The 57,671-nt window shown below is 72.6% G+C and carries 51 protein-coding genes (1 of these 51 running past the window's edge); 12 read left to right on the forward strand and 39 right to left on the reverse strand.

Annotated features, from left to right (window positions below):
* Both OERS_RS11850 and OERS_RS11855 read left to right on the forward strand, forming a co-directional pair.
* A partial coding sequence (locus tag OERS_RS11850) for a YbhB/YbcL family Raf kinase inhibitor-like protein (RefSeq protein ID WP_322788292.1) occupies positions 1–551 on the forward strand: 551 nt, incomplete at its 5' end.
* Positions 548–1,141: a YbaK/EbsC family protein gene (locus tag OERS_RS11855; RefSeq protein WP_056764941.1), complete on the forward strand. Its 594-nt coding sequence runs from the start codon at positions 548–550 to the stop codon at positions 1,139–1,141. The genes OERS_RS11850 and OERS_RS11855, both read left to right, overlap by 4 nt.
* 68 nt (positions 1,142–1,209) lie before the next feature.
* Here the strand turns inward: OERS_RS11855 and OERS_RS11860 are convergent, their stop codons facing one another.
* The 6 genes from OERS_RS11860 to OERS_RS11885 all read right to left on the reverse strand — a co-directional run bounded on the left by OERS_RS11860 (position 1,210) and on the right by OERS_RS11885 (position 8,647).
* Positions 1,210–2,160 (reverse strand): siderophore-interacting protein, encoded by a 951-nt coding sequence (locus tag OERS_RS11860; protein WP_068625942.1) that lies wholly within the window; start codon positions 2,158–2,160, stop codon positions 1,210–1,212.
* A 117-nt stretch (positions 2,161–2,277) separates the two neighbouring features.
* Positions 2,278–4,434: an iron ABC transporter permease gene (locus tag OERS_RS11865; RefSeq protein WP_083201402.1), complete on the reverse strand. Its 2,157-nt coding sequence runs from the start codon at positions 4,432–4,434 to the stop codon at positions 2,278–2,280.
* Complete coding sequence (locus OERS_RS11870) at positions 4,431–5,420, reverse strand: ABC transporter substrate-binding protein (RefSeq protein WP_056647031.1); 990 nt, start codon at positions 5,418–5,420, stop codon at positions 4,431–4,433. The genes OERS_RS11865 and OERS_RS11870 overlap by 4 nt, the downstream gene beginning before the upstream one ends.
* A 104-nt stretch (positions 5,421–5,524) precedes the next feature.
* Positions 5,525–6,391, reverse strand: a complete 867-nt coding sequence (locus tag OERS_RS11875) for an ABC transporter ATP-binding protein (RefSeq protein WP_083201403.1) — start codon at positions 6,389–6,391, stop codon at positions 5,525–5,527.
* A gap of 87 nt (positions 6,392–6,478) precedes the next feature.
* Positions 6,479–7,348 (reverse strand): universal stress protein, encoded by an 870-nt coding sequence (locus tag OERS_RS11880; protein ID WP_068625921.1) that lies wholly within the window; start codon positions 7,346–7,348, stop codon positions 6,479–6,481.
* 72 nt (positions 7,349–7,420) lie between these two features.
* Complete coding sequence (locus OERS_RS11885; RefSeq protein WP_068625945.1) at positions 7,421–8,647, reverse strand: APC family permease; 1,227 nt, start codon at positions 8,645–8,647, stop codon at positions 7,421–7,423.
* Between the two features lie 324 nt (positions 8,648–8,971).
* On the opposite strand from OERS_RS11885, the gene aspS reads away from it, so the two are divergent.
* Positions 8,972–10,285, forward strand: coding sequence for an aspartate--tRNA(Asn) ligase (aspS, locus tag OERS_RS11890; RefSeq protein WP_068625922.1), 1,314 nt, complete (start codon positions 8,972–8,974; stop codon positions 10,283–10,285).
* 96 nt (positions 10,286–10,381) lie between these two features.
* Here the strand turns inward: aspS and OERS_RS11895 are convergent, their stop codons facing one another.
* The 8 genes from OERS_RS11895 to OERS_RS11930 form a co-directional block, all read right to left on the reverse strand.
* Entirely contained in the window at positions 10,382–12,220 is a 1,839-nt protein-coding gene (locus OERS_RS11895) for an ABC transporter ATP-binding protein (protein WP_068625923.1), read from the reverse strand.
* The gene (locus OERS_RS11900; RefSeq protein WP_139107808.1) at positions 12,217–14,253 is read right to left on the reverse strand and encodes an ABC transporter ATP-binding protein; all 2,037 of its coding nucleotides are present in this window, start codon (positions 14,251–14,253) and stop codon (positions 12,217–12,219) included. Before OERS_RS11900 ends, OERS_RS11895 begins: the two co-directional genes overlap by 4 nt.
* A 139-nt stretch (positions 14,254–14,392) precedes the next feature.
* The gene (locus tag OERS_RS11905) at positions 14,393–15,862 is read right to left on the reverse strand and encodes a sodium/solute symporter (protein WP_068625924.1); all 1,470 of its coding nucleotides are present in this window, start codon (positions 15,860–15,862) and stop codon (positions 14,393–14,395) included.
* Entirely contained in the window at positions 15,859–16,284 is a 426-nt protein-coding gene (locus OERS_RS11910; protein ID WP_139107809.1) for a heavy metal transporter, read from the reverse strand. Before OERS_RS11910 ends, OERS_RS11905 begins: the two co-directional genes overlap by 4 nt.
* Positions 16,281–17,030, reverse strand: a complete 750-nt coding sequence (locus OERS_RS11915; protein WP_068625948.1) for a LytR/AlgR family response regulator transcription factor — start codon at positions 17,028–17,030, stop codon at positions 16,281–16,283. The genes OERS_RS11910 and OERS_RS11915 overlap by 4 nt, the downstream gene beginning before the upstream one ends.
* A gap of 86 nt (positions 17,031–17,116) precedes the next feature.
* On the reverse strand, positions 17,117–18,325 hold the full coding sequence (locus OERS_RS11920) for a sensor histidine kinase (protein ID WP_056647051.1): 1,209 nt from the start codon (positions 18,323–18,325) through the stop codon (positions 17,117–17,119).
* A 228-nt stretch (positions 18,326–18,553) separates the two neighbouring features.
* Complete coding sequence (locus OERS_RS11925) at positions 18,554–18,751, reverse strand: YbdD/YjiX family protein (protein WP_369800645.1); 198 nt, start codon at positions 18,749–18,751, stop codon at positions 18,554–18,556.
* A gap of 10 nt (positions 18,752–18,761) precedes the next feature.
* Entirely contained in the window at positions 18,762–21,047 is a 2,286-nt protein-coding gene (locus OERS_RS11930) for a carbon starvation CstA family protein (protein WP_068625925.1), read from the reverse strand.
* A gap of 226 nt (positions 21,048–21,273) precedes the next feature.
* Here OERS_RS11930 and OERS_RS11935 point away from each other — a divergent pair, with 226 nt between their 5' ends.
* Positions 21,274–22,878, forward strand: a complete 1,605-nt coding sequence (locus tag OERS_RS11935; protein ID WP_056647060.1) for an ABC-F family ATP-binding cassette domain-containing protein — start codon at positions 21,274–21,276, stop codon at positions 22,876–22,878.
* 1 nt (position 22,879) lies between these two features.
* On the opposite strand, the gene OERS_RS11940 is transcribed toward OERS_RS11935, so the two are convergent.
* Positions 22,880–23,779, reverse strand: coding sequence for a glycosyltransferase family 2 protein (locus OERS_RS11940; RefSeq protein WP_068625926.1), 900 nt, complete (start codon positions 23,777–23,779; stop codon positions 22,880–22,882).
* Between the two features lie 150 nt (positions 23,780–23,929).
* On the opposite strand from OERS_RS11940, the gene OERS_RS11945 reads away from it, so the two are divergent.
* On the forward strand, positions 23,930–24,526 hold the full coding sequence (locus OERS_RS11945) for a DUF4240 domain-containing protein (protein ID WP_068625927.1): 597 nt from the start codon (positions 23,930–23,932) through the stop codon (positions 24,524–24,526).
* A gap of 120 nt (positions 24,527–24,646) precedes the next feature.
* Here OERS_RS11945 and OERS_RS11950 read toward each other — a convergent pair whose 3' ends face one another.
* The gene (locus OERS_RS11950; RefSeq protein WP_068625928.1) at positions 24,647–25,243 is read right to left on the reverse strand and encodes a hypothetical protein; all 597 of its coding nucleotides are present in this window, start codon (positions 25,241–25,243) and stop codon (positions 24,647–24,649) included.
* 339 nt (positions 25,244–25,582) lie between these two features.
* On the opposite strand from OERS_RS11950, the gene OERS_RS11955 reads away from it, so the two are divergent.
* Positions 25,583–26,512 carry a ketopantoate reductase family protein gene (locus OERS_RS11955; RefSeq protein ID WP_211268473.1) on the forward strand — a complete coding sequence of 310 codons (930 nt, stop codon included), beginning with the start codon at positions 25,583–25,585 and terminating at the stop codon, positions 26,510–26,512.
* A 22-nt stretch (positions 26,513–26,534) separates the two neighbouring features.
* Here the strand turns inward: OERS_RS11955 and OERS_RS11960 are convergent, their stop codons facing one another.
* The 8 genes from OERS_RS11960 to OERS_RS11995 form a co-directional block, all read right to left on the reverse strand.
* Positions 26,535–26,960 (reverse strand): hypothetical protein, encoded by a 426-nt coding sequence (locus OERS_RS11960; RefSeq protein ID WP_068625929.1) that lies wholly within the window; start codon positions 26,958–26,960, stop codon positions 26,535–26,537.
* Positions 26,961–26,966: 6 nt separating this feature from the next.
* Positions 26,967–27,221: a hypothetical protein gene (locus OERS_RS11965; protein ID WP_056647077.1), complete on the reverse strand. Its 255-nt coding sequence runs from the start codon at positions 27,219–27,221 to the stop codon at positions 26,967–26,969.
* 41 nt (positions 27,222–27,262) lie between these two features.
* On the reverse strand, positions 27,263–28,309 hold the full coding sequence (gene moaA / locus OERS_RS11970; protein WP_083201410.1) for a GTP 3',8-cyclase MoaA: 1,047 nt from the start codon (positions 28,307–28,309) through the stop codon (positions 27,263–27,265).
* Positions 28,310–28,428: 119 nt separating this feature from the next.
* Positions 28,429–28,899: a molybdenum cofactor biosynthesis protein MoaE gene (locus OERS_RS11975; RefSeq protein WP_248948529.1), complete on the reverse strand. Its 471-nt coding sequence runs from the start codon at positions 28,897–28,899 to the stop codon at positions 28,429–28,431.
* Entirely contained in the window at positions 28,896–29,603 is a 708-nt protein-coding gene (gene narI, locus OERS_RS11980) for a respiratory nitrate reductase subunit gamma (RefSeq protein WP_068625930.1), read from the reverse strand. The genes OERS_RS11975 and narI overlap by 4 nt, the downstream gene beginning before the upstream one ends.
* A 3-nt stretch (positions 29,604–29,606) precedes the next feature.
* Positions 29,607–30,365 carry a nitrate reductase molybdenum cofactor assembly chaperone gene (gene narJ / locus OERS_RS11985; RefSeq protein WP_139107810.1) on the reverse strand — a complete coding sequence of 253 codons (759 nt, stop codon included), beginning with the start codon at positions 30,363–30,365 and terminating at the stop codon, positions 29,607–29,609.
* A complete protein-coding gene (narH, locus tag OERS_RS11990) occupies positions 30,362–31,888 on the reverse strand; it encodes a nitrate reductase subunit beta (RefSeq protein ID WP_068625931.1) in 1,527 nt (508 codons plus the stop codon). Before narH ends, narJ begins: the two co-directional genes overlap by 4 nt.
* A gap of 1 nt (position 31,889) precedes the next feature.
* Positions 31,890–35,666 (reverse strand): nitrate reductase subunit alpha, encoded by a 3,777-nt coding sequence (locus OERS_RS11995; RefSeq protein ID WP_083201405.1) that lies wholly within the window; start codon positions 35,664–35,666, stop codon positions 31,890–31,892.
* Between the two features lie 185 nt (positions 35,667–35,851).
* On the opposite strand from OERS_RS11995, the gene OERS_RS12000 reads away from it, so the two are divergent.
* Positions 35,852–36,640 (forward strand): helix-turn-helix transcriptional regulator, encoded by a 789-nt coding sequence (locus OERS_RS12000; RefSeq protein WP_056647089.1) that lies wholly within the window; start codon positions 35,852–35,854, stop codon positions 36,638–36,640.
* Between the two features lie 128 nt (positions 36,641–36,768).
* On the opposite strand, the gene OERS_RS12005 is transcribed toward OERS_RS12000, so the two are convergent.
* The 4 genes from OERS_RS12005 to OERS_RS12025 form a co-directional block, all read right to left on the reverse strand.
* Entirely contained in the window at positions 36,769–38,073 is a 1,305-nt protein-coding gene (locus OERS_RS12005; RefSeq protein ID WP_056647091.1) for an MFS transporter, read from the reverse strand.
* 596 nt (positions 38,074–38,669) lie between these two features.
* Positions 38,670–39,545, reverse strand: coding sequence for a TrmH family RNA methyltransferase (locus OERS_RS12010; RefSeq protein ID WP_068625932.1), 876 nt, complete (start codon positions 39,543–39,545; stop codon positions 38,670–38,672).
* Between the two features lie 369 nt (positions 39,546–39,914).
* Positions 39,915–41,192 carry a glycosyltransferase family 2 protein gene (locus OERS_RS12020; protein ID WP_068625934.1) on the reverse strand — a complete coding sequence of 426 codons (1,278 nt, stop codon included), beginning with the start codon at positions 41,190–41,192 and terminating at the stop codon, positions 39,915–39,917.
* On the reverse strand, positions 41,189–42,196 hold the full coding sequence (locus OERS_RS12025) for a phosphodiester glycosidase family protein (protein WP_083201406.1): 1,008 nt from the start codon (positions 42,194–42,196) through the stop codon (positions 41,189–41,191). Before OERS_RS12025 ends, OERS_RS12020 begins: the two co-directional genes overlap by 4 nt.
* Positions 42,197–42,399: 203 nt before the next feature.
* On the opposite strand from OERS_RS12025, the gene OERS_RS12030 reads away from it, so the two are divergent.
* Positions 42,400–42,843 carry a hypothetical protein gene (locus OERS_RS12030; RefSeq protein ID WP_139107811.1) on the forward strand — a complete coding sequence of 148 codons (444 nt, stop codon included), beginning with the start codon at positions 42,400–42,402 and terminating at the stop codon, positions 42,841–42,843.
* 218 nt (positions 42,844–43,061) lie between these two features.
* Here OERS_RS12030 and OERS_RS12035 read toward each other — a convergent pair whose 3' ends face one another.
* The 6 genes from OERS_RS12035 to OERS_RS12060 form a co-directional block, all read right to left on the reverse strand.
* On the reverse strand, positions 43,062–44,981 hold the full coding sequence (locus tag OERS_RS12035) for an ABC transporter ATP-binding protein (RefSeq protein WP_082849170.1): 1,920 nt from the start codon (positions 44,979–44,981) through the stop codon (positions 43,062–43,064).
* Positions 44,982–45,196: 215 nt separating this feature from the next.
* The gene (locus OERS_RS12040) at positions 45,197–46,936 is read right to left on the reverse strand and encodes an ABC transporter ATP-binding protein (RefSeq protein WP_068625937.1); all 1,740 of its coding nucleotides are present in this window, start codon (positions 46,934–46,936) and stop codon (positions 45,197–45,199) included.
* 146 nt (positions 46,937–47,082) lie between these two features.
* Positions 47,083–47,856: a TetR/AcrR family transcriptional regulator gene (locus OERS_RS12045; RefSeq protein ID WP_139107812.1), complete on the reverse strand. Its 774-nt coding sequence runs from the start codon at positions 47,854–47,856 to the stop codon at positions 47,083–47,085.
* A gap of 128 nt (positions 47,857–47,984) precedes the next feature.
* Complete coding sequence (locus tag OERS_RS12050; protein ID WP_056764982.1) at positions 47,985–49,220, reverse strand: SPFH domain-containing protein; 1,236 nt, start codon at positions 49,218–49,220, stop codon at positions 47,985–47,987.
* Between the two features lie 70 nt (positions 49,221–49,290).
* A complete protein-coding gene (locus tag OERS_RS12055; RefSeq protein ID WP_056647117.1) occupies positions 49,291–49,740 on the reverse strand; it encodes an NfeD family protein in 450 nt (149 codons plus the stop codon).
* 157 nt (positions 49,741–49,897) lie between these two features.
* Entirely contained in the window at positions 49,898–50,683 is a 786-nt protein-coding gene (locus tag OERS_RS12060; RefSeq protein ID WP_056647120.1) for an ABC transporter ATP-binding protein, read from the reverse strand.
* 27 nt (positions 50,684–50,710) lie between these two features.
* Here OERS_RS12060 and OERS_RS12065 point away from each other — a divergent pair, with 27 nt between their 5' ends.
* Positions 50,711–51,550, forward strand: coding sequence for a hypothetical protein (locus tag OERS_RS12065; protein WP_056647124.1), 840 nt, complete (start codon positions 50,711–50,713; stop codon positions 51,548–51,550).
* On the opposite strand, the gene glgA is transcribed toward OERS_RS12065, so the two are convergent.
* Positions 51,514–52,734 (reverse strand): glycogen synthase, encoded by a 1,221-nt coding sequence (gene glgA / locus OERS_RS12070; RefSeq protein WP_068625939.1) that lies wholly within the window; start codon positions 52,732–52,734, stop codon positions 51,514–51,516. The genes OERS_RS12065 and glgA overlap by 37 nt on opposite strands.
* Before the next feature lie 136 nt (positions 52,735–52,870).
* On the opposite strand from glgA, the gene OERS_RS12075 reads away from it, so the two are divergent.
* From OERS_RS12075 to OERS_RS12085, 3 genes are read left to right on the forward strand one after another with little or no spacing between them, the layout of a single operon-like run.
* Positions 52,871–54,109: a glucose-1-phosphate adenylyltransferase gene (locus OERS_RS12075; protein ID WP_056647129.1), complete on the forward strand. Its 1,239-nt coding sequence runs from the start codon at positions 52,871–52,873 to the stop codon at positions 54,107–54,109.
* A complete protein-coding gene (serB, locus tag OERS_RS12080; protein ID WP_282956066.1) occupies positions 54,102–54,779 on the forward strand; it encodes a phosphoserine phosphatase SerB in 678 nt (225 codons plus the stop codon). Before OERS_RS12075 ends, serB begins: the two co-directional genes overlap by 8 nt.
* A gap of 2 nt (positions 54,780–54,781) precedes the next feature.
* A complete protein-coding gene (locus OERS_RS12085; protein ID WP_056647132.1) occupies positions 54,782–55,300 on the forward strand; it encodes an HAD domain-containing protein in 519 nt (172 codons plus the stop codon).
* 44 nt (positions 55,301–55,344) lie between these two features.
* Here the strand turns inward: OERS_RS12085 and OERS_RS12090 are convergent, their stop codons facing one another.
* The 4 genes from OERS_RS12090 to fabG all read right to left on the reverse strand — a co-directional run.
* Complete coding sequence (locus OERS_RS12090; protein ID WP_056647135.1) at positions 55,345–55,650, reverse strand: hypothetical protein; 306 nt, start codon at positions 55,648–55,650, stop codon at positions 55,345–55,347.
* A 140-nt stretch (positions 55,651–55,790) separates the two neighbouring features.
* Entirely contained in the window at positions 55,791–56,360 is a 570-nt protein-coding gene (locus tag OERS_RS12095) for a SixA phosphatase family protein (protein ID WP_322788294.1), read from the reverse strand.
* Positions 56,361–56,374: 14 nt separating this feature from the next.
* Positions 56,375–57,142 (reverse strand): enoyl-ACP reductase FabI, encoded by a 768-nt coding sequence (fabI, locus tag OERS_RS12100; protein ID WP_056647143.1) that lies wholly within the window; start codon positions 57,140–57,142, stop codon positions 56,375–56,377.
* Positions 57,143–57,272: 130 nt separating this feature from the next.
* Positions 57,273–57,671, reverse strand: the 3' portion of a protein-coding gene (gene fabG / locus OERS_RS12105) for a beta-ketoacyl-ACP reductase (protein ID WP_056647146.1). Its footprint extends 330 nt past the window's final position; only the last 399 of its 729 coding nucleotides appear in the window; its start codon lies off the right edge, out of view; the stop codon is at positions 57,273–57,275.

The following is a 57,671-nucleotide window of genomic DNA, read 5'->3' on the forward strand; positions in this document are numbered from 1 at the left end:
CTCCGTCACCACCCGCAAATCTGAGGACTGCCCGGGCGATCCTCGGGCCACGCAGTGAGTGCCACAGATGCCATGTCACGAGCGACGACGTCGTCGACGGCGAACCCCTGGCGCGCACGCACGCGGCCGACGGCGACAACCGGTCGCCCGAGCTCTCCTGGAACCACTTCCCCGCGGCCACGCGCTCGTTCCTCGTGAGCTGCTTCGACATGGACGCGCCGACCCCGGCGGGCTACTGGCACTGGACCGTCGTCAACGTGCCCGTGTCCACCGTGACCCTCGCGCAGGGCGCCGGGTCACCCGGGGGCGGCTACCTCCCGCCGGGAGCCGTGCAGACCCGGCACGACGGCGGAGGGCCGGGCTACCTGGGCGCCGCACCCCCGCGCGGCGACAGACCGCACCGGTACGTGTTCGCGGTGCACGCGCTCGACGTCGAGACGCTCGACGTCACCCCCTCGACGACCGCGACCGCGGTCGCCATGAACGCCGTGTTCCACACGATCGGGCGCGCGACCATCACGCCGACCTACCAGGTCCTGGTCGACGCATGAGCCGCCCCACGAGCGGCCCGCTCGCCCTCCCGACGCTCGGCGACCTCGACTGGGTCCCGGCGACGAGCCGGCCCGAGCTCCTCGCCCCCTCGGTCGCCGCGGCGCTCGCCCGGTGGGCCGAGCAGGACCCGCGTGTCGCCGAGCAGGTCGCGGTCGTCGAGATCGACCCGGACCTCGCCGACACCGCGACGCTCAACGCCGCCCACGACCTTCCCCCGGCGGCCTCCGCGAACTGCGTCCTGGTCGCCGGGCGACGCGGGGGCGACGAGAGGATCGCCGCGGCCGTCGTGCGAGCCACGACCCGGGCCGACGTGAACACGCGCGTGCGGTCGCTGCTCGACGTGCGCAAGGCGTCGTTCCTGCCCATGGACCGCGCGGTCGCCGAGTCCGGCATGGAGCACGGCGGGATCACCCCGATCGGGCTCCCCGACGGGTGGCGCGTGCTGCTCGACGCGGCCGTCGCCACGGACGGCGAACCCGCGCTGATCGGCAGCGGGCTGCGCCGCTCCAAGCTGCTGCTGCCGGGCGCGCTGCTCGCACTGCTGCCCGGGATCGAGCTGGTCGAGGGGCTGGGCGTGCCGGTGGGGTGAGCGAGGACGCGGGTTCCCGCGGCGAGGGGGTGCGGGCGCTCGGCCCGGCGGCGCGGCGCCCTCGAGCCTCAGCCCTCGGCGCGGCCCTCTCGCCAGTACCCCATGAACGCGACCGACCGGCGGTCCACGCCGCGCTCGGACACGAGGTAGCGCCGCAGCGTCTTGATGACCGACGCCTCGCCCGCGAGCCACGCGTAGAGCTCGGCGCACGCGACGAGGGGCGCGCCGTCGTCGTCCACGGGGACCTCCCAGAGGATGCCGGTGTCGATGTCGACGTCCTCGAGCTCGGCCACGCCGCCGGCCCCGTCGGCGCGCCGCTCGAGCCCCCGCGCGGCGCACGTGAGCGAGTGGGTCGCCCCGCACACGTTGCGCTCGAGCAGACGGTCTGCCGCCTCACGGACCGCGGGGACGAGCAGGTCGCCGTGGGCGCGCCCCTCGCGGGCGAGCCAGGTGACGTTCACGCCGGCAGGCGCCGTGACGGGCAGGACGTCGCCCGCGTGCGGGACCTCGAGGAAGACCTCGCCGACCTCGTCCGCAGGCAGGGCCCCCAGGATCGAGGCGATCGCGGGGACAGCGGTCTCGTCGCCCGCGAGGAGCAGCGCGTGGCTGCGGACGGGGCGCGAGAACTCGACCCCGCCGTGCGCGCCCGTCCACAGCCCGTTGGGGCCCAGCAGGACGACCTCGGTGCCGGGGCGCGCCGCGAGCGCCCACCGGGACGCGGGTCCGGCGACGCCGTGCAGGACCAGGTCGACGTCCACCTCGGCGAGCTCGGGGCGCACCGCGCGCACGGTGTAGGTGCGCAGCGGGTTGCGACGCTCCTCGGGCTGGGCACGCCAGGCGGCATACCACTCGCCCGTGCGGTCGAGGTGCTCGTAGCCGCCGTCGGCCGCGGGCAGGACGAGCTTGATGCGCTGGTCCAGGCCGTTGTCGGCGAACTCGTGCAGGTCGTGGCCCGTGAAGGTCACGCGCAGGAAGCTGGGAGCCAGACGCTCGACCCGTCGCACCTGCACGTCGAACATGCGGAACGGGGAGATCTCCTGCTCGGTCACGACACTGGTCTGGCTCACGTAGGCGAGCCTAACCAAACATCGGGCCCGGGTGAACCCCCGGACCCGCACCTGTGGCCGGGATCACTCTCACGCCTCACGGCCTCGGCTGCGCCACAGGAGCCACACGAAGTACGGCGCACCGATGAGCGCGGTCGTCAGGCCCGCGGGGATCTGGGCCGGCGCGATGACCGTGCGTCCCACGGTGTCGGCGACGCTCACGAGGACGGCCCCGAGCAGCATCGAGACCGGGATGACGCGACCGTTGCGGGAACCGACGAGGGCACGCGCGGCATGCGGGGCGACGAGCCCCACGAAGCCCACGACGCCGACCGCGCAGACCGCCGCCGCGGTCAGGACTGCGCTCGCGCCCAGGAGCAGCAGGCGCGTGCGGTCGAGCCGCAGGCCCAGGACCCGCGGGGTGTCCTCGTCGAGCGCCAGGACGTCCATCTCGCGCCGGTGGAGGACCGCGACGGGCACGACCACGAGCAGCGCGAGCACGACGGGGACCACGTGCTCGAGCGTGCGCCCGTACGTGGACCCGGACAGCCAGGTGAGCGCGAGGTTGAGGTTCCACGGCGCCACCACGACGATCACGAGCGTCGTCAGGGCCGTGGCCCCCGCGCTCATGCCGATGCCGATGAGCACGAGGCGGTCCGAGCTCAGCCCGCCCCGGTAGGCCAGGCGGTAGACGATCGCGAACGTCCCGAGCGCGCCGACCACGGCCGCCGCGGACATGCCCATGATGCCGACGCCGGGCACGAGCAGGACGACCGCGACGGCCCCCAGGCCGGCACCCGCGGTCACGCCGAGCAGCCCCGGTTCGGCCAGCGGGTTGCGGCACACGGCCTGCACCACGGTTCCCGCCAGCCCCAGGGCGGCACCCGCGAGGATCGCCGCGAGCGCACGCGGGAAGCGCTGGTCGAGCACGAAGGAGACCTGCTTGCCCGCCCGGTCGGCGGCCCAGTTGAGGACGTCGCCCGTGAGCAGGAGCCGGTCGCCCAGCAGGAGCGCGGCGATCGTGGCCGCGACCAGGAGCGCGACCAGGACGGCCGTCACGACCAGGGTCCGACGCGCGGTGCGCGGCCGGACGTGCGCGGCCCGGGTCCCCGCGGCGGGGCCCGAGTCCTTGAGGCGGCGCGCGAGCCACACGAGCGTCGCGGCGCCGAACACGGTCGTGATGACGCCCGTCGGGACCGCGACTCCGTAGGTGCCGGGAAGCACCAGCCGCAGCAGGACGTCGGCACCCAGGATGACGATCACGCCCGCGATCCCCGAGAGGGGGATGAGCACGCGGTGCCGGTTGAGCCCCGGCACCTTGCGCGCCACGAGGCGCACGATCACCGGGGCGCACAGGCCCACGAACCCGACCGGGCCCGCGACCGTGACCGCCGTCGCGGACAGCAGGACCGCGAGCAGGATCGTCACGACGCGCGTGGCGCGCACGTCGATCCCGAGGACGGTCGCGGTGTCGTCCCCCAGCGCCAGGAGGTCCAGGCGGTGGGCCACGAGGATCAGGCCGCCGAGGCCCACGACCACGAGCGGGGCAGCGAGCGCGACCTGCGACGTGCCGGACTGGACGATCGAACCGCTCCCCCACGCGAAGAGGCCCATGGTCTCCTGCTGGAACAGCACGAGCAGCACGGTCGTCAGGGAGTGCAGGGCCAGGGTGATCGCGGAGCCCGCGAGGATCAGCCGGGTCGGCCCGGCGGCACCACCGCGGGCCAGGACGAGCACGAGGCCCGAGGCCGCGAGGCCACCGACCAGCGCGAGGGTCCCCGAGAGGTAGAACGGGAGCGTCACGCCGATCACGGCCGCGCCCACGACCGCGACGTAGGCGCCCGCGTTGACCGCGAGCGTGTCGGGCGAGGCGAGCGGGTTGCGCGCCACGGACTGCAGCGCGGCTCCGGCCGCACCGAGCGAGACGCCCACGAGCAGGCCCGCGAGCAGGCGGGGCAGTCGCGAGGCGACCAGGACGGCCGCGACGGTCCGGTCCGTGTCGCCGGCCTCGCCGCCCACGACGAGCCTCAGCAGGTCGCCGAGCCCGACGTCGGCCGTCCCCTGCGTGAGGTGGATCGCGGCCAGCACCAGGACGACGAGGATCGCGACGACGAACGCCGAGGCGACCGTCAGGCGGAACCGGACGCGCGAGCGCCCCGGGGGAACCGGCGGGGCCAGGAGTCCCGAGGCGTCGTCCGGGACCTCGTTCCGGGCCGTCGAGAGCTCCCCCGGGGCGCTCGTGCTCACTGGGTCAGTGCCGCGACGAGCGCGTCGACGTAGGCGCCCGCCGAGGCCGGGCCGCCGAACATCCAGATGCCGTCGGGGATGCGGTGCACGTCACCGGCCGCGACGAAGGGGAGCTGCTGCCAGATCGCGTTGTCCTTGAGGCCGTCCGCGAACGGGTCTGCCTCGGAGTCGCTCGCGGCGTAGACGAACTGGACGTCGCTCAGCGCGGTCAGGCCCTCGACGTCGGTCTGCGCGAGGCCGTAGTCGGGGTCGCCCTCGCCGGTCCACGCGTTCGCGAGGCCCAGCTCGGCGCCGATCGCGCCGAGGAACGAGCCGGGCGTGTACATGCGCACCGAGACGGTGCCGTTGTTGACCCAGCCGTCGGCCATGACGTACGAGGCGCCCGCGACGCCGGCCTCGTCGAGAGCCTTCTTGCCCTCGGCGACCTTGGTGTCGAAGCCCGCGAGCAGCTCGGCGCCCTCGTCCTCGGTGCCCGTCGCGGTCGCGAGCGTCTCGACGGTCTGGCGCATGTACCCGATCGGGTCGGTGCCGTCCGAGCCGCGCAGCGTCACGACGGGCGCGATGTCCGCGAGCTGGTCGATCACGTTGTCGGGCGTGTCGGTGGTGACGGCGATGAGCTGGGGCTCGAGCGCCGAGATCGCGTCGAGGCTCGGCTCGCCGCGCATCCCGACGTCCGGGGTCGACGCGTCGAGGGGCACCGAGGTGTCCCAGGTGTTGTAGCCCTCGACGTCGGCCTGACCCACCACGTCCACGCCGAGCGCGAGCAGGTTCTCGGTGAGGCCCCACTCGAGCGAGACGACCTCGGTCGCCGGGGCGTCGAGCGTCTGCTCGCCGCGCTCGTCGGTGAACGTGACAGGGCCCGCGTCGGAGGCTGCGGTCGCGTCGGCCGAGCCGGCGTCGGCCTCTTCCGTGGTGCCGCACGCGGTGAGGGTGAGCGCTGTCACGAGCAGGACGGCGGGCAGGCCGGTCCGGAGGGTCGTTCGCATGGGGGTCCTGTGTCCTTGAGGTGCGGCCCGCGCCGTGGCGGCGTCGGGCTCGGTGGGCCACCGCGCGGGGGTGCGCGGCGGCACGGGGTTCGTCGGCTCGGTCGTCAGGGGACGGCGACGAGCCTGCGGGTCGTGTGCCGCCCGACGGGCGCGGTCTGCACCGTGCCCGTCAGCGGGTCGTGCGTGACCTCGATGCGGATGCCGTAGGTCTCGCTCAGGGCGTCGGCCGTCAGGACGTCCGCGGCCTCGCCCGCGGCGCGGACGACGCCGCGCTGGAGCAGGACCACGTGGTCGGCGACCGCGGCCGCCTGGTTGAGGTCGTGCAGCACGACGCCCACGGCCACGCCGTGGTCGTCCGCGAGGTCGCGCATCAGGTCGAGGATCTCGACCTGGTAGCGCAGGTCCAGGTAGGTCGTGGGCTCGTCGAGGAGCAGCACGCCCGTGTCCTGCGCGAGGCACGTCGCGAGCCACACGCGCTGGAGCTCGCCGCCCGAGAGCTCGTCGACGCCGCGTCCCGCCATGGCCGCGACGCCCGTGACGTCCATGGCCCAGGCGATCGCGCGGGCGCCGTCGGGGTCCGTGGAGCGGAAGCGTGCCCGGTGCGGGTGGCGCCCGTACCCGACGACGTCGCGCACGCTCACGCCGTTGGGCGTGGGCCTGCTCTGCGAGAGCAGCGTCACGCGGCGCGCGAAGTCCTTGGGGTGCAGCGCGAGCGCGTCGGGGACGTCGGGCAGGCTCACGGTGCCTGCGAGCGGCTTGTGGAGCCGGGCGAGCGAGCGCAGGAGCGTCGACTTGCCGCTCCCGTTGGGCCCGATCAGCGCGGTGACCTGTCCGGGGAGCAGTCGCAGCGAGGCGTCGTGCACGACGGCGTTCCCGTCGTACCCGAGGCTCAGCCCGGCTCCGGCGAGGGCCGGTCGGGCGGGGTCCTGGGCTGCCGTGGCGTCGTCGGCTCCCGGTAAGGTCTGGCTCACAGAGGTGAGCCTAACCAAACATCTGGACCGGGTGAAACCCTCGGACCCGAAGATGTGGTCGGGATCACTCGAGAAGGGCGGTCGCGCTCAGCGCACGATCGTCACGGGACAGTGCGCGTCACGCACCAGCGCGTGGCTCACCGATCCCAGGACGAGAGCCGCGAACCCTCCCCTGCCGCGCGAGCCCACGACGAGCCGCTCGGCCCCCTCCGAGGCCCTGACCAGCGCGGGGGCCGGGTAGGCCTCGACCGTCTGCCCCTCGACCTCGATGCCCTCGAACGCCTCGCGCACCTGCGCGAGCGCCGCGGCGAGCTGCCGCTCGGCGCCCTGCTCGGCACGCTCGCGCGGGAACTCCGCAGCGACGTAGCTCTCGAGATGAGCCGAGGCCCGCGTCCACCACGCGACCACCACTCGCAGGGACGCCTGCCGCGCGACGGCCACCTCGGCCGCGTGGAGCAGCGCGTCGGTCGAGGCCGCCGACCCGTCGACCCCCACCACGACGGGCAGGTTCACGTCGCGCAACGCCTCGACGTCGCCGTGCACCACGACGACCGGGCAGTGCGCGTGGGCGGCGACCGCGAGCGCCACCGAGCCGCCGAGCTCACCGCGCACCCGCCCGTGGTCCCCGGAGCCGACGACCACGACCGAGGCGTCGAGCGACGCCGCGACCAGGGTCGCCGCGGGGGTCGTGTACTCGACGGTCGCCTCGACCTCGAGGTCCGGCTCGACCTCGAGCGCCGTGCCACGGCCGCGGTCCGCGAGCGCCCGGGCTCCGGCCTGCGCGTCGTCCCCCCCGCCCGGCAGCGAGGGTTCCAGGTGGGAGTCGTGCGCGTCGCGGGCGAAGACGACCTCGAGGTGGGCGCTGCGCCGTCGGGCTTCGCGCGCAGCCCAGCGCACCGCAGAGGTCGCCGAGGGCGACCCGTCATACCCGACAACGACCGGTCCGACGCTGGACATACGTCCATCGTCACCCCGTGGGCGTCCTGGCGCGAGGGCTGGGGCGTCGACACCGGACGCGTGGCGGCCGGGTCACGTGCTGGGCATCCGCCCCGCGACGGCCCGGACGACGGCTCGTCCGGCCAGCCCCACGAGGAGCACCGCCCCACCCGCGAGCACCGACGCCGGCGGGAGCGAGGCGGCGAGCACCACGCACCCGACGAGTCCCAGGACCTGGAGGACGCGGGGCCGGCGACGGTCGTCGGGCCCCTGCGTGAGGGCCGCGAGGTTGGCGACCGCGTAGTACGTCAGCACCGCGAAGGACGAGAACCCGACGGCCGTGCGGAGGTCGGCGACCAGGACGAGGACGACGAGGACGACCCCCAGCACGGCCTCGGCGCGCGCGGGCACCCGGTGGACCGGGTGCACCACCGCGAGCGGGCGCGGCAGGTCGCCCTCCCGCGCCATCGCGAGCGTCGTCCGCCCCACCCCGGCGACGAGCCCCAGCAGCGCTCCCCCGCAGGCCGCGGCGGCGCCGACCCGCACGATCAGGTCCCCGCCGGGCCACCCGGCCGCGCCGACGACGTCGGCGAGCGGCGCCGTCGAGCCGGCGAGGCCGTCCACGCCGAGCGCCCGCAGCGCGCCGACCCCGACCACCGCGTACACGACCACCACGATCCCGAGCGCGAGCTGGATCGCACGCGGGATCGTGACCCGCGGGTTCCGCACCTCCTCACCGAGCGTCGCGATCCGTGCGTACCCGGCGAACGCGAAGAACAGCAGTCCCGCGCTCTGGAGCACCCCGTACGCCCCCAGGGGTGCTCCCGCCCCCGGCGCGGCCCCTGCGACGGGGGCCTGCCACGCGACGACGACCACGAGCACCAGCACGAGCGCCGTCACGGCGACCAGGAGGCGCGTCACCTGGGCCGTGCGGGTCACGCCCCGGGCGTTGACGGCGACCAGCGCCACGACGACGAGCGCGGCCACGGGTCGCTGCGCGCCGGGGGCGGCATAGGCCGCGAAGGTCAAGGCCATGGCCGCGCACGAGGCCGTCTTCCCGACGACGAACGACCACCCCGCGGCGAACCCCCACCACGGCCCCAGGCGTTCACGCCCGTACGCGTAGGCCCCGCCCGACGTCGGGTAGCGAGCCGCGAGCTGCGCCGTGGACGTCGCGTTCGCGTAGGCGACCAGGGCCGCGAGCGCGAGCCCCGCGAGGAGCCACCACCCGGCCGCGGCGGCCGCCGGGGCGAAGACCGCGAACACTCCGGCGCCGAGCATCGAGCCGACGCCGATCACGACGCTGTCGGCCAGCCCCAGGCGCCGGGCGAGCGGGGCGGGCCGAGGGGGCTGGGCGGGCTCTGCGGTCCTGGTGCGACCGTAGCGAGAGCGGGTGAACGGGGGGTGCCGTGCACCCGGCGTCCGCCCGGAGAAATCCCGCGACGCCCCGGCTGCACCATGGGTAGGGTCGGGACCGGTGGACGTGAGGCGTGACGACCCTCGGCCCGGCTCTCGCAGCTCGGGCGGGCGTCCCCCGCGCGTGCGGCGTACCGACGAGAGGCCGGGACCTCCCGGCGAAGGAGTGGTGGCACAGCGACCTAGCCCCCGCCCGCTCCTCCCGGGCCTTCGCCTGCTGGAGGACCCATGAGACCACCCACCCCACCCGTCGCGCTTCCCGGCCCCCGCACTCTCGCCGCCGACCTCTCGTCCGTGCCGCCCGGCACGTCCGTGACGCTCCGCGGCTGGGTGCACCGCCGCCGCGAGCTCGCCGCAGTCACCTTCCTGGTCCTGCGCGACCGGTCGGGCCTCGCCCAGGTCGTCGTGCGCGCGGGAGACGGGCAGGACGTGCCGCCCGAGGAGACCGTGGTCGAGGTGACCGGGGTCGCCACGGCGAACGCCCAGGCACCTGGGGGGATCGAGGTCACCGCGCCGACCGTCGCCCCCCTGACCGACCCGGCCAGGACCCCTCCCGTCGAGCTGTGGCGTCCTGCGCTCGACGTGGCGCTGCCGACCCTGCTCGACCACGCGGCGGTCGCGTGGCGCCATCCCGCCCAGCGTGCCCGGTGGGAGGTCGCGGCCGCGTCGCTGAGAGGCTTCCGGGAGGTGCTCGACGCGCAGGGGTTCACCGAGGTCCACTCTCCCAAGATCGTCGCGTCGGCGACCGAGTCGGGGGCGAACGTGTTCGCGGTCGACTACTTCGGCGGTCCCGCCTTCCTGGCGCAGAGCCCTCAGTTCTACAAGCAGCAGCTCGTCGGGGTGTTCGAGCGCGTGTACGAGGTGGGGCCGGTCTTCCGCGCCGAGCCGCACGACACGGTCCGCCACCTCGCCGAGTACGTCTCGCTCGACGTCGAGCTCGGGTTCGTGCACGACCACCGCGACGTGCTGCGGGTGCTGCGCGACGTCCTGGCGGGCATGGTCGCAGGGGTGCACGAGCTCGCGGCAGGGGCGGTCGCGACCCAGGGCTTCGAGGTCCCGGTCGTGCCCGACGAGATCCCCGTGATCCACTTCGCCGAGGCCCTGGCCCTGGTCGGCGCGCCCGCGGACGAGCCCGACCTGGCCCCCGAGCACGAACGCGCCCTGGGGAGGTGGGCGCTCGCCGAGCACGGCAGCGACTTCCTCGCCGTCGAGGGCTTTCCGATGGCCAAGCGCCCCTTCTACACGCACCCCCAGCCCGACGACGCGCGGTGGAGCAACAGCTTCGACCTGCTCTTCCGCGGTCTCGAGCTCGTCACGGGCGGGCAGCGGCTGCACCGGCACGCGGACTACGTCTCAGCGATCACGGCCCGTGGCGAGGACCCGGCCGCGTACGCGACCTACCTCGAGGCGTTCGAGCACGGCATGCCGCCGCACGGCGGGTTCGCGATCGGCCTCGAGCGCTGGACGGCTCGCCTGACGGGGGCGGCGAACGTCCGGGAGGTCACGCTGTTCCCGCGCGACCTGCACCGGCTCGTGCCCTAGCCCGGCGCCCGACGTCGAGTGCATGGTTCGGCCGCGACTCGCCGGGCGTGTCGCGGCAGAACCATGCACTCGGCGCTCGTGACGGGCGCCCGCGCCTCAGGCCATCGAGTCCCGCCATGCCTCGTGCAGGGTCGCGTACCGGCCGCTCCCTGCCGCGAGGTCGGCGGGCGAACCGTCCTCGACGATGCGCCCGTGCTCCATGACGAGCACACGGTCCGCGATGGCCACCGTGGACAACCGGTGCGCGATGATGATCGCCGTCCGGTCCGCGAGCAGGGTCTGCAGGCCGTGCTGCACCAACCGCTCGCCCGGGACGTCCAGCGAGCTGGTCGCCTCGTCGAGCACGAGCACCGCCGGGTCCGCGAGGAAGGCGCGCGCGAAGCTCAGGAGCTGGCGCTGCCCGGAGGAGACCCGTCCGCCCCGCTTGTTCACCTCGGTGTCATAGCCCTCGGGCATCGCCATGATGAACTCGTGCGCACCGACGGCACGGGCGGCGTCCTCGATCTCGGCCTGTGTCGCGTCGGGCCGCCCGAGCGCGATGTTCTCGCGGACGGACCCGCTGAACAGGTAGGCCTCCTGCGTCACCATGACCACCGCGCGCCGGAGGTCCGTGGTCGACAGGTCACGCAGGTCCACCCCGTCGAGCTGCACGCTGCCCTCGGTGGCGTCGTAGAACCGGGTGACGAGCTTGGCCAGCGTCGACTTGCCTGCCCCCGTGGTGCCGACCAGCGCGACCGTCTGACCCGCGGGGATCGTGAGGTCGAGGTCCGGCAGGATCACCGGTCCGTCGCCGTACCGGAACGTCACGTCATCGAGCCGCAGTGCGCCGCGAGCGTGCGGCAGGGGCGTGGGTCTCTCGGGCTCGACGACGGTGGGCTCCTCGGCCAGGAGCCCGGACACCTTCTCCAGGGCCGCCGTCGCGGACTGGAAGGAGTTGTAGAACATGCCGAGCTGCTGGATCGGCTGGAAGAACCGCTTGACGTAGAGCAGCGCAGCGACCAGCACGCCGACGTCCAGCGACCCCTGGTAGACCCTCCACCCGCCGACGGCGAGCGCCGCAGCGACGGCGACGTTGCCCATCAGCACGAGGCCAGGCTGATACCGCCCGTTGACGCTGAAGATCCGCAGGTTCGCGTCGCGGTACTCCTCACCGAGCCGGTCGTACTCCGCCTCGGTCGTGGCCTCGCGACGGAACGCCTGCACGGCACGCATGCCCGTCATCGTCTCGACGAACTTCACGATGAGCCGGGCCGACGTGGTGCGCTGCTGGCGGTAGTACAGCTGCGAGTGCTTCTGGAACCATCGGGTGAGAAGCCACGCGGGCACGAGCGCCACGACGAGCACGAGCCCCGAGACCGGGTCGAGCAACCACAGCCCCAGGCCGGTGAACAGCATGAGCATGAGCGAGGACACGACCCCCGTGAGGCCGCCGTCGAGCAGCTCACGAAGGGCCTCGAGGTCGGACGTCTGGCGGCTGATGATACGGCCCGACGTGTACGACTCGTGGAAGTCCAGCGACAGCAGCTGCGTGTGCCGGAACACGCGGCGGCGCAGGGCGAGCAGCACACCCTGGGCGATGCGCGCGGCCGACCGCACGTAGGCGCCCGCGCACAGCCCGCCCACGACGGCGGCCACGAGATACGCGGAGCCGACGAGCACGAGCGGCACGGCCCGGCCGTCCGCGAGGGCGGGGACGGCGACGTCGATCGCGAGAGACACGAGCCACGGCCCGGCCACCTGACCGAGCGTGGAGATCACGACGAGGACCCCGGCCCACGCGAGGGCCCGCTTGCGGGGACGCAGCAGGTCTCCGAGCAGTCGCATCGAACGGGCACGCACGGCCGCAGAGGTCTCGCGGTCGAGCCGTGTGGCGTCGTCGGCCGCTGCATCGGTGGGTCGACGGGGCGCTTCGGCCGGGGTGGTCGGTCCGCTCACGGGTGGGCCTCCTTCGTGTCGTCGTCCACGTGGACCTCGGGTCCGTCACCCGGGGTGCCCTGGGTCGCGGCCTGCTCCCAGTCCTCCTCGAGGCTCGAGATCACGTACCGGTAGTGCGGGTCGGCGACCAGGAGGTCGGTGTGCGTGCCGACGGCGGTGATCCGACCGTCCTGCAGGACGGCGACGCGGTCGGCGAGCGCGACGGTCGAGGGCCGGTGCGCGATCACGAGGGTCGTGGTCCCGTCGAGCACCTCGCGCAGCCGGCCGGTCACGGCCTCCTCGGTCGTGACGTCGAGCGCCGAGAGCGGGTCGTCGAGCACGAGCACCGCCGGGCGCACGGCGATGGCCCGCGCGAGCGCCAGGCGCTGCCGCTGGCCGCCCGACAGGGACAGCCCCTCCTCGCCGATGAGCGTCTCGACGCCCTGCGGAAGGTCGGCGACGAACCCAGCCTGCGCCACCTCGAGCGCCTCGTGCAGCCGGCGCTCGCGCTCTGCGTCGGGCACCGCGTGGGGACCCACCTCGGGGACACCGAGCAGCACGTTGTCCCGCACCGAGGCGGAGAACAGCGTGGGGTCCTCGAACGCGACGGCGACGGCGCGGCGCACGTCCGTGCGGCGCATGGCGCGCACGTCGACCCCGTCGAGCAGCACCTGGCCACCGGTGACGTCCGCGATGCGGGGCACCAGCATCGCCAGGGTCGACTTGCCCGCACCGGTGAGCCCGACGAGCGCCGTCGTCGTCCCCACGGGCAGCTCCAGGTCGAGATGGGAGAGCAGGGGCTCGGTCGCGTCGCCGAACCGGAAGGAGACGTCACGCAGCTCCACGTGCCCCCGAGCCGGGCCGGCCTCGACCGGGTCCTGCGGGTCCGTGAGGTCGTTCGGCGTCTGCATGACCTCGAAGAATCGGTCGACGGCGGTGCGCGCGTTGAGCGTCATCGACAGCGTCATGCCGAGGTCGACGACCGGGCCGTTGATCACGGCGGCGGTGAGGAAGAACGCGACGAGGCTCCCCAGCGTGATGTCACCGCGGACCGCGAGGACCGACCCCAGCACCAGGCACACCGCCAGCGTGATCTCCGGGATCATCTGCAGCGACGTGGTCACCGTGGCCTGGTTGCCGGCCTTGCGGATCTCGGTGCGTCGCAGCTCCTCCGCCTGGCCGGTGAAGGACTGGAGGGCGCTGCCGCCGCGCCCGAAGGCCTTGAGCACCCGGATGCCGTGCACCGACTCCTCGACCGTCGTGGCCAGGTCACCGGACTGGTCCTGCGAGAGCCGCGCGATGACCCGGTAGCGGCGCGAGAACCGGAACGCGATCACCGTGACCGGCACGGCACCGGCGAGGTACACGAGCCCGAGCCAGCCCACCGTGGAGAGCAGGATCGCGACGCCCACGACGATCGTCACCGCGCTCACCACGAGCTGCAGCAGGCCGAAGATCAGCCATCGGCGCAGCAGACCGAGGTCGCCCATGATCCGGCTGAGGAGCTGGCCACCGGGCCACCGGTCGTGGAACGCCGCGGGAAGGTCCTGCAGGTGCCTGAACAACGCGAGCCGCAGGTCTGCCTCGATGCGCGTGCCCGGGTACATCACGAGGTTCCGGCGCAGCAGCACGAACCCTGCCTCGGCCACGCCGAGCAGCAGCACCAGGACGACGGGCACCACGAGCGCACGGAGATCGTGGGCCGAGGCTCCGGCGGCGAGCGGCCCCTCGACGAGCGACTGGAGAACCTGCGGGATCGCGAGCGCCGCGAGGCTGGCGCCGAGCGCTGAGAGCAGCCCGCCGGCGAGGCGCGGCACCGCGGGGCGCACGTACGGGTAGAGCCGGCGCAGCGACGCCCAGGTGGACAGCCGGGACCCTGCCGGCACCGACCGCCCGGTGGTGGGCGCCGAGCCACCGACCACGGGTGGTCCGGCGGGAGGGCTGCCGTCCGTGGCCCGGGCACGGTGGCCGGGGCCGCGCACAGGAGCATCGCCGTCGGGACCGCCGGGTGTGTCAGCCGAGGACGCGCTCGGTCTGGAGGTGGTGGAGGGCATCGATCGCATTCTTGCACCGGCTTCCCACATGCTTGCCCGGGTCACACGATGTGGACGAACAGGGCTGCCCCGGCCCGCCCGACGTCGAGTGCATGGTTCGGCTGCGACTCGCCGGGCGCGTCGCAGCCGAACCACGCACTCAACGCTCGGGCGCCCGCTCCGGCACGTGCAGCCGCCGCAGGAAACGGTCGGTGCGAGGCTGCGGCCCGCGCCGGTCGCGCAGGGACACGACGACCGTCGTGGCGGTCGCGAGCGGGATCGTCCAGGCCGCGGGCTGGGCCAGGAGGCTGCGCGCGAGCCCGTCGCCGGGCCCCAGCACCGAGGTCACGAGGAGCGCGACCGCGCACAGCGCGCTCCCGACGACCATGCCCGCGATCGCGCCGCGCGCCGTGAGCCGACGCCACCACACACCCAGCAGGATCGTCGGGGACAGCGCCGAGGCCGCGAACACGAACACCGTCCCGACGCTCGTGACGAGCCCCTGCGGGATGGTCACGAGCGCGAACGCGAGGGGCACGATCGTGCACGCGACCGCGGACCAGCGGAACGAGCGGACCGTGCCGCCGAACAGGTCCTGGCTCACGACCCCCGCGAGCGAGACCACGAGCCCCGAGGACGTCCCGAGGAACGCCGCGAACGCCCCGGCGATCACGAGGGCCGAGAGCAGCTCGCCGCCCAGGCCGGGCACGAGGCGCGCGGGCAGCACGAGCGCCACCGTGTCGGCGACGCCGGGCTCGGCCAGGTCGGGCGCGACGACCCGGGCGACGAGCCCCATGGTGCTCGAGACCATGTAGAAGACGCTGATCATGACGATCACCACGACCGTGGTCCAGCGCGCCGAGACCCCGTCGGGGCTCGTGTAGAAGCGCACGAGGACGTGCGGCAGGCCGATCGTGCCGAGCAGGAGCGCGAGCAGCAGCGAGACGGTCGTGTACGTGTCGTAGGAGCGTGGCCCGGCCTCGGGCGGGAAGACCTGGGCCGGGTCGAGCGCCAGGTCCTGCCCGCCGAGCACGACCAGCAGGAAGACCACGGGGATCGCGAGCGCCGTGAGCTTGACCCAGAACTGGAACGCCTGGACGAACGTGACCGAGCGCATGCCACCCGCGGCGACCACGGCGCTCACGACCGCGGCGACCCCGACCGACCCGACCCACGGCGGCACGGGGGCCACGGTCGTGATGACGAGCGCGGCGCCGTGGAGCTGCGGGACGACGTACAGCCACCCGATGACGAGCACCAGGACGCTCGTGACGCGCCGGGCGGCGAGCGAGTCGAGGCGTGCCTGGACGAAGTCGGGGATCGTGTACGCCCCGCTGCGGCGCAGCGGCCCGGCCACGAACAGCAGCACGAGCAGGTAGCCCGCGGCGTACCCGACGGGGAACCAGAACGCCTCGGCCCCGGAGAGCAGCACGAGCCCGGACAGGCCCAGGAAAGTCCCGGCCGACAGGTACTCGCCGCTGATGGCCGACGCGTTCCACACGGGCTGCACGGTGCGCGAGGCGACGAAGAAGTCGCTCGTGGTCCGCGAGATGCGCAGCCCGTAGAACCCGATGAGCCCGGTCGCGAGCAGCAGCAGGCCGACCGCGACGAGCGGCAGCGCCGAGGTCACTCGTCCTCCACGAGGGCGCGGAAGCGTCGTTCGTTGCGCGCGGCGGCGAGCGCGAACACGAGCGCGAACGCCGCGATGACCGGGTAGAACCCGTAGGCGTGCAGGAGCCACGGGAGCGGCACGCCCAGCAGGTGCACGTCGCCCAGCGTCGGCACGGCGCTCATCGTGACCGTGAGCAGCGCGACGACGGCCAGGAACGACACGACGCACGCGAGCGCGAGCCGCAACTGCGCTCGCGCGAGGCTGCGGGCGTACACGGCCGCGGGTTCGCTGCCGCCGTCGGGCCCGGAGGTCTCCGCGCCCAGGGGCGTCACGCTGCCCGACGGCGCCCGCTCCCCCGGGTGCGTCGCGGCGTCCAGGTCGGCGGCCGGTTCGTCCGTCGAACGGACGACGACCCGCGGCGGGGGCTCCTCGGTGCTCACGGACGTCCTCCGGGACGGCCGAGGAGCGCGTCGCGCACGGCCGGGGCCATGCGACGGCTCACGGGGACCTCGTGCCCCGCGACGACCACGACGGGGTGCGCACCGCCCAGGCGGACCGCGGTCACGGCCGAGCGGTCGACGAGGTAGGAGCGGTGCACGCGCAGGAAGCCCGCGGCCGCCCAGCGTTCCTCGAGGTCGGAGAGGGGCTCGCGCACCAGGTAGCTGTCGCTGTCCGTCACGAGGCGCGAGTAGTCGCCCTGCGCCTGGACCCACCGCACCGCGGAGCGCAGCACGACGCGCGTCGTGGTCCCGACCGTCACGGCGATGGTCTCGTCGGCCGGGGCACGGGCGTCGGGCGCCGCCCGGCCCGCGTCCCGCAGCGCGGCGCGGCCCCCGGCCGCATGACCCGCGACAGCGCGCTCGACCGCCCGAGCCAGGCGTTCGCGCCGCACGGGCTTGAGCACGTAGTCGACCGCCTCGACCTCGAAGGCCTCGATGGCCCGGGCCTCGTCGGCCGTCACGAACACCACGGCGGGCCGCACCGAGAACCGCGACAGCGCGCGGGCGAGGTCGAGCCCCGTGAGGCCGGGCATGTGGATGTCGAGGAACGCGACGTGCACGGGGTGCTCGGACAGCCAGCGCAGGGCCTCGGACCCCGAGGCGACGCCGTGCACCGAGCGCACGTGCGGGTCGCGCCGCAGGAGCTGGACCAGCTCGTCGAGCACGGGCCGTTCGTCGTCGGCCACGAGGACGTCGACGCCGTCTGGCCGACGGACGCCGCCCGGGCTCCCGGCCGGCTCGCCGAACCCGGCGGCCGCGGGGACGTCGTCGTTCACGGCCTGCTCACCTCGGTCTCGTGCTGGGGCTGGGACTTGGGCACGCGCATCCGCACGAGGGTACCCGCGCCCTCGTTCGTCTCGATCTCGAGCGCGTGCTGGTCGCCGTAGAGCTGGCGCACGCGCGTGTCGACGTTGCGCAGACCGACGTTGGTCGCGCGCGAGCCCGACGCGAGCAGGGCCCGCAGCGTCTCGGGCGACATCCCGACGCCGTCGTCCTCGACCGTGATCTCCGTCTGGGTGCCCTCGTCGCGCGCGCTGATGACGATCGTGCCCCCGGCCTCGCGCGGTTCGAGGCCGTGGCGGACCGCGTTCTCGACGAGCGGCTGGACGCTCAGGAACGGGATGACGGTCGAGAGCGACTCGGGCGCGATCTGGAGCGTCACGGTGAGCCGGTCGCCGAACCTCGCGCGCTCGAGCTCGACGTACGAGTGGATGCTGTGCAGCTCGTCGGCGAGCGTCGTGAAGTCGCCGCGCCCGCGGAACGAGTAGCGCGTGAAGTCGGCGAAGTCGAGCACCAGGTCCCGCGCCCGCTCGGGGTCGGTGCTGATGAAGGAGGCGATCGCGCCGAGCGAGTTGTAGATGAAGTGCGGGCTGATCTGGGCGCGCAGGGCGCGCAGCTCGGCCTGGGCCAGCGCGGTGCGCGAGGTCTCGAGCTCACCGAGCTCGAGCTGGGCCGCGCACCACTGCGCGACCTCGCCCGTGGCGCGCACGAGCGGCGGGCGCACGCGCGCCGCGAACGCGACCACGGCGCCTGCCACGGTTCCCCCGGCGAGCACGGGGGCACCCACGGCCTCGAGCGGCCCGTCCGGCGAGGGCGTGCCCGACGACGGCTCGCGGCCCCCGTAGACCTGTCGCCTGCCCGTCTCGACGGTCCGCGCCCCCACGCGCTCGGCCTCGGCCAGCAGGTGGGCCGGGCCGTCGAGGGCCACGACGCCGTCTGCCGTCACGACCGCGAGCGCGTCGCAGCCCAGCAGCGCACGCAGGTGGCGCGCTGCTCGGCCGACGTCGTCGCCCTCGAGGCCGTCACGCAGGTGCGTGGCGGCGCGCGACGCGAGGTGCAGGGTGCGGAACGTCGCGCGCTCCGAGTCGCTGCCGAGCTCGCGGGTGCCGCGGGCCAGCCGCCAGGCGAGGACCAGCGCGCCCGTGAGGAGGACGCCGACGACCAGGCCGACGACGGCTCCGGTGAACGCGGGTCCGGACATGTCGAGATCCTATTCCGGAGAGATGTCGCCGAGGGTGACGCGCTGGCATGCCGAGGGTGACGTACTGGACCGCCGAGGGTGACACGCTGGCGTGCCGAGGGTGACACGCTGGCGTGCCGAGGGTGACGCGCTGGCGTGCCGAGGGTGACAGCACCGAACCGCCTGGACGTCACCCTCGGCGACCGGCAGCGTCACCCTCGGCGACCGGCAGCGTCACCCTCGGCGAGTTCAGCAGCAGCGGGCGCCGGGGTTGCGGTCCTGGTCGTCCATGCGCTGGCGCCAGAACTGGCGCTCGGTCAGGACGGGGACGTCGGGCCCGTGCGCGGCGCGGCGGTGCTCCACGTACACCCGGTACGCGTCGTCGCCCATGAGCTGGCGGACGTACCAGGCCGCGCCCCTCGCCGCGCGGGCGAGCGCGTCGCGCACGGGCCCCACGTCAGTGCCCCGCGCCCGAGGACACGGGCCGCTTCTCGGGCGGGAGCTGGGCCCACTCGGCCTCGATCTCCTTCTCGGTCGCGGTCGTCAGGAGCCCTGCGGGCGCGAAGCGGCGCGAGGCCACGGGCTCGTCCTCGTGGTTCTCCCCTCCGCCCGCACGCAGCGCCTTGACGGTCGTCACGAGGGCCGCGACCATCACGACGATCGCGAGGACCACGAAGATGATCGACAGCGTGCCCTGGACGAACGTGTTGCGCACGACCGCCTCCATGGCCTCGACCGAGGTCGCGGTGCCGAACGAGGTCTCGCCCGTGGCCAGGGCCTCCTTGAACGCGTTGTGGTTGGCCCAGTAGCCGACCGCCGGGACCGGCGAGAAGATCTTCTCGAACGACGCGGTGATGGTCACGACCGCGGTGAACGCGAGGGGCAGCGCGACGATCCAGAGCCAGCGGAAGTACGACCGTCCGCGCTTGGCCACGATCGCCAGGACGACCGCGAGCGCGATGGCCGCGAGGAGCTGGTTGGCGATGCCGAACAGCGGGAAGAACGTGTTGATCCCGCCGAGGGGGTCGGTCACGCCGAGGTAGAGGATGCTCCCCCACCCCGCGACCATGACCAGGGTGCAGAACCACACGCCGGGGCGCCACGACACGTCACGGAACCTGGGCACGACGTTGCCGAGCGAGTCCTGGAGCATGAAGCGCGCGACGCGCGTCCCGGCGTCGACGGCCGTGAGGATGAACAGCGCCTCGAACATGATCGCGAAGTGGTACCAGAAGCCCATCATCGAGGCACCGCCGAACAGCTGCTGCATGATGTGCGCCAGGCCCAGCGCCAGGGTCGGGGCGCCACCCGTGCGGGACACGATGGACTCCTCACCGACGGCCGCCGCGGTCGAGGACAGCATGTCGGGCGTGAGGTTCACTCCGGCCAGGCCGAGCGAGTTGACGAACGCGACCGCGCCCTCGATGGTCCCGCCCGTCGCGGCGGCCGAGGCGTTCATGGCGAAGTAGATGCCGCGGTCGAGCGAGATCGCCGCGACGAGCGCCATGATCGCGACGAACGACTCCATGAGCATGCCTCCGTACCCGATGAAGCGCGTCTGACGCTCCTTCTCGAGCAGCTTGGGCGTCGTGCCCGAGGCGATGAGCGCGTGGAAGCCGGAGAGAGCGCCGCACGCGATCGTGACGAACAGGAACGGGAAGAGCGACCCGGAGAACACCGGGCCGGTCTCTCCGCTCGCGAACTCGCTGACCGCGGGGACCGAGATCTCGGGGCGCACGATCACGATCGCACCCGCGAGCATCACGATCACGCCGACCTTCATGAAGGTCGACAGGTAGTCGCGCGGTGCCAGGAGCAGCCACACGGGCAGGACCGCGGCGATGAAGCCGTAGATGATGATGCCGATCGCGATCGTCGTGCGGTCGAGGTGGAACAGGTCCGCGCCCCACGGGGTGTTCGCGACCCAGCCGCCGCCCACGATCGCGGCCATGAGGAGCACGAAGCCGATGATCGAGACCTCGGTGATGCGCCCGGGGCGCAGGTAGCGCAGGTAGACGCCCATGAACAGGGCTATCGGGATGGTCATCGCGACGCTGAAGACGCCCCAGGGGCTCTCGCCCAGGGAGTTCACGACCACGAGCGCGAGGATCGCGACGATGATCAGCATGATGAGCAGCGACGCGACGATCGCGGCCGTGCCACCGATGCGCCCGAGCTCCTGGCGGGCCATCTGACCGATCGTGCGCCCGCCGCGACGCATCGAGAAGAACAGGACGACGTAGTCCTGCACCGCCCCCGCGAAGATGACGCCGACGATGATCCAGACCGTGCCGGGCAGGTAGCCCATCTGCGCCGCCAGGACCGGGCCCACGAGCGGACCGGCGCCCGCGATCGCCGCGAAGTGGTGCCCGAACAGCACCCGGCGGTCGGTCGGGACGTAGTCCTTGCCGTCCGAGCGCACCTCGGCGGGCGTCGCACGGCGGTCGTCGGGGCGCGTGATGTACCGCTCGATGACCTTCGAGTAGAAGCGGTAGCCGATGAGGTAGCTGCACACCGCGGCGAACACGAACCAGATGGCGTTGACGGTCTCGCCGCGCACGAGCGCGAGCATGACCCACGCCACGCCCCCGAGCAGCGCGATCCCGGTCCACAGCGCGACCTTCTGCCAGCTCCAGCGGGGCGCGAGGGCGGACTCGGGGACCGCAGTCGGCGGAAGGGTCGGGTCGGGCGAGAGCCCGTCGTCCGGGGCGGCCTCCGCGGTCGATCGGATGTCTGTGGTCATCGGTTCTCTCTCCCTCAGGTCGCGTCGTTGCGTCCGACCGGGAAAGGCTAGGGACACCGCAGGTCCGTGATCCACGTCACGTCGACGGGCGGTCGAGGTGTGCGACGAGCGGTAGGTCACGTGCGACGAACGGTTGCCGTACGGCAGCCCGCAAGGGTGCGGACAGCCCGCCCGCGTAGTGTTCGGGGTCGTGCCGACGTGCGGCACGGAGCCCGAGAGGACCCCTGTGAGCCTGATCCGCCTGAACGCCGTGAGCATGCAGTTCGACGACAAGGTCGTGCTGCGCGACGCCTACCTCAAGCTCCGCGAGGGCGAGCGCGTCGGGCTCGTGGGCCGCAACGGCACGGGCAAGACGACGTTCCTCGAGCTCATCCTGGGGCGCAAGGAGCCCACGGCCGGGACGGTCGACGTCAACCTCGGGGTCACGATCGGGTACTTCTCGCAGTTCTCGGAGCTCGCGGGCCACCGCAGCGCGGCCGAGGAGCTCAGCGCGCTGTTCGCCGACGTCCACGCGACGCAGGAGCGCCTCGACGCGATCGGCGAGCGCCTCGCCGAGCCCGACCTCATGGACGACGGCGGCGACGAGATGACGCGGCTCCTGACCGAGCAGGCCGACCTGTTCGAGCGCATGGACGCGATCGACGGGTGGTCGTACGAGAACACCATCGACACGGTCCTCACACGCCTCGGGTTCGACGCCGAGCGCCGCGACCTGCCCGTCGACCAGCTCTCGGGCGGTTGGCGCAACCGCGCGGCGCTCGCACGGATCCTCGTGCAGCGTCCCGACGTGCTGCTGCTCGACGAGCCCACCAACTTCCTCGACCTCGACGGCGTGCGCTGGATCGAGAACTGGCTCCAGACCTACCCGGGCGCGGTGCTCGTGGTCTCGCACGACCGTCAGTTCCTCGACGGGGCCGTCAACCGGATCGTCGAGATCGAGAACCGCCGCCTGCACGAGTACGAGGGCGGGTACTCCGACTACGTGCACGCCAAGCAGTCGCGCCTCAAGACCATCGAGCGCCAGTTCGCGCACGAGGAGGAGCTGCTCGCGTACGAGGTCGAGGCCAGCGACGCCCGCAAGCAGGCCGCGAAGGACAAGAGCCGCGGGCTCAAGCGCAAGCTCGCCGACATCAAGAAGCGCCAGGCCCCTCGCCCGGTCGACCAGATCATCACCACGATCTACGCGGACCTCCACGTGAGCGAGCGCCTGGTCGAGGTCGAGGGCCTCACCAAGGGGTTCGGCGGTGACCCGTTGTTCAGCGACCTGACGTTCGCGCTGCACCGGGGTGACCGCGTGGCCGTCGTCGGGGCGAACGGGTCCGGCAAGTCGACGCTCCTCGACGTGCTCACCGAGGTCGTCCCGCCCGACGCCGGGCAGATCACCTGGAAGAAGAACTCGACGTTCGTCTCCTACAACCAGGTCGTGGCCGACCTCGACCTGGACGACACGGTCGCGCACGCCGTCAGCGCGGCCCCGGGCACGCTCGCCTACTCCGCGACCAAGAAGAACGTCAACCGGTTCCTGACGATGCTGCAGTTCTCCGAGATGGAGCTCAAGCAGAAGATCGGCACGCTCTCGGGCGGGCAGCGCGCCCGCGTCGCGATCGCGCAGTGCCTGCTGTCGGGCGCCTCGGTGATCGTGCTCGACGAGCCGACCAACCACCTCGACCTCACGAGCGCACAGGTCATGGAGCGCGCGCTCGCGCACTTCCCCGGCGCCGTGGTCGTCGTGAGCCACGACCGCTATTTCATCGACAAGGTCGCCGACCGCCTCCTGACGTTCGACGGCGCGGGCGGCGTCGACGAGACGGCCGCGAGCGGCGCTCTCTGACTCAGCCCTCCGGGACGGGGGCGGCGGTCCGAGCCGTCGGCGCACCGACGCTCGCCGCCCGGGCGGTCGCGATCCGCACGACCGCGGCCATGCCGCCGTCGCCGTAGGTGGCGTCGTCGACCGGGACCTCCGGGTGGTCGAGCACCAGCTGCTCCCAGGCGTCGAGCCGCGCGATCGACGCCGCCTCCTGGGCCAGCAGCACCGCGCGCAGGTGCTGTTCGAACAGGGGGCGGTGCCGGTCGACCAGGTGACCGTAGAGCGCGATCCGTTTGTCCATGCTGCGCACGTTGGCCGAGGTCGGGGACGTGCGGTACTCGACGAGCGGCTCGGGCACGATCTCGATCCGGCCGCCCGCCGCGAGCAGCGCGAGGAAGAAGTCCCAGTCCTCGAACCCGTCCCGCATGCGCTCGTCGTAGCCTCCGGCCGCGCGCCAGCGGTCACGGCGCAGCATCACGGTCGCCGGCGAGGCGTTGCGGTGGAGGAAGTCGACCGCCGCTCCCCCGGCGGGGCGGGCGACCGCGTGGGCGACGCCGTGCATGCGCAGCCAGGACGAGGCGCCGACGACGTCGGCATCCTCCTCGAGGAGGGCTGCGGTCCGCTCCACGAAGGTCTCGGCCAGGCGGTCGTCGCCGTCCAGCACGACCGCGAGCTCGGTGGTCAGCCGGGACAGCCCGGCGTTGCGGGCCGCGCTCACGCCCGCGTTCTCCTGGCGCAGGACCTGCACCTCGCCCTCGGCGCGGAGCGCGTCGAGGACCGCGAGCGACCGTGCGTCCGTCGAGCCGTCGTCGACCACGACGACCTGGTCGGGTGCCCGGGTCTGCCTCAGCACCGACTCGACGGCCTCTCGCACCAGGTCTCCCTGGTCGAACCCGGTCACGACCACGCCCACGGTTGCTCGCACGCGACGATGCTAGCGGCTACCCACCGCACGTCGGTGGCCTCCCCTTGAGCGCGACCGTGACGGCGCCGACCAGGCGCTCGGCGGGCGCGCGTCGGTGCATACCAGGTGCACGCCGGGTGCATGTCAGTGGTGGCCCCTACATTTCCCGCCATGGACCACGACACCTTCTGGCAGCTCGTCGACGACGCTCGGACCCGCGCAGGGCAGGGGGCCGACGACCGCGGCGCGCAGGACGACCCGCTTCCCGGCACGCTGACCGCCCTGCTCGTCGAACGGCTGGCGCCCGACGAGATCCTCGCGTTCGCGGCCGTGGCCGACGAGATGAGCGCAGCCGCCTACGCCTGGCCCGTGTGGGGCGCTGCCTACCTGATCGAGGGCGGGTGCAGCGACGACGGGTTCATGGACTTCCGCGACGGGCTCGTGCTCGCAGGGCGAGACGTGTTCACCCGCACGGTCGCGGACCCGGACTCGCTCGCGGAGCACCCCGTCGTCCTCGGCATGGGCGGAGGGGGCTCCGGCTGGTTCGGGTACGAGTCGCTCGGCTCGCTCGTGGGCGAGGCCTGGACGCGGGCGACCGGCCGCGACGACGAGGAGTACTACGCGGCCCGCGAGGCGGCCTCACCGTCGCGCGACGGTGAGGACAGCGAGGAGAGCTCTTCGTCCGACCCGAGCGGCGAGAGCTGGGACTTCGACGACGAGGACGAGAACCGCCGTCGGCTCCCGCGCCTCGCGTCGCTCTTCGACTGACCTGCGCCCCACGGCCAACGCCCGCCGGCCGGCCGGTCGTTCAGGACGGCTCGGCAGCCGACGGGCCGGTGGCCGAGGCGGGGTGGCACAGGGCTGAGCCGGTCGGGATCCGGCCCAGCCCTAGCCGATCCCGGAGTCCTGCTCGTCGGCGTCGGACGCCGGCGCGAGCCCGCCCAGGATCCCCGCCGCCGCACCGAGCACCAGCCCCACGCGGGCGTGCGGCGCGCGCACCCCGCGAGCGCGCAGGCGCTCACCCCACCGGTAGGCAATCTTCTCCCCGACCACCGCGAGCGCCGTCGTGACCCCGAGGACCACGACCGCCCCGGTGGCTACCGCGGTCCTCCCGGCAGGAGTGATCTCGACGGGCGTCAGCCCGTGCAGCGCATTGTCCGGGACGTCGCTCGAGTCGGCCTCGCTCGGGACGGCTGTGCCCACGGCGGACGCGGGGCCGCCCGCGAGCGCGTCGTCGTCGCGCCCGGGCTCGCGCACCGTGTCGCGCAGCCGCCGGACGCCCTCGAGCGCCTGCCGGCCTTCCTCGGTCCGCAGCAGCAGGGCGATCCCGGACACCCCGCACACGGTCTTGAGCAGGGCCCGGGTGCTGCGCCGCTCGACGAGGTCGGGCACGGTGTACCACGCGGCCGTCACGAGCCCGTAGACCGCGGCCGAGCGCGCGTCGAACGTCCATGGGCGGGTGGTCTCGGTCCGGTTCTCCTGCATCGCTCACGCCCCTCGCTGTGCGTCGTCCGCACGTCGTCCGTCCCGGGTACACGTCGGTACCTGCCACGGGCTGTCGTGTAGGCACCAACGAGGCACCCGCACGGATCGTTCCACCGACACGCCGCCCGGCCTCGCCCACACGGTGCGTGCCGGCTGGTCCGTTCACGCGGCGCACGCCCGACCCGTCCGTCCGGGCCGTGACGCCAGCGCCGGGTGCCCACGCCGAGCGCGCCGGCGCCGGGTCGTGACGACCCTCACTCCCCCAGGGACCGCGCCTCGCACCGAGGTGACGCCCCGGCGTGTTCTCCTGGGACCTCGATCGTCAGGACGAGGGAGACCGTGGTGGGACAGGACGTGGCAGGGATCGTGGACGAGGCGGAGAGCACGGACCGGACGAGCGTCGCGGTCCTGGGCGCCGGTGGGGTCGGAGGGCTCGTCGGCGCGCTGCTGAGCCGTGCGGGCGACGACGTGCGGTTCGTCGCTCGTGAGACGACGGCCGAGTCGCTGAACGAGCACGGCCTCCGGGTCCGGAGCGGGCTGCTCGGGGACTTCGACGTCCCCGCCCGGGCGACGACGCACCTCGGTTCCCCCGTCGACGTGCTTCTCGTCGCGGTCAAGCAGACCGGCCTGGCGGACGCCCTGGACCTCGTCCCCCGGGAGGTCCTCGGGGACGGCGTCGTCGTGCCGCTCCTCAACGGCGTCGAGCACCTGGACGTGCTGCGAGCCCGCTACGGCTCCGAGCGCGTCGTGCCTGCGACGATCCGGGTCGAGTCGACGCGCGTCGCCCCGGGAGAGATCGTGCACGGCAGCCCGTTCGTCGAGATCGACCTCGCGGCGGGCGACGTGCCCCTCGAGGCGGTCGAGTCGGTGCGTGCCCTGCTCGCGGGCGCGGGCATCACGACGACCGTGCGTGCCGACGAGCCGGCGCTCGTCTGGGCCAAGCTCTCCTTCCTGGCCCCGCTCGCCCTGCTCACCACGCGGTACGCCGCGACCATCGGCGAGGTGCGCACGACCCACCGGTCCGAGCTCGAGACGCTCGTCGCCGAGGTCGCAGCCGTGGCGGCGGCATCAGGCGCTCCCGCGGACCCCGCTGCTTCGCTGGCCCTCTACGACAGGTTCCCCGCGGGCGCGCGGTCCTCGATGGAGCGCGACGCCCAGGCGGGGCGTCCCCTCGAGGTCGACGCGATCGGCGGCGCGGTCGTGCGCGCGGCGAGCCGCCTCGGGGTCGCGGTCCCGCTCACCTCGCGGCTCGTCGCCGAGCTCGGCTGACCGCCGGGCAGGTCCCGTCCGGCTACCAGTCGGCGGGCACGACCCAGTGCCGCGGCGCCGCCTCGTGCTCCAGGAGCCTGGCCTGGACCTGCCGGCAGTGCAGCTCCCTCCGTTCGGCCGTGAGCCCGTCGAGCCACGCGACGTAGCGTCGCTCGAGGCGCCGGAACCGCGCTCGCCCGAGCGCCAGGACGACGACCGAGACGAGCCAGGGGGCCGCGAGCAGCACCGCGGCGATGCTCACGGCCGCCGGGACCGTCAGGACCGGGTGGGCGCGGAGCCCGCACCACAGGACCACGACGGCCACGGCGAGCTGGCTCACGCTCGCCGCGAGCAGCCACCCGCTCGTGACCGGGCCGTGGAGCCCCCCGCGCCGGTGACCGCACGGCACGAACGTCGCGGCCGGCGCGTCGAGCGGCGGGAAGCGCTCGTGCGTCGGAGCGCTCTGCACGTCGGCTCACCCACCCGCGAACGGCGGGAGCACGTCGATCGTCACGGGCTCGGCGACGGGGGTGGCGGCGGACTCCGGGCGCAGCGCGCGCCCGTCCTGGAGGTAGGACGAGACGACCTGCACCCGGCGCATCGCCTCGCCGTGGCGTCGCGCGCTCGCGCGGAGGGCGGCGGCCGGGCTCTCGGTCTCGATCACCTCCTCGTCCAGGCCGTTCGCTGCGGCGCGGGCCGCGGCGTAGTAGCGCAGGGTGATGGCGGGCATCTCGGTGCTCCTTCTCGTGGGCGGGTCGGGGGAAGGGTGGGTCAGCCGCCGATCGCGGACATGCCGCGGGCGGGCTGCTCGAAGCCGGCGGTGCCGACGGTGTGGCCGGCAGCCTTGGCCCGGACCGCGAGGCCGAGGGCCTGCGCGATCCGTTCGTCGTCGCCGCCCGTGCGCAGGATCGTGCGCAGGTCGGTCTCGTCACGGGCGAACAGACAGTTGCGGAGCTGGCCGTCGGCCGTGAGCCGGATCCGGTCGCACGCCCCGCAGAAGGGCCGCGTCACCGACGCCACGATCCCCACGACGGCGTCGGTCCCGTCGACCCGCCAGCGCTCGGCGGGCGCGGCGCCGCGCGTCGGCACCGGGACCAGGTCGAACTCCCCGGTGAGCGAGGCGAGCACCTCGTCGGCCGTGACCATTCCCTCGCGGGTCCAGGTCCGGCCCGCGTCGAGCGGCATCTGCTCGATGAAGCGCAGCTCGTAGCCGCGCTCGAGCGCGAACCGCAGGAGGTCGACCATCTCGTCGTCGTTGACCCCTCGCACGAGCACGGCGTTGAGCTTGGTGCCCGTGAAGCCTGCCCGGTCGGCCGCCGCGAGCCCGTCGAGGGCCCGCCCGAGCCGGTCCCGGCGGGTGAGCCGCGCGTACCGTTCGGGGCGCAGGGTGTCGAGCGACATGTTGAGGCGGCCGAGCCCCGCCGCGCGGAGCGGCTCCGCGAGCGCCGCGAGGCGCAGCCCGTTGGTGGTCATCGAGATCTCGGGTGCCCCCGGGAGCGCCGCCAGGTCGGCAACGATCTCGACGATGTCGGGCCGCAGGAGCGGTTCGCCGCCCGTGAGGCGGATCTCCTCGACCCCGTGGCGCACCGCCACGGCCGCGACCCGTGTCATCTCGGCGACCGTGAGGAGCTCCTCGGAGGGCAGCCACTGCATGCCCTCGGCGGGCATGCAGTAGGTGCAGCGGAGCGAGCAGCGGTCGGTCAGCGAGATCCGCAGGTCGCGGTGGCGGCGCCCGAACCGGTCGACGAGCCCGGGAGCGTCTCGTCGGTCCGCGTCCGACGGCCGGTCCGTGCCCGACGGCGCCCCTCCCCCGGGCAGTGCGTCTCCCGACGGCGTCGCGCGCCCGGGGACCGCACGACCGGACGTGACGTGCTCGGCGGGTGCGGCGCCGTCGGGCAGGAGATTGCCGACCGTGCGCTCGACCGCGGGCGCGATGCTCACAGCGCCCCGACCCACTCGTCCGTGCCGTCGGCGAAGACCTGCCGCTTCCACACGGGCAGCGCCGCCTTGACCTCCTCGACCAGGTCGCCGCACACCTCGAAGGCCTGGGCGCGGTGCGCCGAGGACACGGCCGCGACGAGCGCGACGTCGCCGACCGCCAGGTCGCCCACGCGGTGGGACACCGCGACCCGGACCGCGCCCGAACGGGCCGCGACCCGCGCGGCGATCTCGCCGATGATCCGGTCGGCGTCGGGGTGCGCCTCGTAGGTGAGCGCGGCCACGGAGCGGCCGTCGTCGTGGTCGCGCACCACGCCAGCGAACGTCACGACCGCCCCTGCGTGGGCCGAGGCCACCGCGCGCTCGTGCTCGGCCACGTCGAGGACGGACTCCCCCACACCCGCGAGGACGACGAGCGCGTCGGCCACCACCTCGGTCGCCCCGTCCGCAGGGAGGCCGGCCACGCTCACGCCCGCACCTTGCCGCGCCCCGGCGCCGCGGAACGCTGCCGGTAGACCACGTACGGCCGGGCGAGGTATGCCACGGGCACCGACCACACGTGCACGAGCCGCGTGAAGGGCCAGATCGCGAGGAGCAGGCACGCGAGCACCGCGTGCCAGCCGTAGACCGCGGGCGCCGCGGTGATGAGCGACGGGTCGGGCTGGAGGACGAAGAGCTGACGGAACCAGACCGAGACCGTGCCGCGGTACTCGTAGCCCGAGCCGAACACGTTGATCGCGACGGTCTGCCACATGCCGACCCCGATCTCGACCGTGAGCAGGGCGTACAGGACCCGGTCCATGGGGGTCGTGACCACGCGGATGCGGTCCGAGACGTAGAACCGGCGCAGCAGCAGGATCACGAGGCCCGCGCACAGCACGACCCCCGCGACGGTCCCGGCTGCGACCGCGACGACGTGGTACGTGTGGTCCGAGATCCCGAGGGCCCGGGTCCACGACGTCGGGATCAGGAGCCCCGCGGCGTGGCCGAGGATCGCGAACAGCGCCCCGAAGTGGAACAGGGGCGATCCCCAGGCGAGCCAGCGCTTCTCGAGCACCTGGCTCGTGCGGGTCGTCCAGCCGAACTGGTCGTTGCGGTACCTCCAGACGTGCCCCACGACGAAGATCGCGAGGCAGACGTACGGCAGCACCACGAAGAGGAGGGTGTCCCACATGAGTCAGCGTCCTTCCGGGGCGCAGGTGAATTCCGGGGGGCCGAACGGCGCGCCGGGCGTGTCCGTCCAGCTCGCTCCCCCGTAGGGCATCGAGGCGATCTCGAGCCCCGCGTCGTCGGTGGGCGGTCCGCTGAGCGCGAGCTGGTCGACCTCGTCGCGCTGGTGGTCGGTGACCGGGCCCAGGAGGTCGCTCACGGCCTCGAGGATCTCGCGGTAGTGCGAGCCGCGGTCGGCGAGCGAGCGCCGGATGAGCTCGATCCCGCCGCGGTGGGTCCGCAGCGGCGCCTCGCCGGCCCCTGTCCCGGCCCGCGAGGCGAACTCGAGGACCATGGGCAGGTAGTCGGGGAGCTCGGACTCGTCGGGGGCGAACCCGCACGCGCGGTAGCGCTGCTTGAGCGCGAGGAGCGCCATGCCGCGCTGGCGCGTGTCGCCGTGGAGGTAGTAGCTGAGGAACAGCGACGACTTGCGGCGCAGGTCGAACGTCTCGACGTAGTGGGCGCGCGCGGCGCGCGGCTCCGTCCGCGCGTGCTGGTCCCAGAACGCGCGCAGGTGCGCGGCCGGGGCCGAGTCGGGCAGGGCCCCGACGGCCGCGGCGAGCTCGTCGGCGTCGGCGTACCAGGCGTCGTCGGGGTAGGCCAGCAGGATGCTGGCGAGGGCGAGGACGTCGGACCGGGCGGGGACCTCGACGAGGTTCTTGCGCCGCGAGCGCCGCAGGAGCGGGACGAACGCGCGCCTGCCCGACGGCGGAGCCTGGGTCGTCATGACGGCCTCCGGACCTGCAGGGGCACCGAGACGGGTCCGCCGCGCGTCGCGGCCGCGCTCATGCCGGGTCCGCCCGGGTTGTCGAGCGAGCAGCCCGAGGCCCACGAGGCCATCTCGGCCGCGTCCTCCTTGTGCGCCGCGGGGATCACGTAGCGGTCCTCCATCTTGGCGATCGCCAGGAGCCGGTACAGCTCCTCGACGTCCTCGGCCGAGTACCCGACCTGGTCGAGCAGGGCCTGGTCGACGTCGCCGTCGAGCGTGCGCCGACGCATGTGGCTGCGCATCGCGGCGAGCTTCATGAGGACCCCCGCGACGACGTCGACGTCCCCGGCCGAGAAGAGGCTCGCGAGGTACTCGAGCGGGATGCGCAGCGACGCGATGGTGTGGAACACGTCGTCGGCGTCGGCGTCGTCCTTGCCGAGCTCGGTCGTGACGTCCAGGACGGGTGAGAGCGGCGGCACGTACCAGACCATGGGCATGGTGCGGTACTCGGGGTGCAGCGGCAGCGCGACCTTGAACTTCTGGATGAGCTTCCAGATGGGCGAGCGCTGCGCCGCGCCGATCCAGTCCTCGGCGATGCCGGCCGCCCGTGCCGCCGCGATCACCTCGGGGTCCGTGGGGTCGAGGAAGACGTCGCGCTGGGCGTCGAGCAGGTCCTTCGGGTCCTCGACGGACGCCGCGGCCTCGACCGCGTCGGCGTCGTAGAGCACGAGGCCGATGTACCGCAGCCGCCCGACGCACGTCTCGGCGCACACGGTCGGCTGGCCCGCCTCGATGCGCGGGAAGCAGAACGTGCACTTCTCTGCCTTGCCCGTCTGGTGGTTGACGTAGACCTTCTTGTAGGGGCAGGCCGAGACGCACATGCGCCACCCGCGGCACTTGTCCTGGTCGACCAGCACGATCCCGTCCTCGACGCGCTTGTACATGGCCGACGACGGGCAGGCCGAGACGCACGCGGGGTTCAGGCAGTGCTCGCAGATCCGCGGCAGGTGGAACATGAACGTCTGCTCGAACGAGAGCTGGACCTTGTCGACCATCGACGCGAGGTTGGGGTCCTTCGACGCGATCTGCGGCGAGCCGCCCAGGTCGTCGTCCCAGTTGGGTCCCCACGTGATCTTCATGTCCTTGCCCGTGATCGCGCTCTTGGGCCGGGCCACGGGGATCTGCGGCGAGTTCGCCGGCGCGGAGATCAGCTGGTCGAAGTCGTACGTCGCGGGCTCGTAGTAGTCGTCGAGCCCTGGGAGGTCGGGGTTCGCGAAGATCGACGCGAGACGGCGCAGCCGCCCGCCCGAGCGGAGCCGGAGCCTTCCCTTGCGGTCGAGCTCCCAGCCGCCGTGCCACCGGTCCTGGTCCTCGTACCCGCGCGGGTACCCCGTCCCGGGCTTGGTCTCGACGTTGTTGAACCACACGTACTCGACGCCGTCGCGGTTGGTCCACGTCTGCTTGCACGTGACCGAGCACGTGTGGCACCCGATGCACTTGTCGAGGTTCATGACCATCGCTACCTGCGACATGACCCGCATCTCAGTACTCCACTTCCTGGTTGCGCCGACGGATGACCGTGTACTCGTCGCGCTGGTTGCCGGTCGGCCCGTAGTAGTTGAAGGCGTAGGTGAGCTGGCCGTACCCGCCCAGGAGGTGCGTGGGCTTCATCATGATCATCGTCAGCGCGTTGTGGATGCCCCCTCGCTTGCCCGAGGCCTCGGCCTTGGGCACGTCGATGTTGCGGTCCTTCGAGTGGTACATGTAGACCGTGCCCGTGGGCATGCGGTGCGAGACCACGGCCCGGGCCACGACCACGCCGTTGCGGTTGACCGCCTCGATCCAGTCGTTGTCCGCGATCCCCGCGGTCCGCGCGTCCTCCTCGGAGATCCAGATCGTGGGGCCCCCGCGCGAGAGCGCGAGCATGTACGGGTTGTCCTGGAACTGCGAGTGCATGGACCACTTGGAGTGCGGGGTCAGGTAGCGCACCGTGACCTCGGTCGAGCCCGGCTCGCTGAAGCCCTGGTGACCGAAGTGGCGTGCCATGTCGAGCGGCGGCCGGTAGACCGGGAGCTGCTCGCCGAGCTCGGTCATCCAGTCGTGGTCGACGAAGAAGTGCTGGCGCCCCGTGAGCGTGTGCCACGGCTTGAGCCGCTCGACGTTGACCACGAACGGCGAGTAGCGCCGGCCGCCCTGCTCGGAGCCCGACCACTCGTAGCTCGTGAAGACGTTCTGCGGACCGGTCAGGGTCTGGGCGAACGTGACCTGACGGTCGTGGTTCTCCTCGGCCAGGTCCGCGAGCGGCTTCCCGACCCGCTTCTCGAGGGCCTTGAAGCCCGCGACCGAGACCGCGCCGTTGGTCGTGCCCGACAGCGCGAGGATCGCCTCGCACATGTGCGCCGCGGTCTCGAGCGACGGGCGTCCCTTCGCGACACCGTCCTTGCGCACGCCGTTGGCCTTCGCGAGGAACTCGACGGCCTGCTCGGGCACGACCGTGACGCCCTTGGTCGTGGTCCCGACCGTCGAGATCAGCGGCCCGACGGCGCGCATCTTCTCGGCGATCTGGGTGTAGTCGCGCTCGATCACCACGAGGCGCGGCATGGTCACGCCGGGGACGGGCTCGCACTCGCCCTTGCGCCAGTCGAGGACGACGCCTCCGGGCTGGGCCATCTCGTCCGGGGTGTCGTGCGTGAGCGGGGCCGCGATGACGTCGGTGCGGGTGCCCAGGTGGATCTTGGCGAGCTCGGAGACCTTGTCGGCGAGCCCGAGGAACGCGTCGTAGTCGGTCCGGGCCTGCCACGGGGGTGCGATCGCGGCGTTGAGGGCGTGCACGAACGGGTGCATGTCCGTGGTCGAGATGTCCTGCTTCTCGTACCAGGTCGCGGCCGGGAGCACGACGTCGGCGAACAGCGAGGTCGAGGTCATGCGGAAGTCGATGTTGGTCAGCAGGTCGAGCTTGCCCTCGGGGGCCTCGTCCCGCCAGACGACCTCCTCGGGGCGACGCTCGGGCGGTGTCTCGTGCGCCCTCAGCGACGAGTCGGCGCCCAGCAGGTGCTTGAGGAAGTACTCGTTGCCCTTGGCCGAGTTCCCGATCAGGTTGGCCCGCCAGACCGTCAGGACGCGCGGGAAGTTCTGCGGGTCGTCGGGGTCCTCGACCGCGAACTTCAGAGCGCCGCTGCGCAGCTCGGACACCACGTGGTCGGCGACCGGCACGCCGGCGGCCGCGGCCTCGTCGCACAGGTCGAGCGGGTTGCGGTCGAACCCGGGGTGCGAGGGCGTCCAGCCCATGCGGGCGGCCTGGGTCAGGCAGTCCATCATGCTGCGGTCCTTGAGGGTGCCCGGACCGGTCGGCGAGGCGAGCTCGTCCGCGCCGAAGCCCTCGTAGCGCCACTGGTCGGTCGCGGTGTACCAGAACGCCGTGCCGGCCATGTGGCGCGTGGGGCGCTGCCAGTCGAGCGCGAAGGCCATGTGCTGCTGCCCCGTCACGGGCCGCGCCTTCTCCTGCCCGACGTAGTGGGCCCAGCCGCCACCGTTGACGCCCTGGCACCCGGTGAGGGTCAGGAGGGCGATGAACGTCCGGTAGATGGTGTCCGCGTGGTACCAGTGGTTGGTACCCGCGCCCATGATGATCATGGACTTGCCCTTACTCACCTCGGCGTTGCGCGTGAACTCGCGCGCGATCCTGGTGCACTGCTCGGCAGGCACCCCGGTCAACGCTTCCTGCCACGCGGGGGTCCCGGGAGACTCGGCGTCGTCGTAGCCCGTGGGCCACGACCCCGGAAGCCCGTCGCGCCCCACGCCGTACTGCGCCATGAGCAGGTCGAACACGGTCGTCACGAGGCGGTCGCCCACGCGGATCGCCGGGACGCCGCGCAGGACCGAGGAGCCGCCCTCGGTCGCGCCGACGTCGAAGCGCGGCAGCTCGACGACGACCCCCTGCGCCTCGGCTCCCGCGTGCGTCAGGCCCAGCAGGCTCAGCGCCGGGTCGTGGTCCTCGAGGTCGAGGTTCCAGCGCCCCACGCCGTCCTCGGTCCACCGGTCGGCCAGCGTGCCGTTCGGCACCGTGAGCGCGTCGGCGGCCGTGTCGAGGAAGACGGGACGAAACTCGGGGCGCTGCCCCGTCGCCCCCGCGACGGGCAGCCCGTCCAGGTCGGCTGCCGTGAGGAACTTGGCGGGCCGGAAGACCGGGGCGGCTCCGCCGTCGGGCAGCGTGCCCTCCTGGCCTGCGCCCTGGCCGCCCTCCCCGGGAGCCTCGTCGAGCGTGACCAGGAACGGCGCGTCCGTGTACGTGCGCGAGTAGGCCTCGAAGTACGGCACCTGGCGGTCGCGGTAGAACTCGGTGAGCAGCACGTGGCCCATGGCCTGCGCGAGCGCGCCGTCCGTGCCCGGAGCGGGCGCGAGCCAGTCGTCAGCGAACTTCACGTTGTCCGCGTAGTCGGGGCTGATCGCGACGACCTTGGTGCCCTTGTAGCGGGCCTCGGCCAGGAAGTGGGCGTCGGGCGTGCGCGTCACGGGGACGTTCGAGCCCCACATCATGATGTAGCTCGAGTTCCACCAGTCGCCCGACTCGGGGACGTCGGTCTGGTCACCCCAGATCTGCGGGCTCGCGGGCGGCAGGTCCGCGTACCAGTCGTAGAAGCTCAGCAAGGTCCCGCCGATCATCGACAGGAAGCGGGTCCCGACCCCGAAGCTCGCCATCGACATGGCCGGGATCGGCGTGAAGCCCACGCACCGGTCCGGCCCGTACGCCTTGATCGTGTAGACGTGGGCCGCGGCCATGATCTCGGTCGCGAGCTCCCAGTCCGCACGGACCAGGCCGCCCTTGCCGCGGGCGCGCTTGTAGAGCGTCGCCTTGAGGGGGCTCTCGACGACCTCGGCCCATGCGAGCACCGGGTCGCCCAGGCGGCAGCGCGCGTCGAGGTACATCTCGAGCAGGACACCGCGCACGTACGGGTAGCGCACTCGCGACGGCGAGTACGTGTACCAGGAGAACGAGGCGCCGCGCGGGCAACCACGCGGCTCGTACTCGGGGCTGTCGAGCCCCGTCGTCGGGTAGTCGGTGCCCTGGTGCTCCCAGGTGATGAGGCCGTCCTTGACGTACACGTCCCACGCGCACGACCCCGTGCAGTTCACGCCGTGGGTCGAGCGCACGACCTTGTCGTGCGCCCAGCGGTCCCGGTAGAACCGGTCCCACTCCGAAGCGTTCGTCTCGATCATGGCGTGCGCCGAGTCGAACACCTCCGTCTGGGGGAAGTGGCTGCGCGTCGTGAGCAGCTTCTTCATCAGGGGCGACATGGCCGCCTGGTCGTCGATGGTCATGGCGAGAGCTCCTCGGGGACTGCGTGGGGGGCGTTCAGCGCACGGGCTACGGAGGCACCCGAGGGGGCGCTCCGTGCGGCGGACCGACCGCGCGTGCGAGAGTTGTCGTGCCGAGCACAGCGGGCGGGGGCAGCCCTGCGGCTCGGGACCAGAGATCCAGGAACGGGAAGAAGTGGGGCGAGCACGTGCCCAGACAGCACGTCAACGGTGGGTTCGACGGCACGACGGGTCGCAGCAACCACGGCGGACGGCGGACGCACGTCATCCAGCTGCTGCGCGACTCCAAGACGCCGGTGTCGGTCAAGGACGTCGCCGAGGAGGTGGGCGTCCACCAGAACACGGCACGGTTCCACCTCGAGTCGCTCGTCGACTCGGGCCTGGCCGAGCGCACCCAGCAGACCCGGACGACACCCGGCCGGCCCAAGGTCCTGTACCGCGGCACCCTGCCCAACCAGACGCACGAGCGGGCCCAGGCCTACCGCCTCCTGGCCGAGGCGCTGACGACCGCGGTCGCGGACAACGTGCCGGACGCGGGCGCCGTGACCTACGCCGTGGGACGCACGTGGGGCCGGAACCTCACCGAGCCGCCCGAGCCCGACGAGGCCATCGACGAGCACGAGGTCTCGGCCCGGCTCGTGTCCAAGCTCGACGCGCTCTGGTTCGCCCCCACGCTCGGCGGCGAGCCGTCGGCGCAGGTCGCGTCGCCGGGTGGCGCGGGCATGGACGCGCTCGTCCTCAACAACTGCCCGTTCGTCGCGACGGCCCGCTGCACCCCGCAGGTCGTGTGCTCGCTGCACGCGGGGTTCATCAACGGCGCGCTCGCCGAGCTCGGGTCGAGCCGGCGGGCGACCGCCCTGGTCCCCCAGTTCGGCGAGCACCACTGCGTCGCCCGCCTCGAGACCGTGGACGTGGGACGCCACGACGAGGCCGCGCAGATCCCGATCCTCGTGGCGGGCCGGGTCGCCCCCGCCTGACCGGGGCGCTCCCGGCCGGGATACTTCCTGCGTGGCCGCACCCGGCGTGACCGTACCCGGCCGGGCCTCGCCCGAGGGGGCGAGGCCGGGCGCGGGGTGTGCCGGACGCACTGCTGACGGGCGCACGGTCAGCTCTTGGCCTCGGCGCCGGGGCGTGCGTAGAAGTGCCAGGCGATGCCTGCGCACAGGAGCGCGTAGGCGATGATCCCGCCGAACACGGCCGTCCTCGGCAGGTAGTTGAACAGCATCGAGAACAGGAACGGTCCGAACGCGGCGATCGCGGCCGTCCAGCCGATCACGCCACCCGCCTGACGGGCCGGGAAGATCATGGGCATCTGCTTGAACGTCGCGGCGTTGCCGACCCCGCAGAAGAAGAAGATCAGGACCATCCCGGTCATGAAGATCGGGAGGCTGGGCGTCTCGCCGTCCGCGACCGTGACCTGGCCGAACAGCACGAGCCCGGCCGAGGCCGCGACGCCGATCCCGGACACCACGGTCCAGACGCCACCGCCGAAGCGGTCGCAGAGCGGCCCCCAGCACATGCGGGCGAGCGAGCCGACGAGCGCGCCGAGGAAGACCCAGGTCAGGTACTCGGGGCCGAACTGCTGCTTGAGGAGCATGCCGAACGTGCCGGCGAGCCCGGAGAAGATCCCGAACGTGAGGACGTACTCCATGGTCATGAGCCAGGTGTGCTTGTTCTGGAAGATGTCGAACTGCTGCTTGAGGTTGGCCTTGACCGGCACCGACTTGAGCAGGGTCCAGGCGAGCACGACACCGACGACCGCGAACGGGATGAAGATGAGCCCGGGGTTCTGCAACCAGACCTGGCGCGGCTCGGCGTTCTGCGGGTGCGCGAGCTGGCCGGCGAGGCCGAACATCCCGAACCCGATGGCCCACGGGACGACGAACTGGACGACCGAGACACCGAAGTTCCCGATCCCTGCCTGCAGACCAAGGGCCGTGCCCTGCTTGCTCTTGGGGAAGAAGTACGACGTCGAGGGCATGTAGCCCGAGAAGACGCCGCCGCCGAGGCCGGCTGCCAGGGCGAGCGCGACGAGCAGCGCGTACGAGGGCTGCGTCGGGAGCATCACGACCCAGGTCCACCCGACGAACGGGATGATCATGAGGAGCGCGGACAGCGTCAGCATCTTGCGGGTGCCGAGCATGGGCGGGAGCATCATCCAGACGATGCGGAGCAGGCCGCCCGTGAGGCCGGGCATGGCGAGCAGCCAGTACGACTGGCTCTCGCTCAGGTCCCACCCGGTGACCGTGCCGAGCGTGGGGATGAGCGCCCCGGGCAGGTACCAGATGATGAACGCGAGCATGAGGTTGAACGTCGTGACCCAGAGCGTGCTCCAGGCGACCTTCGAGTCCCAGCGCTGGGGGTCGTTGGGGTCCCAGTCGAGGAGGTCGCGGCGCGCGTCGGTGCTCACCTGGTGTGCTGGTCTGGGGGCTACGTCGGCTGTGACCACCGGGTGTCTCCGTCCGAGAAGTGGGGCTGGGGGCACCCACAACATATGGACGAGTTCACTCGTGCGTACCGGGACCTAGGTCCCGTCGCGGCGCCCTTGGTCCCGAACCGGGACAGCGGCGTCGACAGCCCTCTGACCTGCGGACTTGGCCGTCCGAGGCGTTGTTGTGGATCAACTCGGGCGGGCTCGTCCCCCGTGGCCCCGTGGTGCCCGACGGCGGGCCGCGCCAGGCGCGCGGGCGACGGTCGGAGCGGGCCGTTTCGCCCGAAGAACGGCGGTCGGCCGAGCGGTGCCGCGACAGGCCTTCGACTTTGTGCTTTCCGTCACAATCGACGTCCTGCGAGGTCAGGAGGCGTGATCCAGTCTGCCGCCGGGGCTGGTTCCCGGCTGCCCGACGGCGCGCGCACCTCGAGCGGGGCCTCGTCTGAGCGGCAGTCAGCCCGCCAACCTCAGGTGTGCATTCTGCGGAGCCACCACAATGGTTGCCAGCTCCGTGGAAGCACCGCCCGCCCTCACGACCCGGCGCGGCCCACGGGACTGCGCCACTCGGGCGACCACTACGCGCGCGTCGCCCAGAACACCACCGCGGCGCTCGCCGCGACGTTGAGCGAGTCCACTCCCCCGCTCATCGGGATCTTCACGACATGGTCCACGGCCGCGAGCGTCGAGCGCTGCAGCCCGTGCCCCTCGGTCCCGAACACGAACGCCGACCTCTCGTCGCCGCGCGCGACGTACTCGTCGAGCGTGAGCGAGTCGTCCGACAGCGCGAGCGCGGCGACCGTGAACCCGTGCTCGCGCAGCTCCTCGACGCCTCCCGGCCACGATTCGAGCCGCGTCCACGGCACCTGGAACACCGTCCCCATCGAGACCCGCACGCTGCGCCGGTACAACGGGTCCGAGCAGCGCGGCGACACGAGCACGGCGTCCACCCCGAGGCCGGCCGCCCCGCGGAAGATCGCGCCCACGTTGGTGTGGTCGACGATGTCCTCCAGGATCGCGACCCGTCGCGCACCCTGCCCGTCACGGGCGGTCGTCAGCAGCTCGTGCACGCTCGGCAGGACCGGTCGGTGCATGGCCGCGAGCGCGCCGCGGTGCAGGTTGAAACCGGTGATCGACTCCAGGACGGCGGGTTCGGCGATGTACACGGGCACGGGCTCGCCCGTCCCGCCGGGCCCGTCGTCCAGCCCGACGGCGGAGATCGCCTCCTCGAGGCCCGGGAGCCACTTCTCGGCCATGAGGAACGACCGGGGCCGGTGCCCGGCACGGAGCGCCCGGTGGATCACCGTGGTGCTCTCGGCGATGTACATGCCCTTCTCCGGCTCGTTCTTCGAGCGGAGCTCGACGTCCGTGAGGTTCGTGTAGTCGGCGAGCCGAGGGTCGGCCGGGTCGGTCACGTGGATGATCTGCACGCTCAGATTCTCCCGCACCGACATAGGCCGATCGGCATCGGGCGGCCATGACACCCGACGGCTCACCGGCGCCGACCGGGGCTCCCCTCAGAGCCCCGCCGGTGCCGAGCACGAGGTTGCGGTCGTTCTGACGGCGTTCGCGACCTCAACCTCGTGGTCGAGCGCGCGGAACCTCGTGCTCGGCGGTGAGCCTCGCGGAGTCCCGGATCTCGGCCCGCTGCCGAACATGCGGTTGGCGTCGATGTTCGGGCCGATCACGACGAGAACCGCATGGTCGGCCGACGCCGACCGCATGCTCGGCGCCGAGTCAGCTCCTCGCCCCACGGCGACCTTGCCACGGTCCGCCCCTGCGCCGAGCACGAGGTTGCGGTCGTTCTGACGCCGTTCGCGACCTCAACCTCGTGGTCGAGCGCGCGGAACCTCGTGCTCGGCGACCGGCCGCACGGCGGCAGCGACGCTCCCGCTCGCTCCGGACCGCCGGGACCGCCCGGCCACCGGCGCACCGTCCGGAATGCCGTCCGGTGCGGTCCGGACCATCTGGGTCGCGGGCGCCGTCGTGTCCGCCGGCACCCCTGGGCGGAACACCACGCGCCTCTGCACCTGATAGCTCGTCGCGAACAGCAGCACCTCGGTCACGACCTTGGCAGGCAGCAGCGCGAGCCCCAGCCCGGTCAGACCCCAGAGCGCCCCGTACCCGGCGGCCAGCAGCCCGACCGCGAGCGCCGCGTACCGCAGCGCGGCCCCCCGCGCATGACCGCGCCCGCGGTCGCGGTCGCCCGCAGCACCAGCACCAGCACCAGCACCAGCACCAGCACCAGCACCAGCACCAGCACCAGCACCAGCACCAGCGAACACCCGCCGGTTCACCACGAAGTTCACGGCCCCGCTGACCCCGCGCGCCCCCACGACGGACACCAGCAGGGACCCGGTCACGGCGTCGAGCACGAGCAGGGCCGCGGTGTCGATCCCGAACGCGAGCAGCGACGACAGCGAGAACGCGAGCAGCGGCGCGTAGATGCGGGCCGAGTCGGCGAGGGGCCGGAAGTGCGAGGACGCGTTGTCGTCGAGGTAGATGGTCTCGATCTCGACCTCGACCACGGGTCGCCCCTCGCGCGCCGCGGCCAGCAGCACGTTGAGCTCGTACTCGTACCGGTCGCCGCGCACGTCGAGGAGCCACCCGATCATCGAGGCGGGGTACCCGCGCAGGCCGGTCTGGGTGTCCTGGACCCGTAGCCCGGTCGCCGCGTGGAACAGCCACCGGGTCACGGTGTTGCCGAGCCGGCTGCGCACGGGCACGTCCCCGGCGAACGCGCGCGCCCCGAGGACCATGACCCCCGCACCGGCGGACACCTGCTCCCCGACCCGAAGGACATCAGCGACGCCGTGCTGCCCGTCGGCGTCGGCGCACACCACGTCCTGGCCGGGCCAGCGCCGCGCGACCTCGGCGAACCCGCGCCGCAGCGCCGCGCCCTTGCCGCGATTGGCGGCGAACCCGACGACGACCGCCCCGAGGCGGGCGACGTCGTCGAGCACGGGGCGGAACCTCGGCCCGCTGCCGTCGTCGACCACGACGATCCCCTGCACAGAGCCCGTGGCACGCAGCTCGGCGACCAGCCGCACGAGCGTCGAGTCCGGCTCGTAGGCCGGGACCAGCACGATCACGGCCGTCACTCCCCGACGTACAGGATGTCGGAGGTGCCCCGCTCGGCGCCGCGACCCAGCGGGTCGTTGACGAGCTCGCCGTCGTAGTACATGGTCGACGACCCGCCGCCGTCGAGGTTGTACGCGGTCGTGGCCCCCAGGCCCTGCATGATCTCGGCGAGCTCGGTCATGGTCACGCCGCGGCTGTACCCGGTGCTGCGCCCGTCGACCACGACGAACACCAGGTGGTTCGCGTCGACCACACCCACGGCGGTCCGGGGCTGCTCGCCCTGGATCGAGTGGTTGCCGACGTTGGTGTCGACCTCGACGCCGTCGATCCCGTCGACGACCTCTCCGCCGTCGAGCAGCGCGGGCCCGAACGACAGGGTGTTCCACACGCCCGCGTCCACGAGCTCCTGCGCGGTCGTGGTCGTCTCGTCGTAGATCTCGACGGTCCCGTCGCGGTAGAACGCGAGGCCCTCGCGCGCGCCTTCGTCGCGGTAGACGACGCCGTTGCGGATCACGATGCCCGTGGACCGGAACCCGTAGTAGTCACCGTTGATCGCGAAGAGCGCCTCGTTGTCGGCCGCGATGTCGGAGGTCTTCTCGGTGATGTTCTCGCCGTACGCGTCCTGGGCGAACGCCGAGCGGAGGTCGGTCGCGTCCCCCAGGACGACGTCCGCGACGTAGTACGTCACGGTGTCGTCGCCCGTGCCCTCGACGACCTGGCGCACGCTCACGCTCGTCCCGTCGGAGGCCGCGCTCGTGCCCGCGCTCGAGGTGCCCGACGACGTCGCCGCCTCCGCGGAGCCGCTCGCCGAGGCCTGGCTCGCCTCGTAGGCCGAGACGTCGGCGATCTCGACGTGCTCGACGACGAACCGGTCGAGCGCCCAGGCGGTCGTCCCGCCGAGGGCCAGGGTGAGCGCCAGCCCGCCGGCGAGCAGCACCCGTCGTCGGCGCCGTCGGGGTGTCGGCGCGACGACCGAGGGCTCGGGGGCGGACGAGGTGCTGGGGTGCGGTTCGTGGGAGGTCATGCCTCCGGTCTACGGACCCGGTGTGTGCCCTCCGCAGGTGCCGGCTGAGGGGTCGCTGTGAGGCCCGACCTGACAGCACCGCGTGATCCCGATCACGAGGGATCGCTCCCAGGAGGACCTCGGAATGAGACGTCGCTCACTCTTGGACATCCGTCCCCCTTATGCATACTTTCACCCGGGTTCCCGCGTGATTTCATGGATGCATGAGAAAGCAGATGCTGGCACTTGCGGCTGTGGGCGCTATCGCGCTCCTGAGCGCGTGCGCGACCGACACGGCAACCGACAGCGGTTCCTCGCCCGACGAGACCCCCACGGGCGCCACGAGCGCCGAGGTGTGCGCGAAGTACTTCGACGGCGGTGACCAGTCGCTCGCGCAGCGCGTCACCGACGAGCTCGAGTACGACATGACCGCCCTCACCGAGGACGAGTCGAACGCCATGCGCAGCACCAACATCCAGCTCGAGGCCGTCCTGCGCCTCGCTGGCCCGGAGGACGCCAACGCCCTCATCAGCAACATCAAGACCCCCTTCCAGATGGCCGACGACCTCTTCAAGGGCACCGGCGACAGCATCGACACGACGGGCGTCACCGAGGCCGTGGCAGACCTCGAGTCGCTCTGCGCCAGCGCGGGCTACACCGCTTCCTGACGCTCCACCCCAGATCACGCCCGCGACCCGGGCGACACCTCGAACGCCGGTACCGCCCAGAAGGCGGTGCCGGCGTTCGTCGTCCTACGGCACGGGGCCTGTCACACCGATACGGGCCCGTCACACGGCGAGGCCCCGGCGACGACGTCACCGGGGCCCCACGGGTCACCGCCTCAGGCGGCCACCCTCACGCGTCACCGCCTCGCACGGTCACGAGGTCACCGGGTCATCTCGCCCTCGACGGCCTCCTCGACCGCCGCGGCCGCGAACTGGCTCTCGTAGAGCCGCGCGTACGCGCCGCCCTTCTCGATGAGCACCTCGTGGTTGCCCATCTCGACGATCGCGCCGTCCTCCATGACGAGGATGACGTCGGCGTCGCGGATGGTCGACAACCGGTGCGCGATCACGAACGAGGTCCGCCCGGCGCGCAGCGCGTTCATGGCCTGCTGCACGAGCACCTCGGTCCGGGTGTCGACCGAGCTGGTCGCCTCGTCGAGGATGAGGATCGCCGGGTCGGCGAGGAACGCGCGTGCGATCGTCAGGAGCTGCTTCTCGCCCGCGCTCACGCCCGAACCCTCGTCGTCGATCACGGTCGCGTACCCGTCGGGCAGGGTGCGCACGAACGGGTCCACGTGCGTGGCCCGCGTCGCCTCGAGGAACTGCTCCTCGGAGACCTCGACGCCGTCGGGCACGCCGTAGCGAAGGTTCTCCTCGATGGTGCCCTTGAAGAGCCAGGTGTCCTGCAGGACCATGCCGATGTTGGACCGCAGCCCGTCCCGGCTCATGGTCCGGACGTCGACGCCGTCGAGCGTGATGCGCCCGCCGTCGACCTCGTAGAAGCGCATGATGAGGTTCACGAGCGTCGTCTTGCCGGCTCCCGTGGGTCCGACGATCGCGACGGTCTGACCGGGCTCGGCCACGATCGACAGGTCGTCGATCAGCGGACGGTCGGGCACGTAGCGGAACGAGACGTCCTCGAACGCGACCCGGCCCTGCACGTCCGTGACGACGGCCGCGGGCGAGGGGTCCGGGGACTGCTCCTCGGCGTCGAGCAGCTCGAACACGCGCTCCGCGGAGGCGACGCCCGACTGCAGGAGGTTCATCATCGACGCGATCTGCGTGATGGGCTGCGTGAACTGGCGCGAGTACTGGATGAACGCCTGGACGTCACCCAGCGACAGGGTTCCCGACGCGACGCGCAGGCCGCCGACCACGGCCACGATCACGTAGTTGAGGTTCGCGACGAAGCCCATCGCGGGCTGGATGATCCCGGAGATGAACTGCGCCTTGAAGCTCGCCTCGTAGAGCTCGGCGTTCTCGGTCTCGAACGTGTCGACGGCCGTCTGCTGGTGGCCGTAGACCTTGACGAGCGCGTGGCCCGTGTACATCTCCTCGACGTGCGCGTTGAGGCGCCCGGTCGCGGCCCACTGCTTGATGAACTGCGGCTGCGAGCGCTTGGCGATCAGGGCCGTGACGAGCACCGAGAGCGGCACGGTCACGAGCGCGATGACCGCGAGCAGCGGCGAGATCCAGAACATCATGGCGAGCACGCCGACCACGGTCAGGACCGAGGTCACGAGCTGCGACAGCGTCTGCTGGAGGGTCTGCGCGACGTTGTCGATGTCGTTGGTGACGCGGCTGAGGACCTCGCCCTTCTTCTGCCGATCGAAGTACGACAGCGGCAGGCGACCGAGCTTGGCCTCGACCTCGGCACGCAGGCGGCGCACCGTGCGCTGGACCACGGACGTGGTCACGCGACCCTGGATCCACCCGAAGAGGAAGGACCCGACGTAGATCGCGAGGACCAGCAGCAGGATCGTGCGCAGGGCCGCGAAGTCGATGCCCTGGCCGGGCACGACGTCCATGGCCGCGAGCATGTCGGCCTGCGTGCCCTGGCCGTTGGCGCGCAGGTTCTCGACGGCCTGCGCCTTGGTCACGTCCGCGGGCATCTGCGAGCCGATCACGCCCGCGAAGATCACGTTGGTGCCGTTGCCGAGGAGCTTGGGGCCCAGCACGGCGAGGGTCACGGACAGGATCGACAGGACCGTGATGACGACGACGGCGAGCCGCTCGACGCGCAGGTAGCCCGCGAAGCGCTTGAGCGAGCCCGTGAAGTCCATGGCCTTCTCGGTGGGCATGCCCATGCCGCCCATGGGGCCGTGGCCGCCACCCTGCGGGCGCCCCTTGAGGCGCGTGGTGGACAGGTCGGGCTTGTCGCCCGCCGCGTCCGCCCCGTCCTGGGGTCCTGGAGCGTCGTGCGTCGCTGCCGCGTCCTGCACACCGCCCGACGGCGTCACGAAGGTCTCGGCGTTCTTGTCGCCCGGGTTGTCGCCCGGGCGGGGGGTCTGGGTGCTCATGCTGCCTCCTGCGCCGAGAGCTGCGAGTACACGATCTCCTGGTACGTCTCGCACGTCTCCAGGAGCTCGTCGTGGGTGCCGGTGCCGACGATGCGCCCGTGCTCGAGCACGACGATCTGCTCGGCGTGGCGGATGGTCGCGACCCGCTGGGCGACCAGGAGGACCGTGGCCTCGCGGGTGCGGGGTGCGAGCGCGAGCCGCAGGGCGGCGTCGGTCGCGTAGTCGAGGGCCGAGAACGAGTCGTCGAACAGGTACACGCTGGGCTTGCGCACGATCGCCCGGGCGATCGCGAGCCGCTGGCGCTGGCCGCCCGAGAAGTTGGTGCCGCCCTGGGACACAGGGGCGTCGAGCTGTCCTTCGAGCTGCTCGACGAAGTCGCGGGCCTGCGCGACCTCGAGCGCTTCCCAGACCTCCTCGTCGGTCGCGTCCTCCTTGCCGTAGCGCACGTTGTCGCGCACGGTCCCGGAGAACAGGTAGGCCTTCTGGGGGACGTAGCCGATCATCGACCACAGGTCCTGGAGCGCGACGTCGCGGACGTCGGTGCCGTCGATGCGGACCGAGCCCTTGGTCGCGTCGAAGAGCCGCGGGACGAGCTGGAGCAGCGTCGTCTTGCCCGATCCCGTGGACCCGATGATCGCGGTCGTGCCGCCGGGACGCGCCGTGAACGTGAGGTCGTGGAGCACGGGGTCCTCGGCACCGGGGTACCGGAAGTCGACGTCCTCGAACGTGATGACCCCGGTGCGGTCCTCGCGGGGCGCCAGGCGGACCGGCGTCGGGGACTCGACCACGGTGGTCTCGGTGTCGAGGACCTCGCCGATGCGCTCGGCCGAGACGGCCGCGCGCGGGACCATCATGAAGATCATGGTCGACATCATCACGGCCATGAGGATGTACATGATGTAGCTGAGGAACGCCGTGAGCGCCCCGATCTGCATCCCGTCCTGGACGCGGTACGCACCGAACCACAGGACCGCGACGCTGGTCGCGTTCATGACGAGCATGACGGTCGGGAACATCAGCGCCATGAGCTTGCCGACCCGCAGCGAGGTGTCGTAGAGCCGGTCGTTGGCGACCGCGAAGCGCTCCTCCTCGCGACGCTCGCGCACGAAGGCCCGGATGACGCGGATGCCGGAGATCTGCTCGCGCAGCACCCCGTTGATCGCGTCGATGCGCTTCTGCATCTTGCGGAAGTACGGCACCATGCGCGAGATGATCAGCCCCACGACGACCCCGAGCACGGGCACCACGACCAGGAGCAGCGCCGAGAGCTCGACGTCCTCCTGGAGCGCCATGATGACGCCGCCCACGAGCATGATGGGCGCCATGACCATGATGGTGAAGCCCATGAGCACCACCATCTGGACCTGCTGGACGTCGTTCGTGGTGCGCGTGATGAGCGACGGGGCACCGAGCACACCCATCTCCTGCGCGGAGAACGACTGGACGCGCGTGAAGAGCCCGTTGCGCACGTCGCGCCCGAACGACATGGCGACCTTGGCGCCGAAGTACACCGCGACGATCGCGCAGATCACCTGACCGAGGCTGATCGCGAGCATGACGCCGCCCGTGCGCATGATGTAGGCGGTGTCGCCCTGCGTGACGCCCTTGTCGATGATGTCGGCGTTGAGGCTGGGCAGGTAGAGGGTCGCGATGGTCTGCACGAGCTGGAGCACGAGCAGGATCGATATGGGCGTCCAGTACGGGCGGAGGTAGGTCTTCAGGAGACGTTGGAGCATCTGGGGTGTCCTGTCGGAGGTGGGGGCGGGGCGAGCAGGTCTCAAGGTGCCCGACGACGGAGCGCACGTCGAGCGATTTCGGTGACCTCGGCGAGAGGTCCAGCATGCGACGCCGCGGTGAGGTCCGCGACGGCAGGCCGAGCGCCTCAGGCGAGCGACGCCGTCGGGCCCGGGGCCGCGACGTGCGGGTCCGGCGGACGGACCGCCGCGTGGGGCGGGCCCACCGCATGGGGCGGGCCCGCGCCCTGGCACGGCGCCTCGAGGACGCCGTGGAGGAACACGTCGACGATCTGGGTCGCGTCGAGCGGCCCGTCCTGGAACAGCAGCGGGCTCGCATGGCCGTGCACGAGGAAGAAGAAGACGCTCGCGGCCACGCGGGGCTCGGTCCGCAGCTCGTCCGCGTACGGGACAAGGCTCGCCTCGATCGCCTGGACGATGTCCTGGACGGCCGACATCCGGGCGTCGCGGTGCGAGTCCGGGCCCTGCTTGCCGTGGTTGCGGTGCACGTCGTCCCGGTGGCGACGGCGGGCGTCGTCCCCCGGACCGCCCGGCGGGCCGCCCCGGTCCCCCATGACCTGGTGGGCGACCTGGACGATCTTGGCGGTCGCGCGCTGGCTGTCCTGGATCAGCTCGGCCAGGGCCGTGAGGGTCTCCGCGAGGGACCCGCGGTCGGCCGTCTCGCTGATCGCGCGCACGAGCGGCGCCGGGTCGAGCGCGGCCACGAGGGCCGCGTGGATCAGCTCGTCCTTGTCCTCGAACGCGCGGAAGAGCGTGCCCTCGGCGACGTCGGCCGCCTGGGCGATCTGCCGGGTCGTCACGGCCGAGCCGTAGCGCGCGAGCAGGGGGACGGTCGCGGCGGCGATCGCCGCGCGGCGGTCGTCACGGCTCATGGGTCGGGCGCGGCCCGAGGGGGTGCTCACGCCCTTGACCCTAAATGAGTGAGCACTCACTCGTCAAGGTTGCCCGACGCAACCAGATGCACGGACGCCCGAGGGGGCGCCGCGCTCGCGGCGCCCCCTCGGGCGTACGGTCCTGCTGTGGCGATGCCCTAGGGGCGATCCTCCGGCGTCCCCTCGCCGGGCTCCGGCGCGTCGGTCGGGACGGCCGGCGGGCCGAGCGGACGCGGCGACGCGGTGCCCGGCTCCGGGGCCGGGGCGAAGCGCTGGCCGGGGCCCCCGGGGCGCTGCCCGCTCTCCGCCTGCGGGTCGAACGGCAGGCCCGAGTGCGTGCCCGCGCTCGTGGCGTCGGCCGTCGCGGCCTCGGCCTGACGACGGGCCTCGGCGAGCGCCTCGGCCGGGTCGACCAGTGCCGGGGTGCCGAACTTGACGCGGTCCCGGTCGCGCTCGCGGCGCGCCGCCTCGGAGGGCTCGTACCCTTCGCCGGACGGCGTGGGCGCACCGCCGCCGAAGCCCTGCGCGATGGATCCCAGCGCCGCGGTGAACTCGGTGGGGACGACCCACAGCTTGCTCGCGGTGCCGTCGGCGATCTTGGGCAGCATCTGCAGGTACTGGTAGGCGAGCAGCTTGGGGTCCGCGTCGCCCTCGTGGATCGCGTCGAAGACCTGCAGGATGGCCCGCGCCTCACCCTCGGCGTTCAGGATCGCGGCCTGCGCGTTGCCTTCTGCGCGCAGGATCGCGGCCTGCTTCTCGCCCTCTGCGGTCAGCACCTGGGACTGCTTGATGCCCTCGGCCGTGAGGATCGTGGCGCGACGGTCACGCTCGGCGCGCATCTGCTGCTCCATGGAGCCCTGCACGCTCGCGGGCGGGTCGATCGACTTGAGCTCGACGCGGTTGACGCGCACGCCCCAGCGCCCCGTCGCCTCGTCGAGCACGCCGCGGAGCTGGCCGTTGATCTGGTCGCGGCTCGTGAGGGTCTGCTCGAGGTCCATGGAGCCGACGACGTTGCGCAGCGTGGTGACCGTGAGCTGCTCGATGCCCTGGATGTAGTTGGCGATCTCGTAGACCGCCGACTTGGGCTCGGTGACCTGGAAGTAGATGACCGTGTCGATGCTGACCACGAGGTTGTCCGAGGTGATCACGGGCTGCGGGGGGAACGAGACCACCTGCTCGCGCAGGTCGACACCCGCACGCACGCGGTCCACGAACGGGATCAGCAGGTGCAGACCGGGCTCGAGCGTGCTCGAGTAGCGACCCAGCCGCTCGATGATCAACGCGGTGGCCTGCGGGACGATCCGCACCGCCTTGACGAGCGCGATGATCACGAACAGCAGGATCAGCCCGAGCACGATGTAGACGGCGATCATTCCGGGTTCTGGTTCAGTCATCGATCTTTCTCCTGAGGATGCTTCTCGGCGGAAGGGCGGGGCGGACGGAGCGACGGCTGGACGGACGGGCTCAGACGGTGTGGCTGTCGGAGGCGACCGACTGCACCACGGCCGTGGCCCCGTCGATGCGGACCACACGGACCTCGGTACCGGTCGCCAGCTCGGGCGACCCGTCCACGGTCCGGGCGCTCCAGATCTCTCCCTGGAGCTTGACGCGGCCGCCCAGCTCGGTCACCCGGGACACGACGACGGCGGACCGACCCACCTGGGCGGCGGCGCCGGTCTCGGTGAGCGGCATGCGGTGACGCAGGTGGCGCAGCAGCCACGGGCGCAGCGAGAACAGGAGAGCGGCCGAGACGACCGCGAAGGTGATGATCTGCAGCCACAAGGGACCGCCGGCCGCGTTGACCCCCGCGGCTGCGAACGCTCCCCCGGCGAACATGATGAGCACCAGGTCGAGCGAGATGATCTCGATCAGGACGAAGAGGAGACCTGCTCCGACCCACCACAACCAGTCCATGACGGTTCCTTCCGTCGTGCGGCTCGTCCTGCGCGTCGTGGACGCGTCGACATCACCTGCGTTGACACCACCTGCGTTCTTTGCCCAGATTTTACCGGAAGAACGAGTTCCGTGCACCTATCGGGCGTGTCGGACGCGGGGCGTCCGGGGCCGCGCGTCAGCGCGCCGCGCGCGCCATCCAGCGACCGCCGCCGTGCGCGACGAACAGCGGCAGGCCGAACGCCGCGCTCAGGTTCTCCGCCGTCAGGACCTCGTGCAAGGGACCGGCGCGGTGGACGCCGCCGTCCTTGAGCAGCAGGACGTGCGTGAAGCCCGGCGGGATCTCCTCGACGTGGTGCGTCACGAGGACTAGCACGGGCGAGGCAGGGTCCGCAGCAAGCTCCGAGAGTGCCCCGACGAGCTCCTCGCGCCCGCCCAGGTCCAGGCCGGCGGCGGGCTCGTCGAGCAGCAGCAGCTCCGGGTCGGTCATGAGCGCGCGGGCGATCTGCACGCGCTTGCGCTCACCCTCGCTCAGCGTGCCGAACAGGCGGTCGGCCAGCGGCAGCACGTCGAAGGCCGCGAGCAGGTCGTCGGCACGCTCGGTGTCGAACTCCTCGTACGTCTCCGTCCAGCGGCCCGTGACGCCGTAGGCCGCGGTGACCACCACGTTGCGGACGGTCTCCGAGGCCGGGATCTGCTCCGCGAGCGCCGCGCTCGCCAGGCCGATGCGGGGCCGCAGCCCGAACACGTCGGTGCGGCCCATCCGCTCGCCGAGCAGGTCCGCGCTGCCCGCGGTGGGGTGCATGCGTGCTGCCGCGATCTGCAGCAGGGTCGTCTTGCCCGCGCCGTTGCGGCCCAGGATCACCCACCGCTCGCCCTCGTTCACCTGCCAGTCCACGGAGTCGAGGATGGTCTTCGTGCCACGGCGCACCGTGACTGCCTGCAGGTCCAGAACCGAGCTCATGGGACACGACCCTATAGGTTGGCGGACGTGGAATCCCACTCTGCCCTCGCGCTCCCCCGTACCGTCGTCCTCGCCCTGTGGTCGCAGGCGCTCGGCCCGCAGGCCGACGAGCCGGTCGATCCCGACGGCCCCGGCACGGCCCTCGTGCGCCGCGCGGTCGCCGCGGTGCGGCTCGACGACGAACCGCACACGGTCGAGGGCGACGGGACGGCCTCGACCCTGACCGACCTGGTCGCCCGCTGGACCCGTTCGCCGTTCGAGGTGTGCGCGGTGCTGCCGGCCCCCGGCGACCCGCTCGGCGTGCCGTCGGTCGTGAGCGCCGACGCGACCGACGCCGAGGAGTGCCTGCTCGTGCAGTCCCCCGAGGGCGCCTGGGCGCTCGTGCCCGAGGTCACGGCGTTCGGGAGCGTCTACGAGACGGGGCACCTCGTCACGTGGCGCATGACGCCCGTGCCGACGTGGCGCACCCAGGTGCTCGCCGCCGTCGGGACCCTCGCGGACGCCGAGCGCGACCTGCGCGTGGCCCTGCTCACCGCGACCGAGGCCCTGGCCTCGCTCGACGTCGCCCGCTGGCGCGAGGACGCGGCCGAGACGATCGCGTCGCTGCGGTCCACGACCCCCCCGGACTGGCCGCTGCCCGCGGCCCGCTCGGAGTCGGACGCGCGCCGCGTGCGCGTGCTCGCCCAGGCCGCGCGGCTGCGGGCCATCGTGGACCTGGCCACGGCCGACGACGGTGGCGCGGTCAACCTCTGGCAGGCCGACCAGCGCTCGACCGCCCTGCGCGAGGTCGACCGTGCCGCGCGGCGGGCCATGTCCGCCGCGACGGCCCGCTACGCGGCGGGACCGGACCCGAGCACGCTGCGGTAGACCTCGAGCGTGCGGTCCGCGATCGCGTCCCACGCGAAGTGCTCCTCGACGCGCGTCCGGGCCGCTCGACCCATCTCGCGCGCCCGCTCCGGGTCGGAGACGACCGCGACGAGCGCAGCGGCGAGGTCGGCGACGAACGTGTCCGGGTCCACGGGCGTGCCCGTCCCGTCGTCGACCTGCTCGATCGGGACCAGGTGGCCCGTGACGCCGTCGTCGATGACCTCGGGGATGCCCCCGGTCGCCGAGCCGACGACGGGAAGGCCCACGGCCATGGCCTCGAGGTTCACGATCCCCAGCGGCTCGTAGACCGAGGGGCACACGAACACGGTCGAGGCCGCCAGGACCGCCACGAGCTCCTCGCGCGGGAGCATCTGCTCGATCCACACGACCCCGGTGCGCTGCTCGGCGAGGCGCGCGACGGCCTCGCTCACCTCGGTCGCGATCTCGGGGGTGTCGGGTGCGCCCGCGCACAGGATCAGCTGGACCTCCGGAGGGAGCTGCGCGGCCGCGCGCAGCAGGTACGGCAGGCCCTTCTGGCGCGTGATGCGCCCGACGAAGACCACGGCCGGGCGCTCGGGGTCGATCCCGAGGTCGCGGACCACGCGGTCCGCCGCGGCGACCTGGGCCTCGGACCCGGGGCGACGCCAGCCGTCGAGGTCGATCCCGTTGTGGACCACGTGCACCTTGGACGGGTCGACGTCGGGGTAGCAGCGCAGGATGTCCGCGCGCATGCCCGCCGAGACAGCGATGATGCCGGCCGCGGCCTCGTAGGCCGTCTTCTCGGCCCAGCCCGACAGCGCGTAGCCGCCCCCGAGCTGCTCGGCCTTCCACGGTCGCAGCGGCTCGAGCGAGTGCGCGCTGAGGACGTGCGGGATCCCGTGCAGGAGCGAGGCCAGGTGGCCGCCGAGGTTCGCGTACCAGGTGTGCGAGTGCACGAGGTCGGCTCCTGCGACGTCGTCGGCCATCGCCAGGTCCACGCCGAACGTCCCCAGCACGGGGTTCGCCGAGGAGAGCGAGCCGGGCACCGAGTACCCCGTGACCCCCTCCTCGCTGCGGGGTCCGTCGAAGCTGCGCACGCGCACGTCGATGCGTTCGCGCAGCACACGGGACAGCTCGGCGACGTGGACGCCCGCGCCTCCGTAGACGTAGGGCGGGTACTCACGGGTCAGCAGGTCGACTCTCACGCGGCACACGCTAGCGCGCTCGGCAGTGCCCGTGCGCACGGCAGGCCGCCCGCGACGCTCTCGCACCGCGAATCACCCGCGACCAACACGTGGTTCGGTCCCCACGAACACCGGCCGAGGCCATAAGGTTCTGCCCATGGCCGCCCCACGTGTCCTCGCAATCGTCCTCGCCGGTGGCGAGGGCAACCGGCTCATGCCGCTCACCGCCCACCGCGCCAAGCCGGCCGTCCCGTTCGGCGGTATCTACCGCCTGGTCGACTTCGCGCTGTCGAACCTGGTGAACTCGCACTACCTGCACATCGTCGTGCTGACGCAGTACAAGTCCCACAGCCTCGACCGCCACATCACCAAGACGTGGCGCATGTCGTCGTTGCTCGGGAACTTCGTCGCGCCGGTGCCGGCGCAGCAGCGGGTGGGCAAGCACTGGTACCTCGGCAGCGCCGACGCGATCTACCAGTGCCTGAACATCATCGAGGACGAGCGCCCCGACATCGTCGTGGTCGTCGGTGCGGACCACGTGTACCGCATGGACTTCTCCCAGATGGTCGACGCCCACATCGCGTCGGGGGCCGAGCTGACCGTCGCGGGCATCCGCCAGCCCATCTCGATGGCCGACCAGTTCGGTGTCATCGACACGGACCCCGAGGACCCCACCAAGATCCGCGCGTTCCTCGAGAAGCCGACCGACCCGGTCGGGCTCGCGGACTCGCCGCTCGAGGTCCTGGCGTCCATGGGCAACTACGTCATCAACGCCGACGCGCTCGTCGCGGCCGTCACGGCGGACGCGACCGACCCGGACTCGCGCCACGACATGGGCGGAGACATCGTCCCGGCCTTCGTCGCGCGCGGCACGGCCGGTGTCTACGACTTCATCCGGAACGACGTCCCCGGCTCCACGGACCGCGACCGCGACTACTGGCGCGACGTCGGGACGCTCGACGCGTACTACGACGCGAACAAGGACCTCATCTCGATCACGCCGGTCTTCAACCTCTACAACGACGAGTGGCCGCTGCACACCGGGTACGTGGGCCTGCCGCCCGCGAAGTTCGTCCACTCGGGGCAGGGCCGCCTGGGTCACGCCGCGGACTCGCTCGTCTCCCCCGGCGTCATCATCTCCGGGGCCACCGTGGTGGGCTCGGTCCTGTCCCCCGGCGTCTACCTGCACTCCTGGTCGTCGGTGTCGGACTCCGTCCTCATGGACGGGGTCCAGGTCGAGCGGCACGCCCAGGTCCACCGCGCGATCCTCGACAAGAACGTGATCGTCACCGAGCGCGCCCGCATCGGGCTCGACCCGGCACAGGACCGCGCCCGTGGGTTCACCGTCACCGAGTCGGGCATCACCGTCGTCCCCAAGGGAACCATCGTTGAATAGCACTGCCGCCCGTCCTGACGTCTCGACCCGCCGGTTGGTGGTCATGGACGTCGACTCGACCCTCATCACGCAGGAGGTCATCGAGCTCCTGGCGGACCACGCCGGGACCCGCGAGCTCGTCACCGAGGTCACCGAGCGCGCCATGCGCGGCGAGATCGACTTCGGCGAGTCCCTGCGCGAGCGGGTCGCGACGCTGGCCGGGGTCCCGGTCAGCGCGTTCGAGGACGTGCTCGAGCGCGTCACGCTCACGCCCGGCGCCCGCGAGCTGGTCGCCGAGTTCCAGGGCCGGGGCTGGACCGTGGCCCTGGTCTCCGGGGGCTTCGAGGAGATCGTCGCCCCGCTGGCCGCGAGCCTCGGGATCACGCACTTCCGGGCGAACCGGCTCGAGGTCGTGGACGGCCTGCTCACGGGCAGGACGACCGGCCCCGTGATCGACCGCGCGACCAAGGAGGTCACGCTGCGCGAGCTCGCCGCCAGCGAGGGCGTGGACATGGCGGACACCGTCGCGATCGGCGACGGCGCGAACGACCTCGACATGATCGGCGCGGCCGGCATCGGGATCGCGTTCGCGGCCAAGCCCGTCGTGGTCGCCCAGGCACCCTTCTCCGTCCCGGGTCCGCGCCTCGACGCGGTGCTGGAGATCATCGACGCATCGGGCCGGACCGCCTGAGGGTGCGTCCGGCGTCGTCGCGACCGATCCTGTTCCTGGACGTCGACGGGACCCTGCTCCCGTTCGGTGGCCCCGGGATGCCCGTGGTCCCGGACGCACCCGCGTCCTGGACGGCGACGACGAACCCTCACCTGGCACGGGTCGACCGGGCGCTGGGCACCCTCCTGACCGGGCTGGGGTGCGAGCTGATGTGGGCCACGGCGTGGATGCACGACGCGAACGAGGTGATCGCGCCGCTGCTGGGGTTGCCGCAGCTGCGGGTCGCCGATCTGCCCGCCTACGACGGCGACCACGGCGCCGACAACCTGCAGTGGAAGACGAAGGCGCTGGTCCGGATCGCGGACGGACGTCCGTTCGTCTGGATCGACGACGTCATCGGGCACGCCGACCGGTGGTGGGTCGAGCTCGAGCATCCCGGTGCCGCCCTGCTCCACCAGGTCGAGCCTGCGGTCGGGGTGACCTCGACCGACATCGCCACGATCGCCGCCTGGCTGCGAGACCTGGAGCCTCCCGTCAGTTGACGAGCGGTGGGTGAGGAGCCCGGCCAGGACGTCTGCAACCGGCTCTAGGCCGCCGGGGTGAGCGCGTCGACGAGCTGTTCGACCGTGGGCGCACCCGCGAGACCCTGCGGGGTCGGGTAGAGACGGCACGCCAGCCCGCTCACCTCCTGGTGCTCGAACAGGTCGCGCCCGTCGAGACGAAGCGTGGGAGACCCCGGGAACGCGAGAGCCGCGGCGTGCTCGTCGGTCAGGACCTCGACGAGCTCGACGGGTCGACCGGGACAGCCCGCGAGCTCCAGAGCCTGCGCGAGGTTGTCACGCGCGACCGTCCGGCTCGGACAACCTTCGAAGTACAGGAGCTCGATCGTCATGTCTCCATGGTGGCGGATCCGCGCGCCGTCGCCGGGGCGGACCGCCTGAGGATCACCCCGGATCGCGCGCCGGTACGACGAAGCCCCTTCCTCCCGTCGATCGGGTGAAAGGGGCTTCGTGCTTCGCGCGGCTCGCGCCTTCAGCTCGAGGGACGCCCGACGTACGACAGGTTCGCGACCGCACCGTCCCACTCGCCCCACGGGGTCGAGGACTCCAGGACGCTGTACGTCGCCGTGGGGACCCCCACCCGGACCTGGGCGAGCGCGCCCGAGTCCGAGCCGGGGCCGGCCAGGTGCGCCGCGGTCGCTGCCATGGTCGGCTCGTGACCGACCACCAGGAGCGTGCGCACCCGGGAGTCGGCCCCTCGGACCATGTCCAGCACGTCCCGCACGCCCGCGGCATACAGGGTGTCCGTCACCACGACCTCCGGGGCGACGTCACCCAGGTGCGCCGCGAGGAGGTCCCACGTCTGGCGCGTGCGCAGGGCAGAAGAGCACAGGACGAGCTCGGGGACGAGCGCGGAGTGCGCCAGCGCGGCACCGACCCGGCCGGCCTGACGCCGGCCGTTGAGCGCCAGCGGGCGCAGGACGTCGTCGACTCCGCCGGCAGGCTCCGCCTTGGCGTGCCGGAGCAGCACCAGGCGGTGCGTACCGCCCGCCGCCCCGGAACCGGCGGCGTCGGACGCCACCGACGATCTGCCGTCTCGCACGTTCGCCCCTCTCGTCACAGCCCCATGGCGTGCACGCCGCCGTCGACGTGCACGATCTCCCCCGTGGTCGCCGGGAACCAGTCTGACAGCAGTGCGACGACCGCGCGTGCAGCGGGCTCCGCGGTCAGCTGGTCCCAGCCGAGCGGTGCGCGCGTGGGCCAGCCGTCCTCCATCTGCTCGAACCCGGGGATCGACTTCGCCGCGGTGGTGCGGATGGGGCCCGCGGAGACGAGGTTGGTGCGGATCCCCTCCGGGCCGAGGTCGCGCGCGAGGTAGCGGTTCGCCGACTCGAGCCCGGCCTTCGCGACGCCCATCCAGTCGTACACGGGCCACGCGAACTGCGCGTCGAACGTGAGCCCGACGACGGCACCACCGTTGGTCATGAGCGGCTTGGCGGCCACGGCGAGGGACTTGTAGGAGAAGGTCGAGACCTGCAGCGCGGTCGCGACGTCCTCCCAGGTCGCGGAGAGGAAGTTGCCGCCCATGACGCTCTGGGGCGCGAACCCGATCGAGTGCACGACGCCGTCGAGCGTGTCCACGTGCTCGCGGACCGCGTCGGCCAGGCCCGCCAGGTCCTCCTCGTTCGTCACGTCGAGCTGGACGACGGGTGCCTCGACCGGCAGACGCTTGGCGAACGCCTGCGTGAGCTTCATCTGGCGACCGAACGAGGAGAGCACGACCGTGGCCCCCTCCTCCTGCGCGAGCCGGGCCGCGTGGAACGCGATCGAGGAGTCGGTGAGGACGCCGGTGATCAGGAGCTTCTTGCCTTCGAGCAGACCCATCAGATTCTTCTTCCGTTCTTTCGTCGTGCGCTGCTTGAGCGTACTCATGGACGACCTGCCCGGGGTAGTTCTCGGGGGTCGTGCGGTGTGTCGGGGAGCACGCGTGCTCCCCGACGACGTCAGGTGGTGGTCAGTGCCCCATGCCGAGGCCGCCGTCGACCGGGATCACGGCGCCGCTGATGTAGCCCGCGTCGGGGGACGCGAGGAACTGCACGACACCCGCGACCTCGTCGGCCTGGGCGAAGCGTCCCGCGGGGATGTTCGCCTTGTACTGCTTCTGGCGCTCCTCGGGCAGCTCGGCGGTCATGGCCGTCTCGATGAAGCCCGGGGCGACGACGTTGGCCGTGATGCCGCGACCACCGAGCTCGCGCGTGATCGAGCGGGCCATGCCGACCAGCGCGGCCTTCGAGGCCGAGTAGTTGACCTGCCCGGGGCCGCCGTACAGGCCCACGACCGAGGAGATGAGCACGATGCGGCCGCGCCGCAGGCGGATCATGCCCTTGGAGACGCGGCGCACGCAGCGGAAGGT

Source organism: Oerskovia enterophila, from assembly GCF_001692445.1.
Classification (GTDB): domain Bacteria; phylum Actinomycetota; class Actinomycetes; order Actinomycetales; family Cellulomonadaceae; genus Oerskovia; species Oerskovia enterophila.

Excerpts from the sequence above, each read along its gene's own strand:
- OERS_RS12075 (WP_056647129.1), top strand. The coding sequence starts at position 52,871 with ATGGCCGCCCCACGTGTCCTCGCAATCGTCCTCGCCGGTGGCGAGGGC.
- OERS_RS11880 (WP_068625921.1), bottom strand. The coding sequence starts at position 7,348 with ATGTCCAGCGTCGGACCGGTCGTTGTCGGGTATGACGGGTCGCCCTCG.
- aspS (WP_068625922.1), top strand. The coding sequence starts at position 8,972 with ATGAGACCACCCACCCCACCCGTCGCGCTTCCCGGCCCCCGCACTCTC.
- OERS_RS11870 (WP_056647031.1), bottom strand. The coding sequence starts at position 5,420 with ATGCGAACGACCCTCCGGACCGGCCTGCCCGCCGTCCTGCTCGTGACA.
- OERS_RS12090 (WP_056647135.1), bottom strand. The coding sequence starts at position 55,650 with ATGACGATCGAGCTCCTGTACTTCGAAGGTTGTCCGAGCCGGACGGTC.
- OERS_RS12030 (WP_139107811.1), top strand. The coding sequence starts at position 42,400 with ATGAGAAAGCAGATGCTGGCACTTGCGGCTGTGGGCGCTATCGCGCTC.
- narH (WP_068625931.1), bottom strand. The coding sequence starts at position 31,888 with ATGCGGGTCATGTCGCAGGTAGCGATGGTCATGAACCTCGACAAGTGC.
- narJ (WP_139107810.1), bottom strand. The coding sequence starts at position 30,365 with ATGACGACCCAGGCTCCGCCGTCGGGCAGGCGCGCGTTCGTCCCGCTC.
- OERS_RS11965 (WP_056647077.1), bottom strand. The coding sequence starts at position 27,221 with ATGCCCGCCATCACCCTGCGCTACTACGCCGCGGCCCGCGCCGCAGCG.
- fabI (WP_056647143.1), bottom strand. The coding sequence starts at position 57,142 with ATGGGTCTGCTCGAAGGCAAGAAGCTCCTGATCACCGGCGTCCTCACC.
- OERS_RS11995 (WP_083201405.1), bottom strand. The coding sequence starts at position 35,666 with ATGACCATCGACGACCAGGCGGCCATGTCGCCCCTGATGAAGAAGCTG.
- OERS_RS12050 (WP_056764982.1), bottom strand. The coding sequence starts at position 49,220 with ATGACTGAACCAGAACCCGGAATGATCGCCGTCTACATCGTGCTCGGG.
- OERS_RS12060 (WP_056647120.1), bottom strand. The coding sequence starts at position 50,683 with ATGAGCTCGGTTCTGGACCTGCAGGCAGTCACGGTGCGCCGTGGCACG.
- narI (WP_068625930.1), bottom strand. The coding sequence starts at position 29,603 with ATGTGGGACACCCTCCTCTTCGTGGTGCTGCCGTACGTCTGCCTCGCG.
- OERS_RS11930 (WP_068625925.1), bottom strand. The coding sequence starts at position 21,047 with ATGACCACAGACATCCGATCGACCGCGGAGGCCGCCCCGGACGACGGG.
- OERS_RS11900 (WP_139107808.1), bottom strand. The coding sequence starts at position 14,253 with ATGCCCTCCACCACCTCCAGACCGAGCGCGTCCTCGGCTGACACACCC.
- OERS_RS11950 (WP_068625928.1), bottom strand. The coding sequence starts at position 25,243 with ATGCAGGAGAACCGGACCGAGACCACCCGCCCATGGACGTTCGACGCG.
- OERS_RS11860 (WP_068625942.1), bottom strand. The coding sequence starts at position 2,160 with ATGTTCGACGTGCAGGTGCGACGGGTCGAGCGTCTGGCTCCCAGCTTC.
- OERS_RS12010 (WP_068625932.1), bottom strand. The coding sequence starts at position 39,545 with ATGTCGGTGCGGGAGAATCTGAGCGTGCAGATCATCCACGTGACCGAC.
- OERS_RS11920 (WP_056647051.1), bottom strand. The coding sequence starts at position 18,325 with ATGTCCGGACCCGCGTTCACCGGAGCCGTCGTCGGCCTGGTCGTCGGC.
- OERS_RS12055 (WP_056647117.1), bottom strand. The coding sequence starts at position 49,740 with ATGGACTGGTTGTGGTGGGTCGGAGCAGGTCTCCTCTTCGTCCTGATC.
- OERS_RS11945 (WP_068625927.1), top strand. The coding sequence starts at position 23,930 with ATGGACCACGACACCTTCTGGCAGCTCGTCGACGACGCTCGGACCCGC.
- OERS_RS11855 (WP_056764941.1), top strand. The coding sequence starts at position 548 with ATGAGCCGCCCCACGAGCGGCCCGCTCGCCCTCCCGACGCTCGGCGAC.
- OERS_RS12040 (WP_068625937.1), bottom strand. The coding sequence starts at position 46,936 with ATGCTCCAACGTCTCCTGAAGACCTACCTCCGCCCGTACTGGACGCCC.
- OERS_RS12025 (WP_083201406.1), bottom strand. The coding sequence starts at position 42,196 with ATGACCTCCCACGAACCGCACCCCAGCACCTCGTCCGCCCCCGAGCCC.
- OERS_RS12035 (WP_082849170.1), bottom strand. The coding sequence starts at position 44,981 with ATGCCCACCGAGAAGGCCATGGACTTCACGGGCTCGCTCAAGCGCTTC.